General features: G+C 55.6%; 36 protein-coding genes, 1 tRNA gene and 21 pseudogenes. 1 reads left to right on the top strand and 57 read right to left on the bottom strand.

Annotation, left to right across the window (positions count from 1 at the left end):
* Nucleotides 1-16: 16 nt before the first annotated feature.
* The 45 genes and pseudogenes from JCM13995_RS01450 to JCM13995_RS01255 all read right to left on the bottom strand — a co-directional run.
* Nucleotides 17-1,235: pseudogene (locus JCM13995_RS01450) on the bottom strand (MFS transporter).
* 252 nt (nt 1,236-1,487) lie between these two features.
* Nucleotides 1,488-2,713 (bottom strand): annotated as a pseudogene (gene eno / locus JCM13995_RS01445) (phosphopyruvate hydratase); the annotation flags it as partial.
* 73 nt (nt 2,714-2,786) lie between these two features.
* Complete coding sequence (tpiA, locus tag JCM13995_RS01440) at nt 2,787-3,542, bottom strand: triose-phosphate isomerase (protein ID WP_054661735.1); 756 nt, start codon at nt 3,540-3,542, stop codon at nt 2,787-2,789.
* A 25-nt stretch (nt 3,543-3,567) separates the two neighbouring features.
* A complete protein-coding gene (locus JCM13995_RS01435) occupies nt 3,568-4,758 on the bottom strand; it encodes a phosphoglycerate kinase (RefSeq protein WP_054661732.1) in 1,191 nt (396 codons plus the stop codon).
* 229 nt (nt 4,759-4,987) lie between these two features.
* Complete coding sequence (gene gap / locus JCM13995_RS01430) at nt 4,988-6,010, bottom strand: type I glyceraldehyde-3-phosphate dehydrogenase (protein ID WP_054661729.1); 1,023 nt, start codon at nt 6,008-6,010, stop codon at nt 4,988-4,990.
* 37 nt (nt 6,011-6,047) lie between these two features.
* Nucleotides 6,048-7,084, bottom strand: a pseudogene (locus JCM13995_RS01425) (sugar-binding transcriptional regulator).
* 339 nt (nt 7,085-7,423) lie between these two features.
* Nucleotides 7,424-8,013: pseudogene (locus JCM13995_RS01420) on the bottom strand (ATP-dependent Clp protease proteolytic subunit).
* A gap of 203 nt (nt 8,014-8,216) precedes the next feature.
* Nucleotides 8,217-8,288, bottom strand: a tRNA-Arg gene (locus JCM13995_RS01415).
* An 82-nt stretch (nt 8,289-8,370) separates the two neighbouring features.
* Nucleotides 8,371-8,819: pseudogene (locus tag JCM13995_RS01410) on the bottom strand (MarR family winged helix-turn-helix transcriptional regulator).
* Nucleotides 8,820-8,896: 77 nt separating this feature from the next.
* The gene (gene whiA / locus JCM13995_RS01405; protein ID WP_054661724.1) at nt 8,897-9,844 is read right to left on the bottom strand and encodes a DNA-binding protein WhiA; all 948 of its coding nucleotides are present in this window, start codon (nt 9,842-9,844) and stop codon (nt 8,897-8,899) included.
* Between the two features lie 4 nt (nt 9,845-9,848).
* Nucleotides 9,849-10,880 (bottom strand): gluconeogenesis morphogenetic factor MgfK, encoded by a 1,032-nt coding sequence (mgfK, locus tag JCM13995_RS01400; RefSeq protein ID WP_054661763.1) that lies wholly within the window; start codon nt 10,878-10,880, stop codon nt 9,849-9,851.
* Nucleotides 10,880-11,767 (bottom strand): annotated as a pseudogene (gene rapZ, locus JCM13995_RS01395) (RNase adapter RapZ). Before rapZ ends, mgfK begins: the two are co-directional and overlap by 1 nt.
* Before the next feature lie 215 nt (nt 11,768-11,982).
* Nucleotides 11,983-12,522 (bottom strand): HdeD family acid-resistance protein, encoded by a 540-nt coding sequence (locus tag JCM13995_RS01390; protein WP_054661721.1) that lies wholly within the window; start codon nt 12,520-12,522, stop codon nt 11,983-11,985.
* Nucleotides 12,523-12,589: 67 nt separating this feature from the next.
* Nucleotides 12,590-15,458: pseudogene (uvrA, locus tag JCM13995_RS01385) on the bottom strand (excinuclease ABC subunit UvrA).
* 6 nt (nt 15,459-15,464) lie between these two features.
* On the bottom strand, nt 15,465-16,802 hold the full coding sequence (locus tag JCM13995_RS01380) for a helicase-related protein (protein WP_439645190.1): 1,338 nt from the start codon (nt 16,800-16,802) through the stop codon (nt 15,465-15,467).
* Nucleotides 16,772-17,164, bottom strand: a complete 393-nt coding sequence (locus JCM13995_RS17965) for a hypothetical protein (RefSeq protein WP_439645189.1) — start codon at nt 17,162-17,164, stop codon at nt 16,772-16,774. Before JCM13995_RS17965 ends, JCM13995_RS01380 begins: the two co-directional genes overlap by 31 nt.
* Nucleotides 17,115-17,321 (bottom strand): hypothetical protein, encoded by a 207-nt coding sequence (locus JCM13995_RS17960; protein ID WP_439645188.1) that lies wholly within the window; start codon nt 17,319-17,321, stop codon nt 17,115-17,117. Before JCM13995_RS17960 ends, JCM13995_RS17965 begins: the two co-directional genes overlap by 50 nt.
* Nucleotides 17,293-17,481 (bottom strand): hypothetical protein, encoded by a 189-nt coding sequence (locus tag JCM13995_RS17955; RefSeq protein ID WP_439645187.1) that lies wholly within the window; start codon nt 17,479-17,481, stop codon nt 17,293-17,295. The genes JCM13995_RS17960 and JCM13995_RS17955 overlap by 29 nt, the downstream gene beginning before the upstream one ends.
* A gap of 142 nt (nt 17,482-17,623) precedes the next feature.
* Nucleotides 17,624-18,253 (bottom strand): annotated as a pseudogene (locus tag JCM13995_RS01375) (YfbR-like 5'-deoxynucleotidase); the annotation flags it as partial.
* Between the two features lie 141 nt (nt 18,254-18,394).
* Nucleotides 18,395-20,114 (bottom strand): annotated as a pseudogene (locus tag JCM13995_RS01370) (phospho-sugar mutase).
* A gap of 214 nt (nt 20,115-20,328) precedes the next feature.
* Nucleotides 20,329-21,301 (bottom strand): annotated as a pseudogene (gene trxB / locus JCM13995_RS01365) (thioredoxin-disulfide reductase).
* Nucleotides 21,302-21,352: 51 nt separating this feature from the next.
* The gene (locus tag JCM13995_RS01360) at nt 21,353-22,399 is read right to left on the bottom strand and encodes an NAD(P)H-dependent glycerol-3-phosphate dehydrogenase (RefSeq protein WP_054661718.1); all 1,047 of its coding nucleotides are present in this window, start codon (nt 22,397-22,399) and stop codon (nt 21,353-21,355) included.
* Between the two features lie 10 nt (nt 22,400-22,409).
* A pseudogene (gene lgt, locus JCM13995_RS01355) lies at nt 22,410-23,230 on the bottom strand (prolipoprotein diacylglyceryl transferase).
* A gap of 1 nt (nt 23,231) precedes the next feature.
* Entirely contained in the window at nt 23,232-24,206 is a 975-nt protein-coding gene (gene hprK, locus JCM13995_RS01350) for an HPr(Ser) kinase/phosphatase (RefSeq protein WP_054661715.1), read from the bottom strand.
* Between the two features lie 179 nt (nt 24,207-24,385).
* Complete coding sequence (locus tag JCM13995_RS01345; RefSeq protein WP_225350627.1) at nt 24,386-24,661, bottom strand: phage holin family protein; 276 nt, start codon at nt 24,659-24,661, stop codon at nt 24,386-24,388.
* The gene (locus tag JCM13995_RS01340; protein ID WP_162230894.1) at nt 24,661-24,951 is read right to left on the bottom strand and encodes a hypothetical protein; all 291 of its coding nucleotides are present in this window, start codon (nt 24,949-24,951) and stop codon (nt 24,661-24,663) included. The genes JCM13995_RS01345 and JCM13995_RS01340 overlap by 1 nt, the downstream gene beginning before the upstream one ends.
* A gap of 21 nt (nt 24,952-24,972) precedes the next feature.
* Nucleotides 24,973-26,355, bottom strand: a complete 1,383-nt coding sequence (liaX, locus tag JCM13995_RS01335) for a daptomycin-sensing surface protein LiaX (RefSeq protein WP_225350626.1) — start codon at nt 26,353-26,355, stop codon at nt 24,973-24,975.
* Between the two features lie 222 nt (nt 26,356-26,577).
* Nucleotides 26,578-27,255: a phosphate signaling complex protein PhoU gene (gene phoU / locus JCM13995_RS01330; RefSeq protein ID WP_054661709.1), complete on the bottom strand. Its 678-nt coding sequence runs from the start codon at nt 27,253-27,255 to the stop codon at nt 26,578-26,580.
* 24 nt (nt 27,256-27,279) lie between these two features.
* Nucleotides 27,280-28,038, bottom strand: coding sequence for a phosphate ABC transporter ATP-binding protein PstB (gene pstB / locus JCM13995_RS01325; RefSeq protein WP_054661706.1), 759 nt, complete (start codon nt 28,036-28,038; stop codon nt 27,280-27,282).
* Between the two features lie 12 nt (nt 28,039-28,050).
* Nucleotides 28,051-28,857: a phosphate ABC transporter ATP-binding protein PstB gene (pstB, locus tag JCM13995_RS01320; RefSeq protein ID WP_054661760.1), complete on the bottom strand. Its 807-nt coding sequence runs from the start codon at nt 28,855-28,857 to the stop codon at nt 28,051-28,053.
* Between the two features lie 33 nt (nt 28,858-28,890).
* A pseudogene (gene pstA / locus JCM13995_RS01315) lies at nt 28,891-29,760 on the bottom strand (phosphate ABC transporter permease PstA); the annotation flags it as partial.
* Nucleotides 29,757-30,679 (bottom strand): annotated as a pseudogene (gene pstC, locus JCM13995_RS01310) (phosphate ABC transporter permease subunit PstC). The pseudogenes pstC and pstA, both read right to left, overlap by 4 nt.
* Nucleotides 30,666-31,550 (bottom strand): phosphate ABC transporter substrate-binding protein PstS family protein, encoded by an 885-nt coding sequence (locus JCM13995_RS01305; RefSeq protein WP_054661703.1) that lies wholly within the window; start codon nt 31,548-31,550, stop codon nt 30,666-30,668. Before JCM13995_RS01305 ends, pstC begins: the two are co-directional and overlap by 14 nt.
* Nucleotides 31,551-31,648: 98 nt before the next feature.
* Nucleotides 31,649-32,824, bottom strand: coding sequence for a two-component system histidine kinase PnpS (gene pnpS / locus JCM13995_RS01300; RefSeq protein WP_173581552.1), 1,176 nt, complete (start codon nt 32,822-32,824; stop codon nt 31,649-31,651).
* A gap of 41 nt (nt 32,825-32,865) precedes the next feature.
* Complete coding sequence (locus JCM13995_RS17950; protein WP_156314274.1) at nt 32,866-33,207, bottom strand: hypothetical protein; 342 nt, start codon at nt 33,205-33,207, stop codon at nt 32,866-32,868.
* 105 nt (nt 33,208-33,312) lie between these two features.
* Complete coding sequence (locus JCM13995_RS01295) at nt 33,313-34,017, bottom strand: response regulator transcription factor (RefSeq protein ID WP_054661700.1); 705 nt, start codon at nt 34,015-34,017, stop codon at nt 33,313-33,315.
* Nucleotides 34,014-34,745: a PDZ domain-containing protein gene (locus JCM13995_RS01290; RefSeq protein WP_162230893.1), complete on the bottom strand. Its 732-nt coding sequence runs from the start codon at nt 34,743-34,745 to the stop codon at nt 34,014-34,016. Before JCM13995_RS01290 ends, JCM13995_RS01295 begins: the two co-directional genes overlap by 4 nt.
* Nucleotides 34,697-35,059, bottom strand: a complete 363-nt coding sequence (locus tag JCM13995_RS14825; RefSeq protein WP_162230892.1) for a hypothetical protein — start codon at nt 35,057-35,059, stop codon at nt 34,697-34,699. Before JCM13995_RS14825 ends, JCM13995_RS01290 begins: the two co-directional genes overlap by 49 nt.
* Nucleotides 35,060-35,245: 186 nt before the next feature.
* Nucleotides 35,246-36,133 (bottom strand): permease-like cell division protein FtsX, encoded by an 888-nt coding sequence (ftsX, locus tag JCM13995_RS01285; RefSeq protein WP_054661694.1) that lies wholly within the window; start codon nt 36,131-36,133, stop codon nt 35,246-35,248.
* A pseudogene (gene ftsE, locus JCM13995_RS01280) lies at nt 36,123-36,811 on the bottom strand (cell division ATP-binding protein FtsE). Before ftsE ends, ftsX begins: the two are co-directional and overlap by 11 nt.
* Nucleotides 36,812-36,893: 82 nt before the next feature.
* Nucleotides 36,894-38,010 (bottom strand): peptide chain release factor 2 gene (gene prfB / locus JCM13995_RS01275; RefSeq protein ID WP_156314273.1). Its coding sequence is split into 2 segments (ribosomal slippage): nt 36,894-37,937 and nt 37,939-38,010, totalling 1,116 coding nucleotides; the frame shifts between segments, so codons are not numbered across the junction.
* Nucleotides 38,011-38,083: 73 nt separating this feature from the next.
* Nucleotides 38,084-40,445, bottom strand: a pseudogene (secA, locus tag JCM13995_RS01270) (preprotein translocase subunit SecA).
* Between the two features lie 137 nt (nt 40,446-40,582).
* Nucleotides 40,583-41,143, bottom strand: coding sequence for a ribosome hibernation-promoting factor, HPF/YfiA family (gene hpf, locus JCM13995_RS01265; protein WP_054661691.1), 561 nt, complete (start codon nt 41,141-41,143; stop codon nt 40,583-40,585).
* 112 nt (nt 41,144-41,255) lie between these two features.
* Nucleotides 41,256-41,816, bottom strand: a complete 561-nt coding sequence (locus tag JCM13995_RS01260) for a ComF family protein (protein WP_225350625.1) — start codon at nt 41,814-41,816, stop codon at nt 41,256-41,258.
* A gap of 106 nt (nt 41,817-41,922) precedes the next feature.
* Nucleotides 41,923-43,172, bottom strand: a pseudogene (locus JCM13995_RS01255) (helicase-related protein); the annotation flags it as partial.
* A 97-nt stretch (nt 43,173-43,269) separates the two neighbouring features.
* Between JCM13995_RS01255 and JCM13995_RS01250 the strand changes: the two are divergent.
* The gene (locus tag JCM13995_RS01250; RefSeq protein WP_225350629.1) at nt 43,270-43,839 is read left to right on the top strand and encodes a YigZ family protein; all 570 of its coding nucleotides are present in this window, start codon (nt 43,270-43,272) and stop codon (nt 43,837-43,839) included.
* Between the two features lie 197 nt (nt 43,840-44,036).
* Here JCM13995_RS01250 and JCM13995_RS01245 read toward each other — a convergent pair.
* From JCM13995_RS01245 to JCM13995_RS14820, 12 genes and pseudogenes are all read right to left on the bottom strand, one after another.
* A pseudogene (locus tag JCM13995_RS01245) lies at nt 44,037-45,963 on the bottom strand (KUP/HAK/KT family potassium transporter); the annotation flags it as partial.
* A gap of 176 nt (nt 45,964-46,139) precedes the next feature.
* Nucleotides 46,140-47,708: pseudogene (rny, locus tag JCM13995_RS01240) on the bottom strand (ribonuclease Y).
* Nucleotides 47,709-47,887: 179 nt separating this feature from the next.
* Entirely contained in the window at nt 47,888-49,144 is a 1,257-nt protein-coding gene (locus JCM13995_RS01230; RefSeq protein WP_054661685.1) for a competence/damage-inducible protein A, read from the bottom strand.
* A gap of 57 nt (nt 49,145-49,201) precedes the next feature.
* Nucleotides 49,202-49,777, bottom strand: coding sequence for a CDP-diacylglycerol--glycerol-3-phosphate 3-phosphatidyltransferase (gene pgsA / locus JCM13995_RS01225; protein ID WP_054661682.1), 576 nt, complete (start codon nt 49,775-49,777; stop codon nt 49,202-49,204).
* Complete coding sequence (locus JCM13995_RS01220; protein WP_054661680.1) at nt 49,774-50,715, bottom strand: helix-turn-helix domain-containing protein; 942 nt, start codon at nt 50,713-50,715, stop codon at nt 49,774-49,776. The genes pgsA and JCM13995_RS01220 overlap by 4 nt, the downstream gene beginning before the upstream one ends.
* A gap of 87 nt (nt 50,716-50,802) precedes the next feature.
* Nucleotides 50,803-51,526 (bottom strand): annotated as a pseudogene (ymfI, locus tag JCM13995_RS01215) (elongation factor P 5-aminopentanone reductase).
* Complete coding sequence (locus tag JCM13995_RS15385; protein ID WP_225350624.1) at nt 51,523-52,125, bottom strand: peptidase M16 family protein; 603 nt, start codon at nt 52,123-52,125, stop codon at nt 51,523-51,525. The pseudogene ymfI and the gene JCM13995_RS15385 overlap by 4 nt, the downstream one beginning before the upstream one ends.
* 97 nt (nt 52,126-52,222) lie before the next feature.
* Nucleotides 52,223-52,786, bottom strand: a complete 564-nt coding sequence (gene yfmH / locus JCM13995_RS15380) for an EF-P 5-aminopentanol modification-associated protein YfmH (protein WP_225350623.1) — start codon at nt 52,784-52,786, stop codon at nt 52,223-52,225.
* 48 nt (nt 52,787-52,834) lie between these two features.
* Nucleotides 52,835-54,094 carry an EF-P 5-aminopentanol modification-associated protein YfmF gene (yfmF, locus tag JCM13995_RS01205; RefSeq protein WP_054661677.1) on the bottom strand — a complete coding sequence of 420 codons (1,260 nt, stop codon included), beginning with the start codon at nt 54,092-54,094 and terminating at the stop codon, nt 52,835-52,837.
* 9 nt (nt 54,095-54,103) lie between these two features.
* Nucleotides 54,104-56,424, bottom strand: a pseudogene (locus JCM13995_RS17325) (DNA translocase FtsK).
* Between the two features lie 75 nt (nt 56,425-56,499).
* Entirely contained in the window at nt 56,500-57,009 is a 510-nt protein-coding gene (locus JCM13995_RS01195) for a tRNA (cytidine(34)-2'-O)-methyltransferase (RefSeq protein WP_054661674.1), read from the bottom strand.
* 226 nt (nt 57,010-57,235) lie between these two features.
* Nucleotides 57,236-57,671, bottom strand: a pseudogene (locus tag JCM13995_RS14820) (class I SAM-dependent methyltransferase); the annotation flags it as partial.

The raw sequence follows: 57,671 nt of genomic DNA, 5'->3' as shown, positions 1-57,671 counted from the left end.
CGCATAAAATGCGAACCTAACCGCGCCGAAGCGACGGCTCCGTGAACCACAAAATGATGAAGTTGATGAGCAACAACGCGGCCGTGGAGATAAACACGACATTGTAGTTAAAGATCCCGCCGAGCAGCCCGCCCAGCAGGCCCCCAAACATGTTGCCCAGCGCCTGAAACGACTGGTTCCAGGAGAAAATCGCTGAGGTCGCCGAGGCCGGCGAGTTCTTAGTCAGCAGCGTTTGAATCGTGGGGAACAGTGCCCCATCGGAGATCCCAATGGCAAACCGCAGGACCCCGAGCAGAACAACACTGGTGACAAAGCCTTGGGGAAAGTACATGACGACCGCGAACAAGTAACCCGCAATCAGCACTTTGCCGGAGCCGTGTTTGTCCCCATAGTCACCTAGCCGCGGCGCCGCTAAGATGTTGGACAGCCCAGGCAAGGCGGCAATGATCCCGGCCACCAAGGCCACTGGCCCGGCGTTGTGCATCAACTCTTTGATGTAAAGGCTGATGATTGGCGAAATCGACGCGTTACCCAGCTGAACGATCATGGTCGAAATTAGCAGCACAATGATCAGCTTAGGGTTCGCAAATTGGCCCAGCAACCCGGCCAAACCTGATTTGCCGCCTTTCTTACGCGGTGCCGGCACAAAGTACTCTTTGACGAACAGGCTGAGGCAAGGCCCGCCAACATCAACAGCCCGGCAGTGATAAAGAAGGTCACCCGGATCGACATGAACTGGGCCAGCAGCCCGCCAATCACCGGCCCCATCAGCATGCCAGAGGTGGAACCCGTCACCAGCGTGCCAAGTGCCCTGCCGGCGTGGTTGCGTGGCGTCTGCGAGGCGATCAACGCCTGCGCATTCGAAATGAACCCCGAAAACAGGCCCTGCAGCGCTCGCAGACCGATCAGCTGCCAGACGTTGGTGACCAGCCCCATCAGAAACATCGCGACGGCCATGCCGACCGCTGCGCGGATCAGCATGATCTTGCGGCCCTTACGATCGGCCAGCGCGCCCCACAGCGGCGACACAATGGCGGTCACAAAAAAAGTCGCGGCGAACACGAGGCCGGAGTACAGGGAGACTTGTGCCTTGGTGAAATTGCCCAGCTCACCGACATACAGTGACATGAACGGGGTGATTTCGGAAAACGCGATCCCGGCAATAAACGTGCACCCCCACAAGACGTTCAGGTTGCGCCGCCATGGGCTTTTTTTTCCCTTTGTTCTTCGTTCATGATGTCACTCCCCCGTGAGTTGGTAGAATAAAAACAGTCACATAATAGTGTGCGAGTGAATTGTGAAGAAAGTGTGAATTTTTCGGCTGACCAATCAAAAAAAGCACCCTGCAGAATCGCAGGATGCTTTATCGCACTTAACTCAACGTTAAATGTGCACTGGCGCGGGCCAGACTAGTCGATTGCCTTAACGTTGTAGAAGGACTTGCGGCCCTTGTACGTTGCAGACTTGCCGAGTTCGTCTTCGATCCGCATCAACTGGTTGTACTTCGCGATCCGATCAGTCCGGCTCATGGAACCAGTCTTGATCTCGCCGGCGTTGGTTGCAACAACCAAGTCAGCGATCGTCGTATCTTCAGTTTCACCAGAACGGTGAGAAACAACCGCGGTGTAACCGGCTTCCTTGGCCATTTCGATGGCTTCGAAGGTTTCGGTCAACGTCCCGATTTGGTTCAGCTTGATCAGGATGGAGTTGGCAACACCCATATCGATACCCTTCTTCAGGTAATCGGTGTTGGTAACGAACAGATCATCGCCGACGATTTGGACTTTGTCGCCCATCTTGGCGGTGAACTTCTGCCAGCCTTCCCAGTCGTTTTCGTCGATCGGATCCTCGACTGAAACAATCGGGTACTTGTCGATGTACTTCGCCAGCAGATCGATGAATTCGTCGGTCGTGTAGGAAGTATCAGGGTCAGACCACTTCAGGGTGTACTTCTTGGTCTCTGGGTCGTAGAACTCAGAAGAAGCAACATCAAAGGCGATCGCAACGTCTTCGCCCGGCTTGTAGCCGGCCTTCTGAATGGCTTCAACAAGCAGCTCAAAGGCTTCCTCGTTGTCCTTCAGGTTAGGAGCAAAGCCGCCTTCGTCGCCGACGGAAGTGATGTCGCCCTTAGCCTTCAGCTCAGCTTGCAGCGCGTGGAAGGTTTCAGAACCCATGCGAATCGCTTCACGCATGGACTTCGCACCAACAGGCATGATCATGAATTCCTGGAAGTCAACGGTGTTCGTGGAGTGCGCGCCACCATTGAGGACGTTCATCATCGGTGTTGGCATCACGTGCGCGTTAGGGCCGCCAAGGTACTCGTAGAGTGGCAGACCAACTTCGGACGCAGCAGCACGGGCTGCAGCCAGGGAAACGCCAAGAATCGCATTGGCGCCAAGCTTGCCCTTGTTCGGGGTACCATCAAGATCGATCATGGTCTGGTCGATCAGGCGTTGTTCAGTTGCGTCCAAGCCGATAACGGCCTTGGAGATGACGTCGTTCACGTTGCAACGGCCTTCAGAACACCCTTGCCGCCGAAACGGGACTTGTCGCCGTCACGAAGCTCAACGGCTTCGTGTTCACCGGTGGAAGCACCTGACGGAACAAGCGCACGGCCAAAGCCGCCGTCTTCCGTGTAAAGTTCAACTTCAACAGTCGGGTTGCCACGGGAATCAAGAACCTCGCGGGCCAAAACATCTGTAATAATAGACATATGTTTTCTCCTTTTAATCGCCTTTAACAGGCAGAATTTATCGTTTTTAGTTTACCACAGAAAAACTGTGGGATTAGTCTTGGTAGTTGGCCAAGGCAACGAAGCTTTCTGGATCCATCGATGCACCGCCAACCAAGCCGCCATCGATATCAGGCTTGGCCATCAATTCCTTGACGTTTGCAGGCTTAACGGAACCGCCGTAAAGAATGCGGACAGCATCCGCAGTCTCGGCATCGTAAAGCTTCGCAACGATTGAACGAATGTGCGCAACGACTTCTTGTGCCTGATCAGCAGAGGCAGTCTTGCCTGTGCCAATGGCCCAAATCGGTTCGTACGCGATGACGCTGTTTTTCACGTCAGCAGCCGAGATGCCAGCCAGTGCTGCTTCAACTTGAGAAGCAACCCAGTCGTTGGTCTGGCCAGCTTCACGCTGGTCGAGACTTTCACCACAGCAGATGATTGGCAGCAGGCCATTCTTCAAAATGGCCTTCGCCTTTTTGTTGATGTCCTGGTCAGTCTCGTGGAAATAGCCGCGGCGTTCGCTGTGGCCGATCACGACATAGTCCAGACCCATGTCCTTGAGGGCTTTCGGGCTGGTTTCACCAGTGAAGGCACCAGCATCTTCGAAGTAGCAGTTTTCTGCCGCAGTCTGAAGTGGTGTGCCCTTGGCGCCGGCCACCAGTGTGGTCAGGTCAATTGCAGGAGCAGCAATGACGGTCTGAACCTTGCTGGATTCAGGGAGCTTACCCTTAACGCCGTCCAGGAATGCTTGTGTTTCTTCCGGGTTCTTGTTCATTTTCCAGTTCCCGGCCATGATAGGTGTGCGCATAATTAACTTCCTTTCAGACTGAAGCTTACTTGTCGGAAATTGCCGCGATGCCTGGCAGAGTCTTACCTTCCAGGTATTCAAGGCTTGCGCCACCGCCAGTGGAGATGTGAGTGATCTTCGGTGCGATGCCGAGCTGCTTGGCAGCGGCGGTCGAATCACCACCACCAATGATCGTGGTTGCGTCTTTGAGATCGCCAAGGGCTGTGCCGACTTCCAAGGTGCCTTTAGCATAGTTCGGCATTTCGAACACGCCCATTGGGCCGTTCCAAACAACCGTCTTGGCACCATTAAGCGCATCCTTGATGTCCTGAATGGACTTAGGACCGATATCCAAAGCCATGTAACCGTCAGGAATGGCGCCTTCAACAACTTTGTGCGGCGCATCATTCGAGAACTCGGTTGCGACCACGTTGTCAACTGGCAGCAAAAGCTTGTCGCCGGCTTCGTCCATAATCTGCTTTGCCAGGTCAATCTTATCCTTCTCAACCAGTGACTTGCCAACCGACAGGCCCTTAGCCGCGTAGAAGGTGTATGTCATACCGCCACCGACGATGATCTTGTCAGCCTTAGGAACCAGGTTGCGGATCACGCCGATCTTGTCAGAAACCTTCGCCCCACCTAAGATGGCAACGAATGGGCGCTTCGGGTTTTCAACCGCGTTGCCCAAGAACTTGATTTCCTTTTCCATCAAGAAACCAGCAGCCGTTTGCGGCATGTTGGACGCAATGCCGACGTTGGAAGCGTGCTGACGGTGAGCGGTACCGAACGCATCGTTGACGAACAGGTCGCCCAGGGATGCCCAGTACTTGCCCAGTTCAGGATCGTTGCCGGATTCTTTCTTGCCGTCAAGGTCTTCAAAGCGCGTATTCTCCATGACGAGAACGTCGCCGTCGTTCATCTTAGCGATTGCGTCTTCAAGTTCCTTGCCACGAGTGGCTGGGACAAAGGTAACCGGCTTCTTCAGCAGTTCGGAAAGACGCTCTGCAACTGGACGCAGGCTCAACTTAGCCTTGTCTTCTTCGGTCTTCACGCGGCCCAAGTGAGACAGCAGGATTGCCTTGCCGCCATGGTCGATCACGTATTGGATCGTTGGCAGTGCTGCCACGATACGGTTGTCATCACCGATGACGCCGTCTTTGATCGGCACGTTGAAATCAACGCGGATCAGGACTTTTTTGTCCTTCACGTCTAGATCAGAAACGATCAATTTAGCCATTGAATAAAACCCTCCTAAAATGTTGGAATGCTTTGTGCACATCCACCTGGCCACTGGGGACTAGGTTTGCCCTACCAAACCAGCGGTTTGGCACGGCAAGCCCAGCCCACAATAGGCCGGGAAATGCGCGTGTGTTTTTGCACATTCTGTCATAAAAAGAAGGCGGAGGGAGATACTCCCTCCGCCCCCTTCATAACGGTTGAAATCGTTAATGCTCTAAGGTTTTAAATTAGAGAGTCGCGAACTTCAGCAGGGTACGAATCATCTGGCAAGTGAAGCCATATTCGTTGTCGTACCAAGCAACCGTCTTAACCAGCTGGTAGTCACCGGCGGTCGTTACTTCGGTCTGGGTAGGGTCGAAGATTGAGCCGTAGGTTGTGCCGATAACGTCAGACGAAACGATCTCGTCAGCGTTGTAGCCAAAGCTTGGGTTGCCGTCAGTGTGCTTCTTGATCGCAGCGTTGACCTGGTCAGCCGTCACGTTCTTGGTCTTCAGGATGGAAACCAATTCGGTCAGGGAGCCGTCAACAACGGAGACACGCTGTGCGTGGCCCTGAAGCTTGCCGTTCAGTTCTGGGATAACGATGCCGATAGCCTTAGCCGCACCAGTTGAGTGAGGGATGGTGTTAACAGCAGCAGAACGCGCAGCGCGCAGGTTGCCACCGCGAACAGGGCCGTCAAGCAGCATCTGAGTGGAGGTGTAAGCGTGAACCGTTGTCATGGTACCAACTTCGATGCCGAATTCCTTGTTCAGGAAGTAAGCCATTGGGGCCAAGCAGTTGGTCGTGCAAGAGCCGGCAGAAACAATCTTGTCGTTTGCGTCCAAGGTGTCATCGTTGACGTTGTAAACGATGGTCTTGATCTTGCCAGCAGGTGCGGAAATCAGAACACGTTCTGCGCCGGCATCCAAGTGAGCCTGAGCCTTTTCAGCTGAGGTGTAGAAGCCTGTGCATTCCAGAACGTACTGAACGCCGTCGTTCTTAACCCAAGGAATGTTCTGAGCCTGAGGTTCAGCATAAACACGGTATTCCTTGCCGTTAACAACGATACCGTTGTCGGTAGCGCTGACTTCACCAGGGAATGTACCATGAGTAGAATCGTACTTCAGCAGGTGAGCCAACATCGCTGGGCTGGTCAGATCGTTGATGGCAACAACTTCAATATCGTTGCTCTTGGCACCTAATTCAAAGATGCGACGGAAGGCCAAACGACCGATACGGCCAAAACCATTGATACCAATTTTAACAGTCATGCTAAAATTTCCTCCTTTAGGAAATAAGAGTTTTATTCTAACGGGTTTCCCCAGTTAAAATCGCATTTGAGGCGCCAACGTCCGTGATGAGCCACGTCCGACTTGGCGCATTTTTCATATATGCCGTGATCGCCTTAGCCTTGGAACGGCCCCCGGCAACCGCAAACACATATGGGATATGATCAAGATCCGGAATCTGCAACCCAATTCTTGGGATCTTGTAAATCACCTTGCCGCTCGCATCAAAGAACGTGCCGAAAGTTTCTGAAACAGCATGTTGCTTGGTGAGCTTGGCAATGGCCTCAGGAGACATTGATCGGCGCTTGGCCATGACCAATGCATCCCCTATACTATGAATCACTACCTGGGCATTGTCAATCAATTGCAGCACTTCGCGCACGGAGGGTTCCTGAAGTAATGGCTGGTAAGTTTTCGCACTCACGTTTTCAGGAATGTACAACACGCGGTACTTGCTGTCCGTCGCTTCGGCCATGCTGGCCGCCACGGAATTGGCTGAATCGCCACCGCCTCGCCGACCCCGCCGCGGGCCGGCACAAACGTGAGCTCACGCCCGGCAGACAGCTTGTAAGTCATCTGCTGAGCCACGCGCGCCATTGTCGTGCCGCCCATCACTGCGATGGTCAGCTGACCGCTAGGCAAAATCAGCTGCAGCGTTGAATTCAGTTCCTTGCCCATTTCGTCCAACACCCGGCTGCTTTGATCAGCGTCCCCACTGACAATCAAGCAGTGGTCAATGCCGAGCTTATCGGCGAGGTGCTTCTCGTCTTCCTTAAACCCCAGCAGTCGATTCATAAACTGCTCCAGGCCTTGAAAGACTTCGATGCCCTGGCTGGTAAGGACCATTCCAGACTTCGAGCTTTTGATCAGGCCTTGCTTCCGGAGAAACTCGGTCTCCGTCCGCAGGACCCGTTCGCTTAGTTTCATCTGCTCGGCTAACGCCCGTCTACCGACCGGCGACATCCAGCTGATGAACTGCAAGATCTGATAACGTTGCGTAATCACACCCATAAAGTCTGGGGCGATTGCTTCGATCCAAGCGAACTCAGAATGCATTGCTCATTGTCCTTCTTGTGGGTCGTTTGACGTCCTACCGTGTCACCTAGTGACCCAGTGGTGGCAAAAAAAATTTTGGGACCCCAGCTAACCCGGATCTCCCTTACCAACGCTTTCTATTATAGCCGCCTCGTGAAAACGGTGCAAGAGATTTGCCCAAAAGGCGAAAACTCTTCCCATATTAGAAGAATTGTTGCCCAAATACCGCTTTTTTTTCGTAAAGAAACCGATTTCCAAATTTAGTGGCGCGATTTTCAAACTTGGTCATTCGGGACCCTTCTCACCTGTTTTTCATTAAAAAAAGCACCGGCACGTTAACGCCGGTACTTAGATGACCCCTTACTTCTGGTCGGCCTTCGACGTCAAGATATCGTCGATCAAGCGTAATCCTTGGCCTCCTGCGCGGTCATGTAGTTATCCCGCTCAGTGTCCTTCTTGATCTTGGCTTCAGTCTGGCCGGTCGCGTCAGACAAAATCTTGTTCAACTTCTTGCGTGACTTCAAGATTTCTTCCGCCGCAATTTCGATTTCTGTTTGCTGGCCCTGAGCACCACCGGATGGCTGGTGAATCAGGATCTCTGAGTTTGGCAGCGCAAAGCGCTTGCCCTTGGCTCCGCCCGCCAACAGCACGGAAGCCATGGACGCTGCCATGCCAATGGCGATGGTCTGAACATCCGCGTGGATCAGGTTCATGGTGTCCAGCATCGCCAGACCGGAGGTGATCACACCGCCAGGGCTGTTGATGTAAAGGTAAATGTCTTTATCAGGATCTTGTGCGTCCAGGAACAGAAGCTGGGCAATGACCGAATTGGCAACTTGGTCGTTGATTTCCCCAGACAGCATAATGATCCGGTCTTTAAGCAAGCGAGAGTATATGTCATACGAACGCTCGCCGCGGCTGGTTTGTTCAATAACTGTCGGAACTAGCATAGTGGAACCTCCTAACGAGTATTTAGCACTCTTAAAACTACAGTGCTAAGCTTAGCACTAACGTCAAAAAAAAGGTCAAAGTCTTTGACCAAAGTTTTTTTCGGTCAGCGTTAGTTTAGCATATTCCACTTGCCAGGTGCGCTGGTAAGCGCCTTTCAGCCAACAAAAAAACGCCAACCAAGTGGCGTTTCTCTTTTGAATGCTGCGCAGCCCGGGAGTCGAACCCGGATTTCGAGAACCGGAATCTCACGTGCGATCCATTACACTAACCGCGCAAGTACTCAATTATTTTACGGGAGCGCGCCGCAAAATGCAAGCGTCAGCGCAAATTCCCCTCAAAATCGAGGCATTGCGTGCTTACTGAAGCTTCTCGTCCGGAATGGCCGTCAGGTGCTGATCGACCGTATCGACCTGCGCCTTGATGGCTTCGTACTTTTCGCTCGGGAAGTTCAGGTAGGCCATGCATGAGCCACATGGTCATAGATCTCATCGCGCATGTCCTTGGCTTTCTGAGTCAAGCTGACATCAACCCGGCGTTCGTCTTGCGCCGAGCGCTTCCGTGAGATCCAGCCGTCCTTCTCCATCCGCTTCATCAACGGCGTTAGAGTCCCAGAGTCTAGATTCAGCGTCTGCCCCACCTCTTTGACCGACATCGTCCCGTGCTCATAAAGGGAAAGCAAGGTGATGTACTGCGGATAGGTCAGCTTGTACTTAGCCAGTGCTTGAGAATAAAAATGATTAAACTGCTTCTGTGCTTTGTAAATGGAAAAACACAGCTGTTCATTCAATCGAATCGGTTTAGTCATATGCTCGCCTCCAGTGACGTCATACCCAACGGTTCTATCGAGTTTATTGTAGACGATTTAATTAGGTAATGGAAGTGTCAACTTTCGCTGGGCTGGCGACTCCCCTCTGCAATCTGATTAAGCTTCCGCAGCCGGTGATTGATGCCTGATTTCGAGATCACCCCGCTTGGCACCATTTCCCCCAGTTCCTTCAGGGAAACATCGGGATGGGCCAGGCGCATCTCGGCAATTTCCTTCAGCTTAGGCGGCAACCCTTCCAACAGCCCGCGGTCTCTGAGGTAGTTGATATTTTCGATTTGACGCTGGGCCGCATCAATGGTTTTGTTCAGATTAGCCGTTTCACAGTTGACCAACCGGTTCACCGAGTTGCGCATATCGCGAACGATCCGGACATCTTCGAATTTGAGCATCGCCGTCGTGGCCCCAATCACCCGAAGAAAATCGGCAATCTTTTCTGCTTCCTTCAAGTAAACAATCCAGCCACTGCGCCGCTCTACCGTCCGGGCATTGAGGCCAAAGTCATTCATCATCTTGAGCACGTCGTCGTTGTGATCCTTGTACAGGGAATAAATCTCCAGGTGATACCGTGACGTCTCTGGGCTGTTGACTGATCCGCCGGCCAAGAACGCGCCCCGTAAATATGACCGCTCTCGCTGCGGTTCATTCAGCACTTTGCGCGACACCGCCGTCATGATGGCCATGTTGCGCCCATCTAGAATGTCCAGGTCTTCAAGCACCGCATTGACGCCGGTGGCGAGGCGGACCACATACTGATTGTTCTTTTTGAGCTTCATTTTCCGCCGGACGATCAGGTTGGCCTCATGATGATACACCTGGCGAATGAGGCTATAGATGCGCCGGGCAATGGCCGGATTCTCGGTTTGAACATTCAGGACAAATTGGTGGTCCTGAATCGTTAAACTGCCGTTCATCCGAATCAACGCGGACAGCTCAGCTTTGGCGTGCTCGGGATGGACCTCAAGTTGGGTGAGCTCTTTTTTGACTGTACTGGCAAAACTGGCCATCCACTCACCGCTTTCTCTTTTTCATCGTGCCGACTTGAAAGGCTAAATTCAGGATCTCCGAGGCCACCTTGTCGCCATCGTGAAAGACGCCACGGTCCCGCAGCTTCAAAAAGTCCGCGGAAATCACCCGGCAGCCTAAATCGCGCAAGCCTTGATAATCCGGCCGGACGGGCACCAGGATTTCGTTGTACTTTTGCGCATCGAGCGCGTTCTTTGGCACTTGTGCGATGTTGACCAGCACGGTATCGACAAAATTGGCACCCAAGTGGCGATTGAGCACCCGGACGTGATCGGCATCAGTAAAGTGTTCAGTCTCCCCTTTTTGCGTCATGATGTTGACGACGTAAATCACCTCGGCCCGGGTCTTGAGCACCGCCTGACCCAAGTTCTTGATCATCAGGTTGGGCAGCACACTGGTAAACAGACTCCCCGGCCCCATCACCACCACATCGGCCGCGAGAATGGCGTCGACCACCTCAGGCATGGCCTTGGGTTCAAGGTCATCATCGGTGTCGGTCACCCAGACGCGCTTGATGTGTTTACCGGCAGCCGTGATTTCCGCTTCACCGGCCAGCGTGGAGCCGTCGGTAAATTCGGCGTGCAGCGTCAGCGGCCGATCACTGGCGGGGTAGACATGGCCATCAACCTTCATCATTGACGACAAGGTCTGAACCGCCTGAAAAATCCCGCCGCCCATTTCCGAGAGAGCCGCAATAATTAAGTTGCCGATCGCATGCCCGGCAAAAAAACTGTCACCGCTCTCGAACCGGTACTGAAAAACCTGCTTTTCCAGTTCAGGCATGTCAGATAAGGCCACGAGAACATTGCGAATATCACCAGGCGGGACCACGTTGATGTAGTTGCGGATCACCCCGCTGGAACCGCCGTCGTCGGCCACAGTGACCACCGCCGTCACATCGGCATTTTGCTCGCGCAGGCTCTTGACGATCACCGGCAACCCGGTCCCGCCGCCGATGACGACGACTTTGGGGCGTCTGCCGCGAATCACGCGGATCGTTTTTGTTTCATTCGGCATCATGAGCGGTTCACCGTCGCTTTCCGTTTATTGACATCACGGTGGGTAATATCAACTGGGTACCCCGCCGTCTTGAAGGCCTGCCCGATTCTCTCCGTGAAGGCAACGCTGCGGTGTTGACCGCCGGTGCAGCCGATGGCGATCGTCACGCTGCTTTTGCCCTCTTTTTTTATATTGAGGCGTGATACTGGCCAGCAGGTCGTAAAACTTCTTGTAAAAATCCTCGGCTGCAGGATTATCCATCACGTAGTCGTAGATTCCTGATCACGACCGTCGCGATTGCGGAACTTTTGGACATAGTAGGGGTTGGGCAAAAACCGCACATCCATCACGATGTCGGCATCAATGGGCAGGCCGTACTTGAACCCAAAGGACATGACCTCAAGATGAAAGGTCGGATGGTCAGCCGTTTTAAAGATGACAAACAGCTTCTCACGCAGCTGCCGCGGCGACAGGTTGGTGGTGTCGATCACCACCTGGGCGCGGTTGCGCAGCTCAGTCAGCAGGCCCCGTTCCTCCTTGATGCCATCCATCAGTCGGCCCTCTTGGGCTAGCGGATGGCTGCGCCTGGTTTCCTTGTACCGGGACACCAGCTCAGCGTCGGTGGCGTCAAGAAACAGGATCTTGGTGGTCACAAAGGAGGTGTTGTCCAAATTGGCGAGCATGTCGTTGATCTGGTCGTAGAAAGCATGACTGCGAAGATCCACCACAAGCGCGATCTTTGTGATTTTGCCATTTTCTTTCATCAACTCCCAGAACTTGGGTAATAGCGCCGGGGGCATGTTGTCGACGGTAAAATAGCCAAGGTCCTCAAATGACTGCATGGCAACAGTCTTTCCGGCCCCAGACATCCCGGTGATCACCACGAGGTTAATCGAGTCTGCCATCCTATCCCTTCTTTCTTTTGCTATTGTAACATGCCGGGCGTGTCATCAACAGTCCTGGCGTCTCTCCGCGCAAGGCGAAAATCGCCTAGCGCCGGTCCACCAAACCCCGCCACGTGCACAAACGCCTCTGCTCCACGACTTTAAACCCGAATCGTGGCGCAAAGGCGCATGTACTTTTGGGCTAAAACTGCTTTATCTCACAGCCTCAGCAACAATCAGATTTGACGCCGCGCAAAGGCGGTGAGGATCGCATTGACCCCGAGAATGAAGAAGGCTGTCGCCAGCAAAATAATCAATCCGACGGCTGCCACCACCGGCTGCATGATCAGCAGCAGGCTGACCACCACGGCGAAAATATCAAGAATCAGCGTCAGAATAAACCAGCCGGTCCCAGCTTCGCGCATGTGACCCGCGTTGACCAGATTGGCAATACTGTCGACCAGAAACCAAATCGCAAACAGGTAAGCCAGCGTGATCGCACCAGACTCGAGATCAAACAAGAAGACGAGCCCCAGCAGGACATCGAAGATTCCGGCAATCAGGCTGATCCAAGCCAGGCCGCCGGTCAAGGCGCGCAGCTTCGTAAAGCTGGCTAAAATCGCGATGCCGCGGATAATCGCGACTAACGCAAACAGAAAGGTCAAGGTTGCCATCGTGGCACCTGGGTGATTCAGAACGACGATTGCCGCCAGGATCAATGCAATCCCGGTGAACAATTCGCCCCAGTCAAAGCCAAAGTGTGTCTGTCTAAACATAATTTGCCACCTCTTGAGTTCATCATACTGACTCGACCATTAATCCACAAGGCAAACTGAGCGCTGCCTACCGCGCTGCCGCTTGACTAGCGGCCCGGGCCTTGTCCCTGGTCAGAATCGGGCCAAGGTACTGACCGGTGTACGAGGCTTTGACCTTTGCCACCTGCTCAGGGGTGCCAGTGGCGATCACCTGGCCGCCGCCGTCCCCGCCTTCGGGGCCCAGGTCGATCAGCCAATCGGCCGTCTTGATCACATCGAGATTATGCTCAATCACCAGGACCGTATTGCCTTCGTCGACCAGCCGCTGAAGCACATCCAAGAGCTTGCGGATGTCGTCAGTGTGCAGGCCGGTGGTCGGCTCATCCAAAATGTAGAAGTTACGTCCGGTCGAGATCTTCTGCAACTCAGAGGCAAGCTTCATGCGCTGCGCCTCGCCGCCGGAAAGCGTCGTGGCGCTTTGGCCCATCTGGACGTACCCTAAGCCAACATCGACAATGGTTTGCAGTTTGCGCGCGATCTTCGGGATCGCCGCAAAAAAACTTCACGGCCTCGTCGACTGTCATGTTCAACACGTCGGCAATACTCTTGCCCTTGTAGGTGACTTCGAGCGTTTCCGAGTTATACCGCGTCCCATGACAGACTTCGCAAGGCACATAGACATCTGGCAGGAAATTCATTTCGATTTTGATGATCCCGTCGCCTTTGCAATGCTCGCACCGGCCCCCCTTCACGTTGAATGAGAACCGGCCTTGCGTGTACCCGCGCAGCTTGGCCTCATTGGTTTGGGCGAACAGCGCACGGATATCGTTGAAGACGCCCGTGTAGGTCGCAGGGTTGCTGCGAGGCGTGCGCCCAATGGGACTCTGATCGATATCGACCAGCTTCTCAATGTTCTGCCACCCCATCAGCTTGGCGTATTTGCCCGGCTTTTCCGAATTGCGGTACAGTTTTTGCGCCAGCGCGCGCTTTAGGATCGAATTGACAAGGGTGGATTTACCGGAGCCAGAGACACCGGTCACCCCGATAAACTTCCCCAGGGGAAAGTCCACGTTGATGTGCTTCAGATTATGCTCGGCCGCACCTTCGACCCGGATCACCTTGCCGTTGCCCGGCCGTCTGGTTTTAGGCACAGGAATAAACTTCTTGCCTGCCAGGTACTGACCAGTCAGAGACTTTGCCGACCGCATGACCTGCTTCGGCGTTCCTGCGGCCATGATGTGACCACCGTTATCGCCGGCACCGGGTCCAACATCGATGAGATAATCGGCGGCCAGCATGGTGTCCTCATCGTGTTCAACCACGATGAGCGTATTGCCCAGATCGCGCATTTTCTTCAGCGAGGCGATCAACCGGTCGTTATCGCGCTGATGCAGGCCAATTGAAGGCTCATCCAAGATGTACAGCACCCCAGACAAGTTAGACCCGATTTGAGTGGCCAACCGAATGCGCTGGGCCTCTCCGCCGGATAACGTGCCGGCGGAGCGGGACAAGGTGAGGTAATCCAGACCCACGTTTTCCAGGAACGTCAGGCGATCGTTGACTTCCTTCACGATTGGCTGGGCGATCACCTGCTGGTTGGGGGTCAGCTTAATGCTCTTGAAGAACGGCAGGGCGTGCTTGATCGAGAGGTTCGAGGCATCTGCGATATCCTTGCCTGCGACCTTCACGGCCAACGCCTGACGGTTCAGCCGCTTGCCGTGGCACACGGGGCAAACCAACGCGGTCATGTACTGCCGCATTTGATCGGAGCCGAACGGCGAATTATTCGCGTGGTAGCGCCGTTCAATGTTTGGCAGCACGCCTTCAAACGGCGCCGTCACGTCGCGGACCCCGCCAAAATCAGAGTCGGCGTGAAAATGGAACTTCTTCCCGTGACTGCCGTTCAGGACGATGTCGCGCTGCCGCTCGGTCAGCTTGTTGAATGGCTTGTCAATTGGAATCTTAAACGCCTTGCAAGCCTGTTCCAGCATGGCCGGGTAATACGTCGAGGAGGCCGAGTACCAAGCGGCAACGGCCCCCTGCTGAATCGACTTGGTCGGATCCGGCACGACCAAATCAACATCGACGGTCAGCTTCTCGCCCAACCCGTCACACTCGGGGCAGGCCCCAAACGGCGCGTTGAACGAAAACAGCCGCGGCTCAAGCACACCAATCGTAAAGCCGCACAGCGGGCAGGCAAAGTGCTCGGAGAAGACCAGCGGCTCCCCGCCGATCACGTCCACGTTCGCGTAGCCGTCAGACAGGCGCAGTGCAGCTTCAAACGAGTCAAACAGCCGGGAGCGATTGTCGGCATCCCCGTGCTTCACCACGATGCGGTCGATCACGATATCGATATCGTGATTCTTGTTTTTATCCAAGTCGACGTCGGCACTCGCGTCCATGATCTCGCCATCCACGCGCATCCGCACGTAACCCTCACGGACGATTTTCTCGAGGACTTTTTTGTGGGCCCCTTTTTTGCGGCGAACCACCGGTGACAGGATCTGAATGCGGCTCTTGTCGGGCAGCTTCTGCACGCGGTCGACCATCTGCTCAACGCTTTGACTGGAAATCACCGTGCCATCGTTGGGGCAGATGGGTGTGCCAATGCGCGCCCACAATAAACGCAGGTAATCATTAATTTCCGTTACCGTGCCGACCGTTGACCGCGGGTTTTTCGACGTTGTTTTCTGATCAATCGAAATGGCTGGACTGAGGCCGTCGATTGAGTCAACGTCCGGTTTGTCCATTTGCCCTAAAAATTGGCGGGCGTACGCGGAAAGGCTCTCCACGTAACGGCGCTGGCCTTCAGCGTACAGTGTGTCGAAAGCCAAACTGGACTTGCCGGAACCACTCAGCCCCGTCATGACCACCAGTTTATTTTTGGGAATGGTCACATCGATGTTCTTCAGGTTATGGGCTCTTGCCCCGTGGATCACAATTTTATCGTTAGCCATAAATCCTCACTTTTCTGCTTCTAGTTCCAGTATTGTGTCACGCAGCGTGGCCGCCTGCTCAAAGTCGAGTTTCTTCGCCGCCGCCTGCATCTGCGTCCGCAGGTTGCCGATCAGCTGCTTCCGGTCGGCCTTGCTCATGTCGTGCAGATCCACCTCGGCAAAGCTGCGGTCCTTGTCCGGATCCGCACTACCGCTGGTATCGACCGCCGTGATCGCATCCCGTATCGGTTTCACAATGGTCTTTGGGGTGACGTGGTGTTTCTCGTTGAACGCCATTTGAATCGTCCGCCGCCGTTTGGTCTCATCGATCGCACCTTTCATCGAATCCGTGACGGAATCCGCGTACATGATGACCTTCCCGTGCTCGTTGCGACTCGCCCGCCCAATCGTCTGAATCAGCGACCGCTCGGCGCGCAGGAAGCCTTCCTTGTCGGCATCCAGAATCGCGATCAAAGAGACTTCAGGCACATCGATCCCTTCACGCAACAGGTTGATGCCGACCAGCACGTCGTACTTACCCAAGCGCAAGTCGCGGATGATTTGCGTCCGCTCCAGCGTTTTAATGTCGGAGTGCAGGTAGGCGACCTTAATGCCCTCTTCCTTGAGGTAATCGGTCAGATCCTCCGCCATTTTTTTGGTGAGCGTGGTGACAAAGACGCGCTCGTTCTGCTCGACCCGCTTGTTGATTTCCGAGGTCAGGTCATCGATCTGCCCCATAATCGGCCGCACTTCGATTTCCGGATCCAACAGCCCGGTCGGCCGAATGATTTGCTCGGCAACGTCTTCCTTCGGCACGCGGTCCAGCTCGTACGGGCCAGGGGTCGCGCTGACGTAGAGAATCTGGTTCACGTGCTGCTCAAACTCATTGAGCTTAAGCGGCCGGTTGTCCAAGGCAGAAGGCAGCCTGAACCCATAGTCGATCAGGGTCTGCTTGCGGGCGCGGTCGCCGTTGTACATGGCGCGGACCTGAGGCATGGTGACATGGCTTTCGTCGACCATGATCATGAAGTCTTTGGGGAAAAAGTCCAACAAGGTGTAAGGCGGTTCGCCGGCCTTGCGCCCCTCCATGTGCCGGGAGTAGTTTTCGATCCCGTTGGTGTAGCCCATTTCGCGCAGCATTTCAATGTCGTAATTCGTCCGCTGCTCCAAGCGCTGCGCTTCAAGCAGCTTACCCTGATCTTGCAATTCCTTTAACCGCTGGGTCAATTCCTTAGAGATGCCTTCGATCCCGCGTTCCATCGCGTCATCTGAGGTCATAAAGTGAGTCGCCGGGAAGATGGAGACTTGCTCCCGCTCGCCAACAACCTCACCGGTCAGGGCGTCGACCTCGGTGATGCGATCCACCTCATCACCAAAAAAAACTCGACGCGAATGGCGTGATCGTCGCGACTCGCCGGGAAAATTTCCACGACGTCGCCGCGCACCCGGAACCGACCGCGCTGAAAATCAATGTCGTTCCGTTCGAACTGGATGTCGACCAGCTGCCGCAACAGCGTGTTCCGGTCAATTTCCATGCCCTTCCTGATGGAAAGCACATGGTCTCGGTACTCCGTTGGTGAGCCCAGTCCGAAAATCGAGGACACTGAGGCCACCACGATCACATCGTTACGCTCCAGCAGTGCCGCCGTCGCACTGTGCCGCAGCTTATCAATCTCATCATTGATCGCCGAGTCTTTTTTCGATGTACGTGTCGGAACTCGGCACATACGCCTCTGGCTGATAGTAATCATAGTAGGAGACGAAATACTCGACCGCGTTGTGGGGAAAGAACTGCTTGAACTCGCCGTAGAGTTGCCCTGCCAAGGTTTTGTTGTGTGACAAAATCAGCGTGGGTTTATTGAGGTTCGCGATGACGTTGCTCATGGTGAAGGTCTTCCCAGTCCCCGTGGCCCCCAGCAAGATCTGCTCTTTTTTTGCCCGCCTTGAAGCCCTTGGTGAGCTTGGCGATGGCCTGAGGCTGATCCCCGGCCGGGGCGTATGGTGAGACCAATTCAAATTTCTTATCAGCGATTCGTGTGATCATATGATTACCTCCAGTGGCCCGGCGTCGCAATCGGCGCCAAAGCTAGGCCCTGCAACAAAAAAGTCGGAACCGAGATCCCAACTTTTGACTGACACTTATTATACCATAGCGAACAAATATTCGTGCTCACCCTCACTATTTTTTTTGCCATCACGGACCGCGTCAATTTCTTCAGCATATCGCGGTCGGCAAACTCCTCATTGAGCATGTCCGGCAGGATCTCTTTCAAGAAATACTGGACACTCGGCCGGGCCTCAAAGCTCATGATCACGCTGAGACTCTCTGTGTAAATATTGACAAACACGCGCTCTGGATTGCCCTTTTCAATCTCGCCGAACGATTCGTAAAGCAGATCCACCTTATCCGAAATGCTGAGGATCTGCCCCTCCAGCGTGTCGTCTTTGCCTTCGCCAAGCCGGCGGCGGTAGACGTCCTGGTACTCGGCAGGAATCTCGTTTTGAATGAAGTTTTCGGTCATCGATTCCTCGACGTCCGCCAGCATGGACCGCAAGGCCGGGGTCGCGTATTTGACTGGCGTCTTGATGTCACCGATAAATCGCTCGGTGTAGTCGTGGTTCAACGCCTTTTCGTAGAGCATCTGCCAGTTGACCGCGTTGCCCGCGTGTTCCTCAATGTCGCCCAGCATCTGGGCGATCTCGGCCACTTTGAACGAGTGCGCCGCAACGCTGTGCTCCGCGTACTTGAAGAACCCCGGTGCCCGCCGCAGCGTCTCCAAATTGCCCAATCCTTGAATATATTGATGCATGCCCATGATGCTGGCCTCCTCACGCAAATTTTAAAAAGCTTACCACGCCGATGGTCATGATTCAACCCTCGGCACCCCTGCCAGTGGCGTGACCAGACTCACCCCACGGGACAAAAACAGGGCCTCTAGTGCCAGGCCCTGACTTCATCATGAGTTTTTAAAATTGGTCAGTGCAGTCTCAAAGTCCGCCAGCTTTTTGTCTGCGGCATCCTTCGAATCCGCCACCGTACCCACGTAGAACTTGACCTTCGGCTCGGTGCCGGACGGCCGGATCGCGATCCAGGTGCCATCAGCAAGAAGATACTTCAGCACGTCGGAAACCGGCATGTCGATCGCCGTGCTGGTGCCATCCGCGTTGGTCTTGCGCTGCAACTTGTAATCCTCGGTCGAAACCACTTTGACGCCCGCAAAATCAGCCGGGCTTTCCTCACGGAACTTGGTCATCAAGCCGCCATTTCTTTTGGCCCCTCAAGGCCTGGGAAGTCTAAGCCAACCGTTTTTTTCCGCGTAGTGCCCGTAACGATCATACAGGCCCTGAATGCCATCCCACAGCGTCTTACCTTGGGACTTGTAGTACGCGGCCACTTCCGCCAGCAGCACTGTGGACTGAATGGCGTCCTTGTCACGCACAAACGGCTTGATCAGGTAACCGTAGCTCTCCTCAAACCCGAAAAGAAACTCGTGGCTGCCGGTTTCCTCGTATTGTTTGATCTGATCGCCGATGAACTTAAAGCCGGTTTCCACGTTGATCATCTCAACGCCGTAATCCTTGGCAATCGCCGTTGCCAGCTCGGTGGAAACAATCGACTTCACCACGGCCCCGTTAGCCGGCAGCGTGCCGGCCTGCTTGCGGGCCTCAAGGATGTAGTGCAGCAGCAGACTGGCAATCTGATTGCCGGTCAGCAGCTGATAACTGCTGCCAGTCCAAACCGCGGTGCCCAATCGGTCGGCATCCGGATCAGTCGCGATCAGGACATCCGCATGACTCTTTTTTTTCCCATCTCGATCGCCAAATCGAACGTTTGCGGGAATTCCGGGTTCGGAAACGGGGTTGTCGGAAATTCCGGATCAGCTGTGGACTGCGGCAAAACGAGCTCAAAGTTTTCAAAACCGGCGTTGCGCAGCACCATCTGGGCCGGGATCCGGCCAGTCCCATTCAGCGGCGAGTAGATCAGGCTCATATCTTTGCCAACCGTCTTGACCAGGTCGGCATTGATCGTCACGGTACCCACGGCGCGGTAATAAGCCTCATCCACGCCTTCCCCGATGATGTGCATGAGGTCCTTTTCGCGCAGCGTGTGCACATCCATCACTTGGATGCCGAGCAGATCCGTGACACTGCGAACATACTCGGTGATCTTATCGGATTCAGCCGGTGGCATTTGCCCGCCATCTGGCCCATAAATTTTGTAGCCATTGTACTGTTTCGGGTTGTGGCTGGCCGTGATCATGATACCCGCATAGGTTTTAAGGTGGCGCACCGCAAATGACAACTCCGGTGTCGGCCGCAAACTATCGAAAACAAAACTCGGAATCCCGTGCACCCCAAGAACCGCCGCCGCCTCAGTGGCAAACTGCTGGCTCATGTAGCGCGAGTCGAACGAGACGGCCACGCCTTGTTGCTTCTGCGCAGCTGGCAGCGTGTCCATGAACCGGGCCAAGCCCTCAGTGGCCTGACGAACAGTGTAAATATTCATCCGCCCAATGCCGGCACCAATGATTCCGCGCATCCCTGCGGTCCCAAAACTCAGCGGCGCGGTAAAGGCTTCTTGCTGCGTGGCATCGTCCATTGTCTGTAACTCTTTCTTCAGTGTGGCATCGAGTGTGGCTCATTTAGCCACGCCTGATAGTTCTCCTTATATCCCATGTGATCAGCTCCTGTCTATTATTCAGGCTGCGATTGACACGCTTATTGTAACCCTGGATTCAAAATAAAGCGCGCACAAGCGCCTCCTCAAGCAATTCACACCCGAGGGTTTACTCGTTTATTATCGCACAGCCGCCTCCTGATTCAATCGGCCGGTCCAAACTCTCATCCGCAGCCAAGAAAAAAAGCACCAATCAGCGTTTACCGATTGGTGCTAACATTTACTTTTCCTCGGCTGAAGGCACAGCACCGGCCTGCAGCTGGTCGTCCTGCAAGCTTGAATGTAATTGAACGCGCTTTGTCCCGCTTGGCCGCCTTCGCTACCGCAGTCGCAATCTGCCGCAGGTTCTTCGCGCGGACGTCACCGATGGCAAAAATGCCCGGGACCCGCGTTTCCATCAGCTCGTTAGTCGGGATCCAGCCAGCGTCATCGAGCACGTCAACGTGCTTAAAGCTGTCCGTCAGCGGCTTAATGCCAACGTAGATGAACACGCCGGCAGCCGGCAAAACCTTCTCCTCGCCGGTGACCTTGTCGCGATACCGCACACCAGTGACCTTGTTGTCGTCGCCAAGAATTTCCTCCGTTTGTGCGTTCCAAACAAAGTGCATCTTATCGTTGGCAAACGCCCGCTGCTGAATGATCTTCTGCGCGCGAAGCTGGTCGCGGCGGTGAATCACGGTCACTTTTGAAGCAAGTCCTGCCAGGTAGAGCCTTCCTCAACAGCGGAATCCCCGCCGCCGATCACGGCAACCTCCTGGCCTTTGAAAAAGGCCCCGTCGCAGACGGCACAGTACGAGACCCCACGGCCGCCATAGTCTTCTTCACCAGGCACCCCAAGCTTGCGGTGCTCGGCCCCGGTCGCGATGATCACTGCCTTGGCCTGGTACTCGCCTTCATCCGTGACCACGGTTTTGATTTGGCCATCAGTCGTCAAATCAGTCACGTTGCCGTATGCATACTCGGCTCCAAACTGCGTGGCCCCATCGTACATCTGCTGGCCCAGTTCCGGCCCTAGAATGGACTTAAAGCCAGGATAGTTCTCCACAGCCGCAGTGTTGTTCATTTGGCCGCCGTAAATTCCCCGGTCAAGCATGAGCACCGACAGGTTCGCGCGTGACGCATACAGCGCCGCCGTCATCCCACCAGGGCCAGCACCGATCACGATCACATCATATTGTTTTGCCATGGCAAACACTCCTTCGCAGCATTTTGCTTACGTTTTGTAAGTCTTAAGCCACTATACCTGCTTCGAGGCATTTTGTAAAGTCAGGCCAAAATCAAATTCCGGCTTGCCTTCTCGCGCCATCAGGTCAGTGATCACGGTTTTAATTGGCGCGCCTTGATACAGCACTTGGTAGATGCCTTCGGAAATCGGCATGTCGCAGTCCTGATCCTTGGCAAGCTCGTGCACGACCTTCGCGGTGGAGACGCCTTCGACCACCATGCCCATGTGCGCCAACACATCGGGCAACTTTTCGCCTTGGCCCAACGCGTTGCCCGCCCGCCAGTTGCGGCTGTGGACACTGGTGCAGGTGACGATTAGATCCCCGACGCCAGACAGGCCGATAAACGTCATCGGGTTCGCCCCCATGTGCGTGCCAAGCCGAGTAATTTCGGCCAAGCCCCGCGTCATTAACGCGGCCTTGGTATTGTCACCGTAACCCAAGCCGTGCAGCGCACCGGCCCCGATCGCGATCACATTTTTCAGTGCCGCGCCCAGCTCGACGCCGAGCACGTCGGTGTTGGTATAAAGCCGGAAATAGTCGTTCATGAACAGCTTCTGGACCGTCTGCGCCGCTTGCAGGTCCGTCGACGCCACGGTCAGCGTCGTGATATCCCTGGTTGCGACATCCTCCGCGTGACTCGGCCCGGAGATCACCACCGGCCCGCGGAAGGCGCCTTTGGGCAGCACGGCGGTCAGGACCTGAGACACCCGCAGCTTCGTGTTAAGCTCCAGGCCCTTGGCCGCATGGGCAATGATTGGCTGTTGATCTGTTAACAACGGCGCGACTTGCTCGGCCACGCTGCGAATCGCGTTGGTCGGCACCACAAATAAAATCACCGTGGCCCCAGCAACGGCCGCCGCCAGATCAGTCGTCGCGCGCAAACAATCGTGCAACACAAAATCAGGCAAGTAGTGCTGATTGTGGTGCGTCTCATTGATTTCGGGAATCTGTTTGGGATTGTGGGTCCAAAGCGCGACGTTCAAGCCGTTTTCCACCAACAGGTTGGCCAGTACCGTGCCCCAAGAACCGGCGCCGAGTACCGCAATTTTATCAGTCAAAAGATCACTCCTATAAGTTGTTCAGGGAAAAGCCGTCCATGTACCATGGCACATTCTTGTGGCGCCGCCAAATCACAAGCCCTAACGCGGCCACAAACAAGACCACCGAAAGCAGCTGAGACACGCGCAGCCCAGGCATCAGGTACAAACTGTCCGTCCGCATGCCTTCAACAAAGAAGCGGCCAAAGCTGTACCACATGACGTAACTGAGCACAATTTCGCCGCGCTTGAACCAGCCCTTGTGGCGCCGGACGCTCATGATCAGCACGAAGCCGATCAGATTCCACATGGATTCGTACAGGAAAGTCGGCTGCCGGTACGCACCACCGATGTTCATCTGCTGAATGATGAACTCAGGCAGGTGCAAGCCGCGCAGGTAGGTTAGCGTGGTCTTGGCCCCGAAGGCTCCTGGTTCATGAAGTTGCCCCAGCGCCCGATGCTTTGCGCGATCATAACGGTTGGCGCAGCGATGTCCAACACGAGCCAGGCTGGCAGCCACTTTACCCGGCAGTAAATCAGGAAAACAATAACACTCGCGATCAGCGCGCCGTAAATGGCGATTCCGCCGTTCCAAATCGCGATGATCTGATCGGGATGTGCACTGTAATACGGCCACTCAAAGGCCACGTAATACAACCGCGCGCCGATCAGCGCAAACGGCAACGCCCACAGGACAAGGTTGATGATGTGATCTTCCCCGATCCCGCGGGCGTTCGCCTCACGTGTCGCCAGCCACACGGCCAGCAGGACCCCGCAGGCAATAATCACACCGTACCAGTGGATCTCGAGCCCGCCGAGCCTGAGTGCAATTGGATTTAAAGCTGCAATCATACTATCCCTCGCTATCGGTCGAATCCTTGGCGTCTGCCCGATCGGCCTGTTCATTTGATTTAATTAACTGATTCAAATTGTTTTCAAACGTCTTCGTGGCGTCGTAGCCCATCGATTTGGCGCGGAAGTTCATCGCCGCGACCTCAATGATCGAGGCCAGGTTCCGCCCGACTTTGACCGGAATGGTGATTTTCGGCACACTCACGTCAAAAATCTGCTGACTCTGTTCGCCGGAGCCCAAGCGGTCAAACTGCTTGTCCTTCGTCCAATTCTCCAAGTGGACGATTAAATCAATGTTGGCATGCGACCGCACCGCACCGGCGCCGAACAGGTTCATGACGTCAATAATGCCCAGGCCGCGAATCTCCAGCAGGTGGGACAAAATGGCTGGCGCCTCGCCGACGATCGTTTGCTCGTCCTTCTGGTAGACATCCACGCGATCGTCCGCAATCAGCCGGTGGCCGCGCTGAATCAGCTCCAGCGCGGTTTCCGACTTGCCGACCCCGGAATCACCCGTGATCATGACCCCCAAACCGTAAAGGTCGACCAAAACGCCATGCATGCTTTGCCGCTCGGCCAGACGGCTTTCAAGGTAGTCCGTCAGCAAGCTGGACAGTCGCGTCGTCGGCAGCTTTGAGCCTAGTACCGGCACGTGGGCCGCATCGGCCGCCTCCAGCATTTCCGGCAGCGGTGCGATCCCGCGCGACACCAAGAACGCCGGCGTATCTTCGGCCGCCATGCGTTTAAGAATCACCAGCCGCTCGGCAGCGGTCATGTTACGCGCGAAGGCACTTTCGGTGCGCCCGAAAAGTTGAATCCGTTCATGGGGATAATAGTTAAAGTAACCGGTCAGCTCGAGGCCTGGCCGCGAAATATCGCTGACGACCACCTGGCGCTCTGCTAAGTACGGTTCACCACTATACACGAGTAAGTTAATGTCTTTGACCAGCTGCTTGACTGAGACTTGGTCTGCCATTGGATCCACCCCGCCTTTCACTCATTGTTAATAGTGTATCATCACTGCTGGCAACTTAACAGGGCCGCGCCCATCAGAAAAAAGCCAGGCAATCCTGCCTGGCTCTAGCTTAGCGGTCCTTTCTGGGCTCACCCAGCGTCGCGTTTACGATACTGACCACCAAAGCAAAAATCAATTCACTACCAAAGCTGAAAAAACGTGATCCCCGGCACGACCTGAGTCATCAAGACGACCATCAGCGCGTTAAGCACCAGCAGCGACAGCCCCAGGGTGAGAATGGTCAGTGGAAAGGTCAGTAGTTTTAAAATCGGCTTGAGCAGCCCGTTCAGCAGGCCGAGAATCACTGCCCCGGTGAGCGCCGCCTGCCAATCAGCCACGTACAGCTGATTGGGCAGCAGCTCGGCGTAAACAATGAACACGACCATGGTCAAAATGACTTTGCGGATAAAACCCATTAAAAATCACTCCAGTCATCATGGTGCGCCTGCCGCTCATGATGAGATTCTTCCTTGACGTGCTGGGCAGGTTTCGGCCCCGGCTTGATGTATTCCTGCCAGTCGCGGTGATCGTGGCGCCGCGACCGACTGGTGTGGCCTGACTGCCGCCGGACCAGCCACCAAATCAGCAAGCCAATCAGGACCGGCCAGATCAGAATATGCAACAAGGCGATCCCAATGAAGAAGCTGAACCCAATCACTAGGACTAACACGATCCCCACAATGATCAGAATGATTGGTAAGAACAACAGTGGCATCATGTCACCCCTTTACTTCGATAAGTCGGTGTCTTTGAGCTGAATCGTGCCTGAGGACACGCTGGCCTTCAAGGTGCCGGCGCCGGTGCCAGGCCGGTCAAGCGACAGCGCTTTGGTCTTCGCATCAGCTTCAACGCCGCTCATTCGGCTCTTAATGCTGCCAAACCGAGTCCGCGCCTCGCCGGTCACCGCAACGCTGGCCGGCATGGCAAGCTTCACATCACCGTTAACTGAGCTTGCTGTCAGCGCTTTGAAGTCGCTCACCAGTGTGGTCCGAATCGTCCCGTTAACGGTCTTGAGTTCCAGCGTCTTCGCGTCGCCTTTAAATTTAATGTCGCCATTGACGGCGTCAACCACCAAGTCGTGAACTTGGCCGTTGACCTTCACGCTGCCATTGACGCCCTCGGTTTCCAGCATGACCGCAGTCAACCCTGAAAACGTCAGGTCGCCATTCGTGCTCTTGGCGAAAAAGTCCTTGCCAGAAAGCGCGTTGACCTTTAGGTTGCCGTTCAGCAGTCGCAGCGAAACATGGTCGTAATCGCGCTTGGGCACGGTAATGATGAGATCCGCCTGAATCCGCTTGTTCGGCACTTGGAAAATGAGGTGATCATCTGTCACTTCGACCCGACTCCGGTCGAGAAACGACTGGAGCGGCGACTCGCCGGCCATTTTACCATAAAGCTTGATGTCGGCTTGAATGACCACATCGCGGCCGTCGCCTTCTACTAGGGTCACATCACCATTGGCCACCTTAACGTCGATGATCGATGCCTGACTGTCCGGGTAGCTAAAGGTGTGGCTGAACTTCTCTGTCGCCAGCCCCGGGACCTTAATGTTCACGTCTTTCCAATCCACGTTATCAAGAACGGAGCTGACGGTCTTCTTGACCATCGACCCGATTTGGTTCGTCGTCACGCTGACGGTCTTGCCTAAATCGTTCAAGGCATCCTTGGTTTGATCCTGCCAGTCGTCTGGCAAGATGCCGGCAAGGCTTTGCTTAGTCAGCTGGCGCTTCTGGCGGTGCAGATCCGCGAGCGTCTGACGCAGCTGTTCCTGCTGATCAGCAAGTTGCACCAACTTCTCACCTAACTGCGCATTTTCCCGCTTCAACGTCCCGCGCTCTTCGTATTTCGCCGCGGTCAACGTGTCAAGGTCCTCCATCGTGTCGAGCACAATGATCTGCTCCTTGTTCGCGGCAACCTTGGCCTGAGTTTTCTTGATCTGATTGCTCGTGGCGTCCAAACTGCCACTGACTTCCGCGATTTTAGTATTTAGTTTGGTGAGGGCCGAGTCTTCGTCAGGCGCCGCCTGCGTCTGGCCGGTTGTCGCGTCAGGCTGAGACTGCTTGCCCTGTGGGGCGCTCTGCTTCTTGGCCAGGTTCTCTAAGAGGACCAACGCTCTTCACTCGTGATCACACCTTGTTTAACTAAGTCTAGGATCCGTTCACGTTCATTCATGAGATTTACCTCCAGGGTTTCTGACTACTGCTTGTAGTTATAGTATGGTCGGTCCTGGCCAAAAATGCATAGGTCCTAAGGTTGATTTTACCCCCAGCCCAAGGCGCAGGAGGCGGGCAGAGGACACGAAAAAAGGCGGTTTCCCCGCCTTTCATGCAGATTAGAAGCCGTCTTCTTTCGCATTCGAATTGAGTTCCAGCAACTTGCCGGTTTTGAGGTACAAGATCCACTCACAGATGTTGGTCACGTAGTCGCCGATTCGCTCCAGGTACGAGGAAACCAACATATAATCCATCGAGCCAACGATGGTATCCGCATCACGGGTCATTTCGTCGATGCACAGATAGTAGATTTGGCTGGAAAAATCATTAATGCCGTGGTCCTCCTCAGCGATTTGCCGGGCCGCATCAACGTCTTCCTTGACGTAGGCATCGAGCACCTGCTCGACCATCTCCTTGACCGCGGCCGCCATTTGCGCGATCACTTGCTCGATTTCAGGCACTCGCGTCTCACCCTTGACGCGAATCGTGGACTTGGCGATGGACACGGCGTGATCGCCCATGCGCTCCAAGTCGGAACTCGCCTTCATGATTGTCACGATCATGCGCAAATCGGACGTCACGGGTTGCTGCAGCGCAATCATCTCAAAGCTGCGTTTTTCCAGGTCCACCTCTCGCTTGTTGATGTGAAAGTCGTGATCGATCACAGCATGGGCCAGCGTCTTATCGTGATTAACGAAGGCCTTCACCGAGTCAAAAATGGCCTCGTTGACCATCATGCCCATCTCCGAAAAACGTGCGTGTAGGTCATTAAGCTCATCTGAAAATAGTCGCCGCATGACGATTCCCTCCTTGGCCCGAACTCAGCCGAAACGGCCGCTCAGGTAGTCTTCGGTTTCTTTTTCCTTCGGGTTCAGAAACATTTTTTTTCGTGTCATCGAATTCGACCAACCGACCTTGAAGGAAAACGCGGTTTTGTCGGAAATTCGCGATGCCTGATGCATGTTGTGCGTCACAATGATGATTGTATACTGATCGCGCAGCTCCAGCAGCATATTTTCAATCTGGGTGCTAGAAATTGGGTCCAGCGCCGAGGTCGGCTCATCGAGCAAAATGACTTCCGGCTGCACGGCCAAGACCCGGGCAATGCAGACCCGTTGCTGCTGGCCCCCGGAAAGTGACAGCGCGCTGTCGTGAAGGTTGTCCTTGACCTCGTCCCAAATGGCCGCCTGCTTCAGACTGGCCTCAACAGCCGCGTCTAACGTCGCGCGGTCCTTGACCCCGGCCAGGCGCAGCCCGTAGACCACGTTGTCGTAGATGGAGAACGGGAACGGATTGGGCTGCTGAAACACCATCCCCACGCGTTTGCGCAAGGCGACCACATCGGTGTCCGGCGCGTAGATATCCTGATTTTCCAACCGAATCTCCCCGGTGATCTTGACACCTGGAATCAGGTCGTTCATGCGGTTCAGGATCCGCAGGTAAGTCGACTTGCCACAGCCGCTGGGGCCGATCATGGCCGTGATCTCGTGCTCATTGAAGTCCAGATCAATGCCCGTCAGTGCCTCAAACTTGCCGTAGAACAAGTGAACGTCTTTGCTGGTGATCACTTGATTTTTCATGGGCGCCTCCTGCTAGCCAAAGTGGCCAGAAACATAATCGTCCGTCGCCTGAATCTTTGGCCGCGTGAAAATTTTTCTGGTCTCATCGTACTCAATGGCCGTCCCGGAATAAAAGAACGCGGTGTAGTCGCTGATTCGCGCCGCCTGCTGCATGTTGTGCGTCACGATAATGATCGTGTAGTGTGCCTTCAGCTGCAGCAACGTGTCTTCCACGACCGAGGTGGAGATCGGATCAAGCGCACTCGCCGGTTCGTCCAGCAGCAAAATATCAGGCTTCATGGCAATGGCGCGGGCGATGCACAGCCGCTGCTGCTGGCCGCCGGAAAGGGCCAGCCCACTCTGGTTGAGGTCATCTTTCACCTGGTCCCAAAGTGCAGCGTCCTTAAGGCTCTGCTCGACTAACTGATCCAGCTTTTCCTTATTGTGCTCGCCAAAGCGGCGCGGAGCAAACGTGATGTTGTCGTAAATCGATTTGGCAAACGGATTGGGCCGCTGAAACACCATGCCGATGTGCTTGCGCATTTCGTAAACATCGACCTGCTGGGAGTTGATATCAACGCCGCGATACATGATTTGGCCGGTGACCCGCGTGCCTTCAATGGTGTCATTCATCCGGTTGAGCGACCGCAGAAAAGTGGATTTGCCGGAGCCGGAAGCCCCAATCAAGGCAGTGATCTTGTAGCGTTCAAACGGTAAGGAAACCCCGTGAAGGGCCTCATTGTCACCGTAAAACACCTTGACGTCATGCGTTGCCAGGGCGATTTCCTGATTGTCGTCAAATGGCCTGATAAAGGTATCGGTTAAAGAATAATTGTTCATGTGGCGACCTTTCTGCCTTATTCGGCGGTCATTTTTTTTGTACAGGCGTTGCCCCAGAAAACGGGCCAAGACGTTGAACAGCAACACTGCGAGGATCAACACGGCACTGGCCCCGGCAGACACCGCGGCCGCATCGGGCTGAATGCCCTCTGAATTGATTTTCCAGATGTGCACAGCCAACGTCTCAGCCGGCCGGAAAATATTCAAGGGGCTGGCAATATCTAATGGATTCCAGTCGCCGAAATTGAGGGCTGGCGCGCTTTGGCCAGCGGTGTAAATCAACGCCGCGGCTTCGCCAAAGACCCGGCCGGCGCCGAGAATCATCCCCGTGATGATACCCGGCAGCGCCTCGGGAATCACCACGTGAATCACGGTCTCCCAGCGTGACAGGCCCAGGGCCAGGCCCGCTTCGCGCTGCGCAAAGTCCACCTGCCGAAGAGAATCCTCGATGTTCCGCGTCAGCAGCGGCAGGTTGAACATCGTCAGCGCCAGTGCGCCGGACAAAATTGAGAAGCCAAATTGGAATTGCAGCACGAAGACCAGAAACCCGAACAACCCAACCACCACCGACGGCAACGAGCTCAGGATCTCGATTGCGGTGCGAATAATGTCGGTCAGCCGGTTGGCCTTGGCATACTCGGCCAGGTAAATGCCGGCGCCAAGTGAAATCGGTACCGAGATCAGCATCGCGAGCAGGAGCAAGTAAAACGAGTTGAACAACTGAATCCCGATCCCACCGCCAGCCTCAAACGCTTTGGCCGGACTAGTCAGAAAGTGCCATGACACATGAGGCAGCCCCTCAACCAAAATGTAGCCCAGCAGGCTGGCAAGGATCAAAACGATGAGCACGGCGATGCCGTACAGCACCGCGGTGGCCAACCGATCTTTTTGCTTGGCGTTCATCGTTTCATCTCTCCTTTCTTCCCGATCCACCGAATCACGAGGTTAAAGGCCAAAGACATCAGCAGTAGCAACAGCGCCAGCGACCACAGGGCGTTGTTTTCCAGCGACCCCATGACCGTATTCCCAATGCCGGAGGTCAGAACTGAAGTCAAGGTCGAGGCCGGGCTGATCAAGTTGTGCGGCAAAAGCGCCGCGTTCCCGATGACCATCTGCACCGCCAGCGCCTCACCAAACGCCCGCGCCATGCCGAAGACGACCCCGGTCAGGATGCCTGGCAGGGCGGCGCGCAAAACCACGCGACTGATGGTTTGCCAGCGCGTGGCGCCGAGCGCCAAGCTGGCCTCGCGGTAATAGCGCGGCACGGCGTTCAGGCATCCGCCGTCATCGAGGTCACCGTCGGCAGGATCATGACAAACAGAACAAAAGTGCCCGCCAGGATCCCAAAGCCGGTGCCCCCGAACACGTGGCGAATCGCCGGGACGACCACCGACAAACCGATGAAGCCGTATACCACACTGGGAATGCCAACCAGTAATTCGATCACCGGCTGGAGGATCTTTTTGCCCATCTTAGGTGAAATCTCCGTCATGAAGATCGCCGCACCGACGGCAAAAGGAGTGGCCACCACCGCGGACAGGAAGGTCACCCCGAACGAGCCAACAATCATCGGCAGCGCCCCAACTTGGGGATTACCGTGCGCATCCTTCACAGAGGGCGACCAAACACTTTTACTGAGAAACGACCACAGGTTCACCTTATCTTCAAAAAAAGTGGCCAGCCCGCGGGACGCGACAAAGAAGAAAATCGCGACCACAACGATCACGATCAGACTGATACAAAACAGGCTGATCAGCTTCCCCCGCCGCTCAAGCTTGGCAGAACGGGAGCGTTTAAGCATTGCCGCTTTAATTGGATCCATTGTTCTTTTCCCCCTGCTCGGCGATCACGTTCCCCTTGGCATCCCGCGTGACCTTCATCGCGGTGATCGGGATATAACCCATCTTGCCGACCAACCGCTTTTGCGTTTGCGGGCTTTGGATGTACGCCAGGAACTGTTTGGTCAAGCCCTTGGGCTGACCCTTGGTGTACATATGCTCGTAAGACCAAATCGGCCAATCGTTCGTCGTAACATTTTGGTCCGTCGGCTTGACCCCACTGAGCGATAATGCCTGGACCGTGGCATCAACATAGGAAAACGCCACGTAAGAAACGGCCCCTGGCGTGCTGGCCACAATCGACCGGACCATCCCGGTCGAGTCCTGCTCCTGCGCCGGCATCGGCTGGCGATCACCAAGGACCCACCGTTCAAAGGTCGCACGAGTCCCCGACCCCTGGGCGCGGTTGACCACGACGACTGGGAGGTCTTTGCCACCGACCTGTTTCCAATTCGTGATCTCGCCAGTGAACAGACGCCGGAGCTGGACGACGGTGAGGTCTTTGACCCCCACCTGTTTGTTGGCAATGGGGGTGATGCCCACGACCGCCACCTTGTGATCGACCAGTTTGCCCGCGTTGATCCCAGGCTTTTCCTCGGCAAACAGGTCTGAGTTGCCGATTTCCACTGCGCCTTGCTGAATCTGCGACAGGCCGGTCCCTGTGCCGCCTCCCTGCACGTTGATGAACACGCCTGTGTGATCGGTCTGATACTGCTCAGCCGCGGCTTCCACCAGCGGTTGCAGCGCACTTGAGCCGACCGCCGTGATCGACTCGCCGCTGCTCTGACTCGTCCCACACCCGGCCAAGGCCAGAAGTCCGGCTAAGGCGAATAACAATAAATGGCGCTTTTTCATGTTCACCCCTCCACGACCGTCATCGGCCCAGTTGTGGTTGCTTTCGCGTTAATCCATAACAAGAAAAGTGTATCAATGTGATGTAAATTGTTGCCGCATCATTTGTAAAACCTGGGTAAATCAGCCAACGGCAGACTCACCGTAAAGGTCGACCCAACGCCCACCTGACTGGCCAATGTGACCTCACCGCCAAGTTGCATCACCATGTCGTGAACAATGGCAAGGCCCAAGCCGGTCCCGCCATTGTGGCGGCTGCGGGCTTTATCGACCCGGTAAAAGCGCTCAAAAATGCGTTCCTGATCGTTCTCCGCGATCCCGATGCCCGTATCTTGGACGCTCAGCTTCAGATTCTTTTCGTCCGCCGTTGCGGTCACGGTGACGACGCCGTCTTTGCGATTATAGAACACCGCATTGTTCAAGAGGTTTCTGACCACTTGAGAAAATTTAGCAGGGACAGTGGTGATGGTCAGGTCTTTAGGCACATCCGTCTTCACCTCAAGCCCTTTTTCGGCAATCGGCTGTTTCAGGCTCTTCAGCGCGTCATTCACCAGGTCCAGCACGTTCACTGCCTTGGCCTGAGCTTGCCCTGAATCAGGCCGGGAAAGGGTCAGAATGTCGGTGATCAGCTGGGTCAGGCGAGAACTTTCGTCGTAGATGATCTGCAGAAACTGGTCCAACGTCTTGGGGTCGTCTTTTGCGCCGGCCAGCAGGGTCTCGGCAAACCCGCTAATCGCAGTCACCGGCGTCTTTAACTCGTGCGACACGTTGCCGACAAAGTCCAGCTGCATTTGCTCGACCTGGCGCAGGTAGGTCACGTCGTACAAGATGACTAACACCTGCAGCTCGGCAGTGCCGCGGTTTAAGGCAATCACACTGGCATCGACCGACTTCTGCGTGTTCAGCATGGTCAGCTCCTTATGGTGCGTCTTCTGATTGCGGTAAGTATGCTCGATCATGCGCGCCAGGCGGTAAGTTTTGATGTCGTCAAAATAATCGTGCTTGGTCTCCTGAATCGGGTGCCCGACCAACTCCGCCATGGCGGAATTAGCCAGCAGCACCTGGCGGTTTGCATCCAGCAGCATGACGCCAAGCGGCAGATGATCGATGAGGCGGCCGAACGTGGCCTGGCGGATCTCCACCTGGGACTGCAGGGTTTGCGTGGCCGCGTGAAGCGACTCGATTTGCTTCCCCATCGCCAAAAACGGCGAATCAGGCGTGAGAATGATTGGTTCAGGGGCACCACCGGCCTCGATGCGCGCCAGGTTGCTGGTCATTTTCGCCAAATGCCCCGTCCAGTACCGGTGACGCCGCGCCATCAAGCGAGCAGTGCGACCAGCCCAAGAATCGCCACCCCAATCATCCCCCAGGCCACCGCCGGCGCCACGCTGAACAGCGTTGCCCTTTTTTGCCAGACGCCGACGAACTGATTGTGGCGCCGGCCAACGTAAACCTGCTCCGACTGGCCGTTGACTGTCATCGTCGTACTGTGGCCGAGAATCGTTCGCTGCTGATCCACCAGTTTCGTCAGTAGCCTGGCCCGCGTGCCGCTTTCCCGGCCATTGAGCACCGTAAAGGTCACGTGGTTGTCCATCGCCAGTTGCTTGGTCGAGGCAGTGCCAGGCTGATCGTCACTGAACGTCTGGTAAAGCGCCGCCAAGTGGGTCCCCTGCTGGGTGTACAACACGCGATCAATGGCGACCCACAGGGCAAAAAAAAGCCTGCGATAGCGAGTATGCTAACCCAGGCAATTCGACGCACATGCTTACTCATGAGGCGCCTCCATCTGATAACCGAACCCGCGCACCGTTTTGATGTAATCCGGATGCTTCGGATCCTTCTCGATTTTATCGCGCAAGTGGCTGACCTGAATGTCGACCATCCGCGTTTCGGCCGGATACTCAAACCCCCAGACCCCATTCAAAAGGGCATCGCGGGAAAGCACCTTGCCCACCCGCTTAGCAAAGTACACTAGCAGTTCGAACTCTTTGGGGGTTAGTTGCAAGCGGACCCCAGCCTTGCTGGCGCGGTAATTTTCGGGGTCAATGGTCAGCTCACCCACCACCAATGCTTGCGCAGGCGGTTTAGGCCCGCTTTGGCGCGGCTTATCCACGCGGCGTTCAATGGCTTTGATCCGCGCAATGATTTCACGCGGCGAAAACGGCTTGGTCACATAGTCATCAGCGCCAAGCTCCAGCCCCACAATCTTATCCGTTTCACTATCCTTGGCCGTCAGGATCATGATCGGTGTTTCTAAATTGGCGGCCCGCAGCTTTTTGGTCACCTCAAGCCCATCCAGGCCGGGCAGCATTAGATCTAAAATGATGAAATCAAAGCTTTGCTGCAGAGCCAGGCTGAGCGCTGTATCCCCATCTTCCGCAGTGGTCACGTCGTAGTGCTCCTTCTCCAAATTGTACTGAAGCAGGGTGACGATTGCTGGTTCATCATCGACGACAAGAATCTTTTTCATGCTTGTTCCTCCGCAAATGTGATCATTCCCAGTTCGTGCGGGACGCCGTTAAAAACCGCTGTTTCGGCCAGTCGGATGGCGCCGTCAAGCCGCATCACCTTCAGCCGGCAGTAGGTCGGAGACGTTTGGAGCGCCGCGTATAGTTCATTTTCCGTGTGGACGGCCTGATGGTTGCAGGTCAGGACAATGTCGCCTGCGACAAGACCCATCTTGCTGGCCGGGGTGTCCGGCTGCACCGCCACGATTCGAACCCCGGTGCTGGTCTGTGAAATCAGGCCAGTGCCGCGCCGGGTCGCCGCCCAGTTGGCGAGCCCAAGAATGCAGCCCAGCGCCGCCAAAGCAAAAATGGCCATTTGACCGGCGGCCGGCCGCCAGTACACCAAGCCGGCCACAATCAAGGCAACCAGTCCGGCCCCCAAGTACTGCCACGCCCACGCATCGGTGGCCCGCGTCGGCAGCTGCTTGCGGGTGGTCAAGGCCGCGCCGACAATCAGCGGCAGCCCAACCAAGGCAAAACGAGTCGCCCCGATGCCCAAAGTTGGCCACCACCCAAACGCCTGCAGCCAGTCGCCAGGCACCGGCAGCACCAACGGCAGCCAGTACCACTGCCGCCGACTGTAAGTCGCGATGCGCGCCCCACGCTTGCCCGGTCGCAGCTTGGGCACATCAACCGCAGGATTCAGAAAGCGCAGCAGCAGCGCATTGGCCAACCACACCAGCGCGACCATGGCCACATAACCGCCAGCCAGCGCGCAGGGGCAGGCACTGGCCCGAACCAGGCCGGCAGCACCACGATCAGACCGGCAAGCGCCAAAAACCATGGCGCAAACCCCAGCCCCGAGAGCAGCAACGCCAGCACCTCAAGAAGACCAGACATCAGCATGACGGGCTGGGGCAAAGTTGCCCCTAAGAGGACCAACATCAGACTGAGAATCAGCCCACAGCCGATCCCCCAAGCAGGCCCGCCCACCAGTTCGTCCAGTGACGGTCGATACTGGTCCCAAACACCGCTCGTTCTTGCCTGATCCGATGTTCGCGCCAAAAAAGTGCCACGAGTAACCCACACACCGTTACCGGACTCAGAAATATCGTGACCAGCAAATGTCCCATACGCACCTTCCTCACTATTCATCGTAAGTATAGCATGGATTTTCTGCGCACCAAAAGCCCAGGACTACCAAAAAACCGTCCTGCCTCATGGCAAAACGGTTGTAAGCGGATTAATTGATCAAGCTTTGAGGTACCGGCGCATCGAGACCACTGAGCCAAGGCCGCCAATGATCACGCCGATCAAGGCCATCCCCAAATCAAGCCACAGTAGAAACGGCATGTTCGGATACAGCGAGAAACCATTAGCCGCTTCGGTGAAATGCGCGTTACGGGCCACCAGGCTGTACCCAAAATCGACGATCAGCATAGGCAATAGCGAGCCGAAAAGCCCCGTCCACGCGCCTTCCAGTAGGAACGGCCACCGAATATAGGCGTTGGTCGCCCCGACCAGCCGCATGACTTTGATCTCATCACTGCGCGACAAAATCGTGATGCGAATCGTGTTCGAAATCAGGAACACTGCCACAAACAGCAACAGGATCATAAAGAAGGCACCCCACCGCTGAATCGTGGCCACCGTCCGGAAAAGCTTTTTGGCCGTTGTCCCACCGTATGTGGCCTCTGACACGCGAGGCATTTTTTCCGCCTGTTTGGCCACGCTGATGGTGTCCTTCGCAGAATCGGTATCGACCATGAAAATATTGTTCAAGGGGTTTTGATCCCCGCGAAACATGGCCCATTGCGAGCCGTAACTGCCAACAATCGAATTCAGTTCTTGGCTGGCTGACCGGTAGGTGACTTTCTTCACCTTGGCTAACCCTTCCAAGTTCTGCTTCAGGTTGGCCTGCTGCTTTTTGCTGGTTCCTTTTTGAATGTAGACCCGGACGCGCACATCGTTTTCGACCTGCGTCGAAACTCGGTTCACGTTCATCAGTAGGGCCAGAAAGATCCCCACCAACAGCAGCGTCACCGTCACGGCGGACACTGCAGCCACTGACATCCAGCCGTTACGCTTCAGGCTCTTGAGTGAGTCCTTCACGTGACGCATAAAGATATTAGTTTTCATCGCTGTAGCTGCCTCCTTGCTCGTCCCGGACCAGCCGGCCGCCGGCAATTTCCAGCAGACGGTGCGGCCGCTCGTTGACGATTTCGCGGTTATGCGTCGCCATGATCACAGTGGTACCTTCCGAGTTGATCTTCTCTAAAATGTCCATGATGCCTTCTGAGGTATCCGGATCCAGATTGCCCGTCGGTTCATCGGCGATCACGACGTCAGGCGCGTTCACGATGGCCCGGGCAATGGAGACCCGCTGCTGTTCGCCGCCGGACAACTCATTAGGGAACCGCCGAATTTTTTTTGCTCCAGGCCTACCAGCTTGAGGACATGCAGCACGCGCGGCTTAATGTCTGCCTCTTTGGCCTCAACCACCTGCATCGCATAGGCGACATTCTCGTACACCGTCAGCCGTGGCAGGAGTTTGAAATCCTGAAAGACAATGCCGATGCCGCGCCGAAAATACGGCACTTCCTTGGGCGCCATTTTGGCCAAGTCGTAATTGCCGACCTGGATGGTGCCATGCGTTGGCTTCAATTCGTGGTAAAGCATCTTGATCACGGTCGACTTGCCGGCACCGCTGGGTCCGATCACGTACAAAAATTCCCCCGGGTCGACGGTCAAACTCAAATCCTTGATCGCGATGACGCCATTGTCGTACTGCTTCATCACGTTTTTCATCTGAATCATGACTTCGCTCCTTTATTTAAAACACTATCGCTGAGTATAGCAAAGCAATACGTCAGACTGATTGCAGCCAGATTACATTTGATTACGCCGGGTTGGCGCTGGCGAGTTCCCACTGCAAATAGGCATAGATAAACGGGTTAAGCGCACCGTCCATCACCGCCTGACCGTTGCTGGTCGAGTAGTTGGTGCGGTGATCCTTCACCATCGTGTACGGGTGGAAAACGTAGGAACGGATCTGCGAACCAAACGCCACATCCATTTGCTGGCCCTTGATAGCCGCGGCCTGTTCCGCCTTTTTCTCCTGTTCACGTTGATACAGTTTGGCTTTCAGCATGGCCATCGCAGTCGCCTTGTTCTGAAACTGACTGCGCTGAGCCTGACTCGAGGTCACGATGCCCGTCGGAATATGGATCAGTCGGACCGCACTGGAGGTCTTGTTAATGTGCTGACCACCGGCCCCGCTGGAGCGGAAGACCTCCATTTTGATGTCTTCCGGCCGCAGGTCAACGTCGATCGTGTCATCCAACTCAGGCATCACATCGACTGAAGCAAAACTCGTGTGCCGCCGGCCCGCCGCGTCAAACGGCGAGATGCGGACCAGCCGGTGCACCCCTTTTTCCGAACGCAACATGCCATAAGCGTTCTCACCATTGATCAGCAGCGTCACACTTTTGATGCCGGCCTCATCGCCGGCCTGATAATCCGCCACTTCGACGGTGTAGCCGTTCTGCTCCGCCCAGCGCTCGTACATGCGCGTCAGCATTGAGCCCCAATCTTGCGCTTCAGTGCCACCGGCGCCGGGGTGAATTTCGATAATGGCATTGTTATGGTCGTATTTACCATTGAGAAGCAGCGCCATTTCGTACTTGCTGAGCTTGTCCTGCAGGGCCGCCATGTCGTGTTCCAGCTCCTGCTGCAGTTCTTTGTCCGGTTCTTCTTGAAGCAGCTCAAACGCCACGTCGAGATCATCGAGTTTACTTTGCAACGCAATGAAGTTGTCGTGTTTGACCTTCAGCTGATTGTTTTGATCGATCAGTTTTTGTGCGGCCTCCTGGTCGTCCCAAAATCCTGGTTCGGCCATCCGCCCCTCGTTTTCAGCGATGCGTTCGTTCAAGGCATCGAGGTCAAAGCGACCCCCTAAAGTGATTTATTTTGGCCCGCATTTCAGCGAGCGTGGTGCGTATTTCAGCGATTTCCATCGTGTCGTTCCTTTCCCGATCCGTGATTTCGTCAAAAACGCCAAGGCGACTACTGTCTGCCCTGGCGTCTTGATCAACGACGAATGTTCTGACGAATCTGTGCCTTCATGAACAGGCGGGTGACCCCGTCGTCCATGTTGCCAATCATTTCCTCAAACATCCGGTACGCTTCTTCCTGGTACTCGACCAGCGGGTTCATCTGCCCGTAGCCGCGCAGGCCAACACTTTGCCGCAGCTGATCAAGCGCATCGATATGCTCTGTCCACAAGCTGTCGACCACGCGCAGGATCACGACTTTTTCAAACTCCAACATTTGGGCTTTGTCGCCAAGCTGGTTCAGTTTGCTGGTGTAGTTGTCCTCAGCCAACTGCTCAAGGGTCTTGATGATCTCATCGCTTGAGCGCTTAGCCAGGTCGCTCTTCTTGAAGTCTTCATCCGTGACCATGTTTGTCGTCACGTAATCGTAAATCTTGTCGAGTTCCCATTCGGCCTTCTCGCCTTGGGTGTGCGCCTGCACCATGCGCGTGATGCAGCGATCGATCATGGCCATCAGCACCGGTTTGAGGGTCTCATCTTCGTTGATCACCTGCTGCCGCTGTTTGTAAATGACCTCACGCTGTTCGCGCATGACGTCATCGTACTGCAGGGTATTTTTACGCGTATCGTAGTTGTTCCCTTCAACGCGCTTTTGCGCAGATTCAACGGAGCGCGAGATCATTCGACTGCGGATCACCTGCTCATCGTCATCCAACTTAAAGCGGTCAAGCATCTGCTTGATTCGTTCCGAGCCGAACCGCTTCATCAGGTCATCCTCAAGCGACAGATAAAACTGGGTCGCGCCAGGATCGCCTTGCCGCCCAGAGCGGCCACGCAGCTGGTTATCGATCCGGCGGCTCTCGTGCCGCTCTGTCCCGATAACTGCCAGCCCGCCAACGGCCGTGACGCCAGGGCCGAGCTTGATATCGGTCCCCCGCCCGGCCATGTTGGTCGCGATCGTGACCGCACCGCGCTGGCCCGCGTTCATGATGATCTCGGCTTCCTTGGCATGGTTCTTCGCGTTCAAGACGCTGTGCGGAATGCCTTCTTCATCCAGCAGCTTGGACAGCCGCTCGGAAGATTCGATGGCCACCGTCCCGACCAGGATCGGCTGGCCCTTGGCGTGACGAGCCTTAATATCCCGAGTCACCGCTTGAACTTCGCATCCAAAGTCGGGTACAGAATGTCGGGTGAATCCACCCGGATGACCGGCTTGTTAGTCGGAATCGAAATGACTTCCATGTTGTAGATCTCACGGAATTCTTCCTCTTCGGTTTTCGCCGTCCCGGTCATGCCGGCCAGCTTGTTGTACATCCGGAAGAAGTTCTGATACGTGATCGTGGCCATGGTCGCATTTTCGTCCTGGATCTCGACGCCTTCCTTGGCCTCGATTGCCTGGTGCAGGCCGTCGGAGAAACGCCGGCCTTCCATAGCCCGGCCGGTGAACTGGTCAACGATCAGCACTTCGCCATCTTGGACCATGTAGTCGATATCCTTGAGCATGATGTAGTTAGCCCGCAGCGCCTGATCCAAATGGTGAGTCAGGGCGGTGTTTTCAGTGTCGTAGAGGTTCTTCAACCCGAAGATCTTTTCCGCCTTGCGAATGCCGTTTTCAGTCAGCGCAACGGTTTTCGTCGGCCAATCGATCTTGTAATCGTCCTCTTCTTTGAGGGTCTTCACAAACCGGTCCGCGCGAATGTACAGCCCCGTCGACTTTTCCGCCCCGCCAGAGATGATCAGCGGCGTCCGCGCTTCATCAATCAAAATCGAGTCAACTTCATCGACAATGGCGTAGTTCAGCGGCCGCTGAACCATCTGCTGCTTGTAGACAACCATGTTGTCACGCAAATAGTCAAACCCCAGTTCACTGTTCGTCGAGTAAGTGATGTCGGCGTTGTACGCCGCCTGTTTCTCCTCAGACGACAAGTCGTGGGTGTTGAGGCCAACGGTCAGACCAAGCCAGTTATAGAGCTCGCCCATTTCAGTGGCATCACGGCCGGACAAGTACTCGTTGACGGTGACAACGTGAACGCCTTTGCCGGCTAACGCGTTTAAGTAGACAGGCATCGTGGCCGTCAGGGTTTTCCCTTCACCGGTTTTCATTTCGGCAATATTGCTTCGTGAAGGGTGATCCCACCAATGATTTGAACCCGAAACGGGAACAGACCCAAAACGCGTTTGGCGCCTTCACGGGCAGTCGCAAACGCTTCCGGCAAGATATCGTCAAGGGTCTCGCCCTGCTCTAGCCGGGCTTTTAACTCAGGGGTTTTCGCTTGCAGGTCCTCATCGCTCAGCGCAGCATACTCATCCTCATAAGCCATCACCTGATCGGCAATTTTTCCGAGACGGTTGACTTCGCGTTTATCGCTTTCGACCCAAGATTTTAATACGTTTGCCATTCAGTAATCCTCTCCTGTCATCCAACTTTGCATACTTCTGACAGTATCTAAGTTATTCTATCATTGTTCCTGGGTCTTTACACGTTTAGCCAAAAAAACCGCAGATCTTAAAGATCTGCGGCGCGTCCTACTGACGTTTACTCGTCAGTTTCAATCAGGCCGTAACGCCCATCGCGGCGCTTGTAGACGATACTGGTGCCGTTAGTATCGGCATCCTCAAAGATGAAGAAGTTATGCCCCAACATGTCCATCTGCAAAATGGCTTCCTGCGAATCCATCGGCTTCAGCGATACCCGCTTGGTCCGAACGACGGACAAATCGTCCTCGTTGTCATCGGTACTAGTTGGTGCTGGTGTGCCTTCCGGTGCCACATCGATTGGTGCAAAGCCCTTTTCACGCGACTTGCGGTTGATCTTGGTCTTGTACTTACGCACCTGACGCTCCAGCTTATCAGTGACCAAATCGACGCTGGCGTACAGATCCGGACTGGTTTCCTCAGCCCGCAAAGTCAAATAAGACAATGGGATGGTCACTTCGACCTTGGCGGTTTTATCCTGATAAACCTTCAAGTTGACGTGCGCGATCGCCTCGACTGAACTTTCGAAGAACTTGTTCAGCTTGCTGATCCGCTTCTCAACATAACTGCGAATGGCATCAGTGACTTCGATGTTTTCGCCACGAACGTTGTATGTGAGCATAAAACTTCTCCCCTTTCATCCGTGCAACTCGTTGCACACAGGTAAATGAGCTGGTAAAGCCCTTTCACCCTTCGACTTTATTATATCGAACTGACCGCGGTGAAACAAATATTTATCTGATCAGCGAGCGGCTGATCACTTCGCCTTGATACCCCGCAGCGCGCAGGGCCGCCTTCGCGTGATACAACGTCCGCCCGGTCGTGTACAAATCATCTAGCAGGACAATCCGCGGTGGCACCACTGCCGGCAGATGAGCCGTAAAACTTTGCGCGGTGACCAGGCGCTCGGCGCGCGTCTTTTGCGCCTGAGGGACTGCCGTCTCCCCCTTAGTGAGCCACAAGGCCAAAGGCAAGTGACCAAACAAGCCCAGCACCGGATCAAACCCGCGCCGAGCGTAGTGCCCGGGCTCACTGGGGATCGGCACTAACGCCTGGTTTCGAGAAGCCAGTTGCAAGACATCCGCAAACGCCGAGTGCAGACGGTAGTCGCCTAGGCCCTTGTACTGCTGAATAAATGCTTTCATCGGCGCGGTGTAGCGAAACCAGGCGCGATGGTGCAGCAGCGTTTCCCCCTGCGCCGCCCACCGCTGACAGTCCTGACAAAGCGTTGATGAGCTGCCGCGGCCGCAGCCAGGGCACGCATCCTGCTGGTCGATCAACTCAAACTGAGCCAAACACCGCCGGCAAAGCGCGGGCAGCCGCGTTGTCTGGCCACTGAGCAGCCGGGCCAGCGGCTGGTCGTCTCGTAGTGGCTGATTGCACAATAGGCACCTCATGCTTTCGCCCGTTTATCACCTGGATCTCATGCCGCGCAACCAGCATGGCTAAGGTCATGTGGCGGCCGACAAACCAAACCGGGTCGTCGGGACTGGCCTGACTGCGCCCGGCGCGCCCTGCCATCTGAATCAAGCCGCTGGCGCCAAACTGCCGGTCATCTGCGGCCAAGACAAGCACACTGCAACGCGGAATAGTGACCCCGCGTTCCAAGATCGTGGTTGTCACCAGGACAGTGAAGGTCCCATCGCGAAACTGTTGAACTTTCGCCACCCGGTCGGGATCTGCCGCGTGGGCCGTCTCAACCGAGTAGCCGGCCTGACTCAGCGCCTGGGCCAGCGGCCCAAGCCATTCGATTCGGGGGACAAACAGGAGGCACTGCCGGCCTTGAGTGCCAACCCTCAGCAGGGCCAAAACCGCGTTTGAGAGTTTCGTCGGTACCTGCTTCAGCGGGGCTACGACCAGTTTTGGCACTGGCAACGGGAACCCGTGAAACCGCCGCACCAAAAAAACTGACCCCCATCTGCCCACGCCTGGCCGCCCTTTTTAAACGCCGCGGTGGCGTTGCACTTAAATAAACCGTGGGGCCACGGTTTGCTTGCGCCACCGCAGCTGCCAGCATTGGCGTTTGACTGAACGGAAAAGCATCCACCTCATCGACAATGACTAGATCAAAATGGTGATAATAGCGTAACAGTTGGTGCGTGGTGGCGACCAACAGCGAAGTCGGTGCCTCAGGCCAAGGGGTGCCGCCATACTGCACTGCCATGCTCGTCCCTGCAAACGCCGCCTGAAGCCGCGGTGCCAGTTCCAGGACCACGTCAATGCGCGGGGTGACGACTGCTACCCGATGATTCAGTCCCAGCTCATGCGCAATCAGCGGAAACAGCATCTCCGTCTTGCCGGCCCAGTCACCGCCCACAGCAGGTGATCGCGGCCAGTGGCCACGGAAGCGATGGCGGCCTGCGCGGCGGCCGCTTGAGGGGGCGTCAGCGTGCCCGTCCAAGTCAACCGGCCACCTTCACTAGCACTGCTGGGAAAGCGCCAAAGCCGGGTGGTGCTGGTGATTCGGCCCAAACCGATGCAGGCCCGACAATACTGACGTCCATCCGGCAGACTGACCAAGCGCGCTGCCGGCAGCGCTGGCAAACTCCTTCAACAATCCCTGGTCCGACCTCGGCCTGTGCTAAACTTGACTCAGTTACCGCCGCTGCGCTGACTTCTTCATCGCTCAGCTGCATTCCGGTTGGTATCATTGGTTTCACCTCAAAGGAGATTACGCCATGGCAGCCACTTATTACACACTGACCAAACCCGGTCAGGCTGAAAAGGTCATTAAAAAAATCGCGCTTCATCTGCGCCGTCGCCCCAGTCGCCAGTGAAGACGAAGCCAAAGCGTTCATCGCGCGTATCCAGACGGCCCATCCTAAGGCCAATCATCACGTCCCGGTATATCTGCTAGGCGATGATGACCACATTCAGCGGGCAAGCGACGCCGGCGAGCCGGCAGGGACTGCCGGCGTGCCGATGCTGCACACACTGCAAGAAATGGGACTCCATGATGTCGTCGCCGTCACGACGCGCTATTTCGGCGGGATTAAGCTCGGCGCCGGTGGGCTGATCCGCGCCTATGCGGGCAGCATCACCGCCGCGGTTCAGCAAGCAGGCATTAGTCAACGCCGCATGATGCGCCAGCTGACACTCAGTGTGCCCTACGCCCTGCTCGACCGCGTGACCCACTTTCTGGCTGAGCAAAGCCTAGCCATCTCTGCCAGTGATTATCAGGTCGTCGTCACGCTGAAGGTCAACGTGCCCGCCGGTGAGGCGGCAGCCGTCAGCCGCAGTATTCTCGATTTGACGGCGGGCAAAGTGACCCCGCAAAGCGGTCACTTGATTCCATCCCTGATTCCCGTGACACAGTAAAATCCCAGGCGGTCGCCTGGGATTTTTGCTTACTGATCGTCTTTATCGTCAGCGGTTGGGCTTGGATCATCTTTGGAGTTGATGATCTCTGTCTGCGTCTGAATCGGACTGTTTTTGACCCGGTCGACGGCCTTCAACCGCATTGCTTTGGCATTCATGATCTGATGCTTAGAAAAGGCCACGGTCCTTGGCACGCTGATGAACAGCGGCACGGTTTCCTCCACCACGTTGGCAAATTCGAGGCCGTACCAGTTGGCTGGGCTCGTCGTGATGTTCTGCAGCCACAATCGGCCGCCAATCAGGCTGCGCTGCCACCCAGGAATGTTCTCGGTGGTCAGTAAATTCTGCGCCTGCTCGCGAATAATGACAAACTTGAAGTCGCCGACGTTACGATTCTTGACGGTCGTGTACTTCGGCGTCTGCGGGTCGATCACCTTCGCGTTCAGCAAGTCATTGATGATCTTTCGAATGTAGACATTCACGTGCTGCGACATGCGGAACCCTAAGTAGATTTGGACAGAGATCACATTACGCGTGTGCAGCATGTCAACCGTGTAACGCATTTCAACCGGTTTGTCCGTCTCGTTGACGGTCACAAACCAGTAGACCTTGGCGCGCTTAGGCCGCTTGTCCAAGATTGAATAAAGCGTGGACCGTTTTAGCCGGTAGCCTTCCTTGACCTTGGTCATGTAGACGAGGTTCGTCGTGTAAGTCGGGATTGAGTCGTCCGCAGACAACTCGGTCAGCTGATCGACGTAATCAGTCAGCACCACGTACTCGCTTTCGTCCTGATAGTGCTCCCGAATCTTATTGCCGAAGTACCACACGGCCATCAGCGTCAGGATCAGCAACATGATGAATAACGTGATATACCCACCGTGCAGGAATTTGACCATGCTAGCGATCAGAAAAACCGTTTCGATCAGGCCAAAGAACCCGGCGATCAGGCCCGCGTAAAGCCGCCTGATCTTCATGGACAGGAACTCGAACAACAGGATGGTCGTCATCAGCATCGTGATGGTGATCGCCAGTCCGTATGCGGCCTCCATCGCCTTAGAGGTCCGGAAGAACCAGACCACGCTCAGGGTCACCAAGCACAAGAACCAGTTCACAAAAGAAATGTAAATCTGACTGCGTTCGGTCGACGGGTGCTTGATCGCCATGCGCGGCAGGAACTTCAGGCCCACGGCTTCGTGCACCAACGTGTAGGAACCCGTGATCAAAGCCTGAGACGCGATGATCGCGGCCAAAGTGGCCAGCACAATGGCAAACGGCCGCAGTCCGCTGTTCAGCATTGTGTAAAACGGGTTAAGAGTCGTCATGCCCGAAAACGCAGCGTCCTGATAATGGCCAATCAGCCAAGCGCCTTGGCCAAAGTAATTCAGCATCAGGCAGACATACACGAATGGCCATGTCGCGTAAATATTGTACTTGCCAACGTGACCCATGTCCGAGTACAACGCCTCGGCCCCAGTCGTCGCCAGGAAAATGCTGCCTAACAGAAAAATCCCGACCTTATTGGCAAGCGAAAAAAAGAATGCGAACCGCGTAAACCGGATTCAGCGCTTTCAGGATCTCCAGGTGACCCGTCATATGCGTCACCCCGGCCAAGCCCAGGAAAACAAACCAAACCAACATGATCGGCCCGAAGGCATTGCCAAGTTTGGCGGTCCCAAACCGCTGAATCATGAATAGCGTCAGCAAAACCACGCTGGTGATCACCAGCACAACGAGCTGCGAGTTGCTGAACACAAAGCTGCCGAAGCGCTGATTTTTCAAGCCTTCAAGGGCCGTGGTGACCGTGACCGCCGGGGTCAGCGTCCCGTCCGCCAGCAGCGCAGCCCCCCCAATCAGCGCAGGAATCGCGAGCCACGCACCGCGGCGCCGGACCAACGCGTACAGAGCGAAAATCCCGCCTTCACCATTGTTGTCAGCCTGCATCGCCAGCACCACATACTTGATCGTGGTGAGGATCATCAACGTCCAAAAAATCAGCGACACCGACCCAATGATGTAGTCCGGGGTCAAGGCGCCGACCGAGCCCGCATCTGCGATAATCGCGTTCATGACGTACAGGGGTGAGGTCCCAATGTCGCCGTACACGATGCCTAAAGTGATCAACATACCGATCAGTGACGCTTTTTTTCTTCCGTGTCATTATTCTCTCCTTATCGACGTCCGGATTGCACCAGGCGCCCCAAGTGACTGTACGAAATGATAATCCAATTCACGGGTCAGCGTCAACTGATAGCAGAAAAGCGGACCGCCACCCCAAGGATGACGATCCGCTTTTGTAAGCCTCATTTGGCGTATTCCACAGTCCGCTTTTCGCGGATCACGGTCACCTTAATGTGGCAGGGTACTCGAGTTCTTTTTCGATCCGATTGCGAATGTCCCGGGCGAGAACAACTGATTGCTCATCGGACAACTGATCCGGTTGCACAATCACGCGCACCTCGCGTCCAGCCTGAATCGCGTACGACTGCGCCACCCCTTTGAACGAGTTGGCGATTGCTCCAGTTTCTCCAACCGGTGGAGATAATTCTCCAGCGATTCCGAACGGGCCCCTGGGCGGGCGGCTGAAATCGCATCGGCCGCGGCAACTAACACCGCAATGACCGACGTCGGCGCCACATCGCCATGATGAGACGCGATCGTGTTGATCACCACTTCCGGTTCCTTGTACTTGGTGGCAAGCTCCACGCCAATCTCGACATGCGAACCACCTACTTCGCGGTCCTGAGCCTTACCAATATCATGGAGCAATCCTGCGCGTCTCGCTAAGTTAACATCTTCGCCGAGTTCTGCCGCCATGATCCCAGCCAGTTTGGCCACCTGGATCGAATGATCCAGGACGTTCTGCCCGTAACTGGTCCGAAAGTGTAAGCGGCCCAAGATCTTGATCAAATCGGGATGCATGTTGTGGATCCCGACATCAAAAATTGCCTGTTCCCCGATTTCACGAATGCGTTGGTCCATTTCCTTGCGCGCTTTATCGACCATTTCCTCAATGCGCGCCGGGTGAATGCGACCGTCCTGAATCAGTTTTTCAAGCGCCATCCTTGCGATTTCGCGTCGAATCGGATCAAACCCCGAAAGCACGACGGCTTCCGGCGTGTCATCGATGATCAGATCGATGCCCGTCAACGTTTCCAAAGTCCGAATGTTACGACCCTCGCGGCCGATGATCCGCCCCTTCATATCGTCATTAGGCAGCGTGACCGTTGTGACCGTTGTTTCGGCGACCACGTCAGAGGCACTGCGCTGGATGGCATCGGCAATGAGCGACTTGGCCGTACGGTCCGCCGTCTCCTTTGCCTCATCTTCACTTTCTTTGATCAACATGGCGCGTTCATGCGCCAGTTCAGCCTTGGTTTCAGTGAGGACCTGGTCCTTCGCCTGCGCCTTGGTCAGGCCGGCGATGCGTTCCAACTCCTGCTGTTGTTTCGTAATAGTGGCGGTAATGTCTTCTTTTTTTAGCTTCCAATTGCTGCTGGCGGGCGTTTAAGTCATTTTCACGCTCCGTCAGGCTCTTTTCCTTCTGGTCAAGTGTATCATCACGGCGATCGAGCGCCTCTTCACGCTGCAACACCTGATGTTCTGACTGCTGGACCTCACTGCGCCGATCCTTAAGCTCGGCTTCCACCTGAGTTTGGTACTGGTGGGCTTTCTCACGTGCCGAGACCAATCGTTCTTTTTTTGAGCGTCTCGGCTTCTTTCTTCGCGTTCTCAATGATTCCTGCAGCACTGTCATGTGCTTGATCCAAAGTATGCGCATGGCTCCGTTTCTGAAGCCAATTGCCGATCAACAATCCGAGCACTAAAGCGATGACGGCGAGGATCACTGAGAGCAAAATTCCTGAGCTCATCTTTTCACCTCCGCATCATCAAAAAGTTTCACGATGCTATTAATTTATACAATTTGACACAATCTTGATTGTAGCGGTTGCCGCTTTTGGTGTCAACTTGATGAAACCGCGTCAAGCCTACGCAAAAGCGGGTTTGCCAACGTGGCAGACCCGCCTGAAGAAAAGTTTTAAGCGCTATTTTAGACGTGCTTTTCACGGCCTTGCAGAAAACGCAGCAAGATAAATAATGCCGCTTTGACCGCTCGGCCGCGAACGGCGGCGCGATTTCCCGGAAAATGATGCACCGACGCACTGGTCGGCTGACCGCTTGCAGCCAGCCCGATCCATACGGTTCCGGCCTCCACCCCTTGGTTAGGGCCAGGGCCGGCCACACCGGTCAAACTGAGGGCCACATCGGCGCCGGCCTGCTTGAGTGCGCCTTCAGCCATCGCTTTCGCCGTCTGCTCACTGACCGCTCCCGCCGCATCGATTTGCTTCTGGTCAAGGTGCAAGAATGCCGCCTTGGTCTGATTCGAGTATGTCACAAACCCGCCTTTAAACCAGTCAGACACGCCAGGGACATCAGCCAAGGCGGCTTGCAAGGCGCCGGCAGTCAAGCTCTCGGCTGCCGTGACCACCGTGTGGGTGCGGCCCAGGGCGGCGACCACTTCAGCAGCCAGGCTGTTATTATCGCCGTACCCATAAAAGTATTGGCCGAGACGTTTTTGCACCTCACGTTCCAACGGGTCCAGCAGCGCTTCAGCCGCCGCTTCTGACCCTGCCTTGGCGGTCAGCCGCAAGGTCACTTCGTAAGGCTTAATGTACGTGGCCAGGGTCGGATTAGTTTGCTGCGCAATCAGATCGTCAAGCTCGGTCACCAACTGTGATTCACCAATGCCGAAGAAGCGCAGCACTCGCGACACCAACACCTCGCCGTGCCCCAGCCGTTTCAGCAGCGCCGGCACCAGCGCATTGAGCACCATCGGTTCAAACTCGCGCGGCGGGCCCGGCAGTAACACGTAAGCCCTGCCTTGAACATCGAGCATTGCCCCAACGGCCAGCCCCACCGCGTTCGGCAGCACTGTGGCCCCTGCTGGGTACATCGCCTGCAGCAGGTTGTTTGCCGTCATCTGGTGATGCTGCTGCGTCGCGAATGCCTTGAGTTTGGCCATGGCGGGTTCGTCTGTCACGAGCTCAACGCCCAAGTGTTTGGCCAACGTCTGCTTGGACAAATCATCCGGGGTCGGACCCAATCCACCCAGCACAAAAATCAAGTCGGCACGGCTTTCAGCTAGCGCAATGGCAGCGTCCAGACGCGCCGAATTGTCGCCAACGACCTGCTGGTTGAGACTGTCGATGCCCAAATCACTCAGCTGCTTAGCCAGAAACGCCCCATTGGTATTGGTGATCTGGCCCAACAGCATTTCCGTCCCGACTGCGATCAATTCTGCGTTCATGCAACTCTTCCTTTCCGTCCAGACAACAAAAACCCGCAGCTACCTGCGGGCCTCGGGTTATTTGCCAAACGAATCAGCAAACACCCCACGATTTTTGTAGAAATATTCAATGCCTGAGTACAGCGTGAAAATCACCGCCAGGTAGAACAGGATCAGGCCCAAAGGAAAACTCATGCCAAAATTGTTCAGGAACAAGCAGATAATCGCCAGATCCTGCGTCACCGTCTTGATCTTGCCCGGCCAGGCCGCAGCAAGCACTTCGCCTTCGTTGGACAACAGCAGCCGGAGGCCGGTCACTGCCAGCTCCCGCCACAAGATGACCGCTGTGCCCCAGGCTGGGATAATACCAGCCGCCGTAAGGAAAATAAACGCCGTCATCACCAACAGCTTATCCGCCAGCGGATCGGCAAACTTACCGAAATTGGTCACCAAGTGCCGAGCCCGGGCAATTTTGCCATCGGCCAAGTCGGTGAGCGTGGCCGCGATGAAGATGATGGTTGCCAAGAGGTAGGACCATGAAATGCTCCCACTGCCCACTGCAAAGCTGCCAGCCGGCCAACCCAGGACCAAGAGAATCGTGAAAACCGGGATTAAAATGATCCGCAGCATCGTTAATTTGTTTGGTAAATTCACTGTGCGTTCCCACTTTCTGACGAACTGGCAGCCGCCGCAGAGAAGGTCACGGTCCGCACGACACTCGTGGTCGTGGTCCCCAAGTCGACCTTCTTGCTGTTCAGCGAGATTGTTGTTTTAGGCATGTTACCAGAGTTAACGGCAAAATTCGTGGTGCCGTCTGGCAAGTCAACCGTGTGCTCACTGCCCGGCTGAACCGTCCCCTGCCAGGTCACCGCGTTGTTGACATACACCGCGACCCAGGCGGCGGCATCAGTCGCGGCCACCTTGAGCTTGTTGCCCGTGGCAGGCAGGTTAGTCACCGTTGCGGTTTGCCGAGTGGTGGAAACGTCAGTCACCGCAATTTTCAGCCCACTATGTTTCTTACTTGATTTCTTCGTCTTTTTGCTGCTCGAAGCCGCATTCTTAGAGGAAGAACTGCTCGAACTGGCTTTTTGACTGCTGCTGGAGGTCTTCTTACGACTCGAAGTCTTTTTACTGCTGGAAACGGAGACGTTGTCATTGGTCGGAATCGTCTCTTTAGGCTGAGAGCTTGAGTTGTGCCACATCACTAAGTAAACCCCGACGATGATCACGATGGCAAGCGCGGCGATGGCAATCGGCCAGGCGTGCTGCCGCAGCTTGTTGACCGGTGAATTTTCCGCCGACCGCTCGCTGCGAGTCCGATTTTCAACTGATTGTTCGACGTACTCCTGCGGCTGCGTGTCCGGAATATCTTGCTGAAATTGTGTCAGCAGCGCATCAGCGTCCAGCCCGACCGTCTCGGCGTACTGCTTGATAAAAGCCCGGACGTAGAAATCGCCTGGAAGCGCGTCAAAATTACCCTCTTCAATCGCAATCAAATAACGCTTTTGAATCTTTGTGATCTGTTGAAGGTCATCAAGGGTATACCCCTTTTCAATTCTGGCGGTACGCAGTTTTTGCCCAATTTCGTCCATTTGTTTTCTTCACCCGCTAGTTTATTATTGACTGTTTTCAGTATAGCATGAATAAACTGCTACATGAATTAAGAAATAGTTGCGTTGCTAGCGCAGCCAACCGCCCGTCACGTATAGCGTTTGGCCCGTCAGGTAGGCTGCGTCTGGGGCACACAAGCTGGCGACGTAAAAGCTGATGTCTGCAGGTTCTGCAAACCGGCCTGCCGGGATCTCAGCCCGCACTGCTGCCAGCGTGGCGTCATCAAACATCGCATTCATCTTGGTCGCAACGGCCCCGGGCGCGACCACGTTGACCGTGATGCCAAGCTTGCGACCTCTTGCGCGTACGCCTTGGCAAACGCCGACTGCGCGCCTTTGACCGTACTGTATGCCACTTCCATGGCCGACCCGGCCGCGCCATACACGGAGCCGATAAAGACGACGCGACCGCGCCCGGAAACCGCGAGTTTGGCCTGCAACTTCGTCAATAAAACCATCGGGGTCAGCAGATGGACTTTCATCAGCGTGCTCAACTCACCCACAGTCGTTTCTTGAAACAAGTGGTAGTAGGTCATCCCCGCGGCAAAAACCACCGCATCGACCCCAAAAAGCTGGCTGGTGAGCCGGTCTAAATGGGTCTCATCAGTAAAATCATACTGGACTTTCAGAAAATCCTGCTTGGGATAGGCAGCAGTCAGCTCTTCCAGTAGTGCTGTGACGGGCCGCTCATGCTGATCGTAATGCAGGTAGAGCGACCAGCCTGTGCGGCCAAGCGCTTGGCACAAGCGCCGCCAATATCCCCGCTGGCGCCAATAATCAACGCAAAGCTCATGCTTTCGCCTCCGGCCGCACGTGAAAGACGGACACTGCGTCAACATCGAAGAAGCTTACGGCGGCAGCTTTTACGTCTTCTAGTGTCAATGACTTCAACGCATCGACCACCTCAAACGCGTTCAACCCGGTGAAGCTCTGAGAGGACAACTGATTGGCGGTCTGTTCCAGGGAATTCAGGGACATGTAGTACTTGCCCAGCGCCGCCTGCAGGATCCGTTCAAACCGCTCGGCCGTGAGTGCCGGCTGATCGGCACCGCGGGCGATCACCGCCGCGACGGCATCCGACATTGCGGAAGGGTCGTCTGCATCCCCAGAGATCGTGGCGTAGTTAAACGTGCGCCCGGCAATATAGTCCGCGGCAAAGGAGTCGTCCACCAGCCCCTCGTCATACCACTGCTGATAAAGCGGTGACGAGTCGCCGAAAACCATTTCCAGCAGCACCTCGATCGCCAACTTGTACTTGGTCCCTTCGAGATCAGCTTGGACATCCACTTGCCCTTTGATCCCAATCGCGCTTTTCGGCCGGATCACCGGCAAATCGGCTGCTCGATAAGGCAGAATCGTCGCCAGGTCCCCATCAAAGCCGACCCCGCGCACGATTGGGGTGCTGGGCGCAAAAGTTTTTTTTGGGCCTGATCATCGGCGATTTGGGCCATGATCGCCGCCGCGTTAAAACTACCGACCAGAGTCAACGTCATATTGCTGGGCTGATAAAATGTCCGGTAGGCTGGTATAACCGTTCCGGCGTGATCTTGGCGATAGAGTCAATGGTCCCAGTCACGTCACGGGCAACCGGGTGACCCGGGTACAAGTTGCCGATGATGCCGTAGTAAAGCAACCAGCCAGGGTCATCTTGATACATTTGGATCTCCTGACCAATAATGCCGCGTTCTTTAGCCACCGTCTTATCAGAGAAATAGGGCATCTGCACAAAGTCAAGCAGCGTCTTGAGGTTCTGGCTCAGCTTGGTGGACGTCGAAAACAGATACGCGGTGCTGGTGGCGCCGGTGAACGCGTTAGCCGACGCGCCGGTTTGGCCAAACAGGTCAAACGCGTCGTGATCCTCCTTCTCAAACAACTTGTGTTCAAGAAAGTGCGCGATGCCCTCTGGGTCTTCCACCATTTCACTGACGCCAGCTGGCTGGTAACGCACGTCGATGCCCCCGTAGTTGACGGCAAACATCGCGTAGGTTTGGTGATAGGCCGGCTTTGGGACCAACAGCACGCGGAGACCATTCGCCAAGGTCTTCGTGACCAACGTTTCCCCAACCGTGGGATAATACTTTTTTTGCCATCGCCGTTTCCATCACTCCGCCTCCTGTTCGTCCAAGCAGTACACGGCCTGCAGCCGCAATGCCGCAGCTGCCGCCATGACTTCCTGCTTGGTCACCGCGGTGATCGCCGCCGCATAAGCCGCATAGCCGGGCTGGTGAGTGGGGACCAACGCCTGAAGCAGCTCCTGCCGCGCCAAAAAGCGCGGCGAATCATAAGCGGCCTGCCGCGCGTTAAGCAGCCCTTCCTTGATTTGTGCAAGCAAGGCCGCCGAAAACTCGCCACTCGCCAAATTTGCCAACTGCGCCGTGATCAACGACTGAACCTGCTCGCGTTGAGCGCCATCGATGCCAGTCTGCACCATCACAAACTGCCGGAAAGGATTAAATGCAGAGCTGGCGTAATACGCTAAGCTAGCCTTTTCGCGCACATTCGTGAAGAGAAGAGACAACGGCGAGCCGCCAAATAATTCGTTCATCACCACGTTCGCATAATACTGACGGCCATACAAATCACTGGGCGCCGTATAAGCCAAGTTCAGCTTGGCTTGGTTCACGTGCGCCTTGACCGTCTGCTGCCGCACCGGCGCCTCGGCTTGCCGATAACTCAGTGCGAAACTCGGCTGCGGCCGGGCACTGAACCCAAGCTGCTCAGCTAGTGGCCGCACCTGCTCTTCGGTGACATCACCGACGACCACGATCTCAATCTGATCATGGCGGATCATCGCCTGATACGTGTGCATCAAGTCCGCCTGGGTCAGCCGCTCAAGCTGCGCAGTGGTCCCGAAACTAGGCGTGGCTTGCGCACCGTTGCCCTCAAAGTACAGCCGCAGCGTTGCCAAGCTGGCCTGCAGCTGGCGGTCTTCATCCAAGCTGCCCAAATACGCAGCCAGGTTTTTCCTTTCGCGGTCAAACACGGTCCGGTCAAACTGGCCCGCCACCAATAACGGCCTGAGCAGCACCTCGTGAAGCAGCGCGAACCCTTGGGCAAGCAGTGGCACTTGGGCGAGTTGGTCCGCCACCAGGTTCAAGGTCGCAGTCACCCGGTGCATCGTGCCGTCCTTGGCCACCCCGATGCCGAAACTAGCCCCGAACATGGCTTCCAAAGCAGCGGACAAGGCAGCTTGAGTTGGATACCGGGCCGAGCTGGTTTCCAGCACGGAGGTCAACAGGGTGCGGGCCGCAAACGTCTCCGCCTTGGCAGGCGCGATGAAGTGCACGGCGACCCGGGTGGTTTTGAACTGTTTGGTTGAAAGCACATTCAGAAATACACCATCAGTTAATTGAATTCGCATAAAAACTCCTTAACTTTCGTCCTGTGATTGTCCCGGTTGGACAAACACCTTGCGTGGTTTGCTGCCTTCGCTCGGCCCCACAATATGGTTTGCCTCAAGGTCATCGATCAACCGCGCCGCCCGGTTGTAACCGATCCGAAAACGGCGCTGCAGCAGTGAGGTTGACGCGGTTTGCTGCTGAATCACAAACGCCTTGGCCTCGTCATACAGCTCGTCTTCCGAGTCACCGGCAGCCGCTTCCTCGGGCTCATCGCTCGGGGTCATGTCCTCGACATACTCCGGTGCCACCTGATCGGTGATCGATTTAACGACCGCTTCCACATCTTCGGAAGAAATGTAAGCCCCTTGGATCCGCATCGGCTTAGCCGCATCAATTGGGGCAAAAAGCATGTCCCCACGGCCAAGCAACTTTTCGGCGCCATTCATGTCCAGAATCGTCCGGGAATCAACCCCTGACGAAACCGCAAACGCCAAGCGGGAAGGAAAGTTGGCTTTGATCAGGCCGGTGATGACATCGACACTGGGCCGCTGCGTGGCAATGATCACATGGATTCCGGCGGCCCGGGCCATCTGGCCCAACCGCACCAGCGCTGTTTCCACCTCGCTGCCGGCGACCATCATCAAATCTGACAGCTCGTCCACGATCACCACAATGAGCGGCAAATGCGGCACGTCAGGATCATGTTCCGCCTTGGCCTTTTGGTTGTACTCCCCGATGTTGCGAACCCCTGCGGCGGCAAACCGCTCGTACCGGTTTTCCATCTCCTTGACCACTTTGTTCAGGCTGATGGCGCCTTTTTGGCCTCGGTCACCACTGGGGTGAGCAAGTGCGGCACCCCGTCATAAACCGACAGCTCCACTTTTTTTTGGGATCGATCAGCATGAGCCGCACTTGGTCGGGCTTGGTGGTCATCAAGATGCTCGTGATGATCACATTGATCATGACCGATTTCCCCGAACCGGTCGCCCCTGCAATCAGCAGATGCGGCATCTTAGTCAGATCAAAGGTCTTGACGTGCCCATCCACGTCCTTGCCCAAAGGAATCACCAGCGGCTTCCCTGGATGGGCCGGCGTTTTTTTTCAAGCACTTCACGGAACCCGACCGTGGCCACCTGCTGGTTTGGCACTTCAATACCAATCAGTGATTTGCCAGGGATTGGCGCCTCAATGCGGATATCCTTGGCGGCCAGCGCCAGCGCTAAATCATCGGCCAGGTTGGTGATTTTGGAAACCTTGACGCCAGTCGCAGGTTGAATCTCGTATTGGGTAATGCTCGGACAGTGTGGCCTGCTTCACGGTCACGTCAACGCCAAACGACTGCAGCGTCTCACTGAGCTTGACCGAGTTCTTGCGGATTTTGGCGGTCTCGGCTGACTGGTCAGTCGCCGGAATCGGCGTCAGTAAGCTCATCGCCGGCAGTACGTAATCGTCGCCAGCGCTTGCGCTGGTGTCCAGCGGCTGCTCGGCGTCTGCCGCTTTGCTTTTTCATCAGCCAACAGCTCTGTTTGCGCGGCTTCCGAATGAGGCACATTGATTTTGATTTCTTGCTGCCGCTCGGCCACCGGCTTGGGCAAGTCTTTGGCGGGCTCAGTGCTCGATTGAGGTGCAGGCTCAGTTGCGGCATTCATGTGAGCCGGCTTGGATGCCGCCTCAGTCGCTTCTTTCTTGGCGGTGTGCTTGGCGGTGCGAAGGTCTCGGCCTTGGTCGAACTGGTTGCGCAAGCCGGCGACTGCTTCGCTGAGCTTGGCGGCCAACCAGTGCCCCGCCGCAAACACTTGCGCTGGTTTAACGCCGGCCAGTGCGGCGACGCCGATCAAGATGAGCACCCAGAATAAAATCATCGCGCCAATTTCTGCCAGCAGCGGCGCAAAAAGATTGAGCAAACCGGCGCCAATCAATCCCCCGCCGACTCGCGAGGTGGTTGCTTGCAAGGCAAAATCCCCTTGCAACAGCCGCCACGTTGCAAGGAAAAAGTGGGCATGGACACTTTGGGCCGCCATCGCCCGGCCCGACATGACCCCCAACCCGCCAAGCGTGATGAGCCGGCGCCCCAACTCAGCCGCGCGGTCGGCCGCAGCGCCTTGCCGGAAACAATCAGCCAAGCGCCATAAAGCACCACCAGTGCCGCCCCGACAAGGTACGCATCCCCAATCACCAACCGAAAACAGTTGGCCAGAAACGTCCCGATAATGCCGAGTTTAAAGAACGCCAACGCGGCCACCACAAACAGCCCGCAACCGACCCAGTTGAGTGTGTGGTCGACTTTACGGGTGCGGGGCTTACGCTTGGTTGGTGATTTTCGCTTGCTGCTCGTCCGCCGCTGCGCCATGAATTGCCTCCTTAGAATCTAAGCCTCATTATACACGAGGCGCCTTGAATAGAAAAAAAGCGGCGCCGTTCGCCTTTACTTCAGCTTATCGTGCGGATAGACATGGCTGCGCTCCAGCCCGGCAAAGTTTTGCTGGCGCAGGGCCTCATAAATCACCAAGGCGGCACAGTTAGATAGGTTCAACGCCCGCACCTTGTCCGTCATCGGGATCCTGACCGCCTTTTCCGGATTAGCGCGCATGAAGGGCTCCGGCAGACCAGTCGTCTCCTTGCCGAACATGAAGTAGTGATCAACCGCAGCGTCGCTGTAATCGACGTCGGAATAGGTCTGCTCGGCAAACTTTGACACCAGGTAAAGATACTGGGGAGCTTTCACAGTGGCCATGAACGCCTCAAGCGACTCGTGGTACACGATCTTCACCGAGGCCCAGTAGTCGAGGCCGGCGCGCTTGAGGTGCTTGTCATCTACCGAAAACCCCAGCGGTTTGATCAGATCCAGCACGCTGTCGGTGGCAGCCGCGGTCCGCGCAATGTTTCCCGTATTGGCCGGGATCAGCGGTTGGTACAACACAATATGATTGGTCATTTTAACTTACCTCCACAAAAAAACGCACCACCTCGGTGACTGCACGGCGAGACGGTACGTTAGTTAAATTTTTCATCGCTAACTTTTATCAATTTCCCAAAAGCAAGCCCTGATAAAAGCCAGAAATAAAAATGCTTAAGAGTAATTTAACACCGATGCCTAGACCTTGCAAGCCCTCGCCTGATATTTAGCGCTTTCACCGCGCCAAACCTTAGCGTTTTCACATTTAACGGGACGCCTCGAGTAAACACACGTCCACGTGAATACTGGTCGGCGGCGACTGAAGCATTGCCGCCCGCTTCGCCGCGTCAGCCTGCCACGTCAGCGGGGTCATTTTCATGACATCGCTGAACTGAGCAGCCGTCACCGGAAAGTCATACGTCAGCGGCGTCTGGACCGCACCAGGATACGCGGCCAAAAACCGGTCAAGCACCGGTTGGTTGCTGTATTCAGCCTTGGCCGTGCCGGCATAAAGCCCCTGCCGCAGCTCGCGCAGGTAGCCTGCCGCCGGAATGACTTTGAACAACCGACCGCCCGGGCGAAGGACCCGATCGAATTCGTGGTACGCGCCTGGCGAGAACAAGTCGACCACTGCGGCAAAACTGTCATCTTGGAAGGCAGCCGAGCAAGATCCGCGACACAAAACACCGCGCTGGTCGCCA

Source organism: Lacticaseibacillus camelliae DSM 22697 = JCM 13995 (genome assembly GCF_001311195.1).
In the GTDB taxonomy this organism is placed as follows: domain Bacteria; phylum Bacillota; class Bacilli; order Lactobacillales; family Lactobacillaceae; genus Lacticaseibacillus; species Lacticaseibacillus camelliae.
The sequence above is the reverse complement of the archived record's forward strand: the minus strand, read 5'-3'. Positions and strand labels throughout refer to the sequence as shown.

Bases quoted from the DNA above. Each gene is read 5' to 3' on its own strand.
- phoU (WP_054661709.1), bottom strand. From the start codon at position 27,255: ATGCGGCGACTATTTTCAGATGAGCTTAATGACCTACACGCACGTTTT.
- JCM13995_RS17965 (WP_439645189.1), bottom strand. From the start codon at position 17,164: ATGTGCCGAGTTCCGACACGTACATCGAAAAAAGACTCGGCGATCAAT.
- JCM13995_RS01295 (WP_054661700.1), bottom strand. From the start codon at position 34,017: ATGAAAAAGATTCTTGTCGTCGATGATGAACCAGCAATCGTCACCCTG.
- hprK (WP_054661715.1), bottom strand. From the start codon at position 24,206: ATGGCAGACCAAGTCTCAGTCAAGCAGCTGGTCAAAGACATTAACTTA.
- JCM13995_RS01345 (WP_225350627.1), bottom strand. From the start codon at position 24,661: ATGGGTTTTATCCGCAAAGTCATTTTGACCATGGTCGTGTTCATTGTT.
- JCM13995_RS01390 (WP_054661721.1), bottom strand. From the start codon at position 12,522: ATGTTTAGACAGACACACTTTGGCTTTGACTGGGGCGAATTGTTCACC.
- JCM13995_RS17960 (WP_439645188.1), bottom strand. From the start codon at position 17,321: ATGAGCAACGTCATCGCGAACCTCAATAAACCCACGCTGATTTTGTCA.
- ftsX (WP_054661694.1), bottom strand. From the start codon at position 36,133: ATGAAAACTAATATCTTTATGCGTCACGTGAAGGACTCACTCAAGAGC.
- whiA (WP_054661724.1), bottom strand. From the start codon at position 9,844: ATGGCCAGTTTTGCCAGTACAGTCAAAAAAGAGCTCACCCAACTTGAG.
- JCM13995_RS01230 (WP_054661685.1), bottom strand. From the start codon at position 49,144: ATGAACGCAGAATTGATCGCAGTCGGGACGGAAATGCTGTTGGGCCAG.
- pstB (WP_054661760.1), bottom strand. From the start codon at position 28,857: ATGAACAATTATTCTTTAACCGATACCTTTATCAGGCCATTTGACGAC.
- tpiA (WP_054661735.1), bottom strand. From the start codon at position 3,542: ATGCGCACACCTATCATGGCCGGGAACTGGAAAATGAACAAGAACCCG.
- JCM13995_RS01220 (WP_054661680.1), bottom strand. From the start codon at position 50,715: ATGGACGAAATTGGGCAAAAACTGCGTACCGCCAGAATTGAAAAGGGG.
- JCM13995_RS01435 (WP_054661732.1), bottom strand. From the start codon at position 4,758: ATGGCTAAATTGATCGTTTCTGATCTAGACGTGAAGGACAAAAAAGTC.
- pstB (WP_054661706.1), bottom strand. From the start codon at position 28,038: ATGAAAAATCAAGTGATCACCAGCAAAGACGTTCACTTGTTCTACGGC.
- JCM13995_RS17955 (WP_439645187.1), bottom strand. From the start codon at position 17,481: ATGATCACACGAATCGCTGATAAGAAATTTGAATTGGTCTCACCATAC.
- JCM13995_RS01290 (WP_162230893.1), bottom strand. From the start codon at position 34,745: ATGGTCGCGCTGGTGTGGTTGGCCAATGCGCTGCTGCTGCGCTTTCTG.
- pnpS (WP_173581552.1), bottom strand. From the start codon at position 32,824: ATGACCAGCAACCTGGCGCGCATCGAGGCCGGTGGTGCCCCTGAACCA.
- JCM13995_RS01305 (WP_054661703.1), bottom strand. From the start codon at position 31,550: ATGAAAAAGCGCCATTTATTGTTATTCGCCTTAGCCGGACTTCTGGCC.
- gap (WP_054661729.1), bottom strand. From the start codon at position 6,010: ATGACTGTTAAAATTGGTATCAATGGTTTTGGCCGTATCGGTCGTTTG.
- JCM13995_RS01195 (WP_054661674.1), bottom strand. From the start codon at position 57,009: ATGACCAATCATATTGTGTTGTACCAACCGCTGATCCCGGCCAATACG.
- hpf (WP_054661691.1), bottom strand. From the start codon at position 41,143: ATGCTCACATACAACGTTCGTGGCGAAAACATCGAAGTCACTGATGCC.
- yfmF (WP_054661677.1), bottom strand. From the start codon at position 54,094: ATGCGAATTCAATTAACTGATGGTGTATTTCTGAATGTGCTTTCAACC.
- mgfK (WP_054661763.1), bottom strand. From the start codon at position 10,880: ATGCCGAATGAAACAAAAACGATCCGCGTGATTCGCGGCAGACGCCCC.